Origin of the sequence: Hydrobacter penzbergensis (assembly GCF_900106985.1) — a bacterium.
GTDB lineage: Bacteria > Bacteroidota > Bacteroidia > Chitinophagales > Chitinophagaceae > Sediminibacterium > Sediminibacterium magnilacihabitans.
Window position 1 is genome coordinate 1 of record NZ_FNNO01000019.1, and the last position, 57,671, is coordinate 57,671.

The window sequence follows — 57,671 nt, forward strand, 5'->3', positions numbered from 1 at the left end:
TTCTTGCTGCTGTTGTTTCCAAATTTTCAAAGACCTTCCGTATACTTAAACCCCGCAGGGCTTTACGTCGTTTTTAACCGGGGTGCAAAAGTAGCAATTCCTCCCATTCCCTCCAAATCTATCTCACTCTTTTTTTACTTTTTTCCTCCCCCAAACCTCTAAGAACCAGCCCGCTTTTTTTACAAACGGGTTGCAAAGATATACAGTTTAATTGCACTTCCAAATTTTATTCAAATTTGTTTTCTTTTTTTCTGCAATTCTAACTGATCCTCAATGAACTATACCGTTTTTTATCGAACGGGCGGCGAAGATAGGGAGTGGATCATTACCCACCAATCTTTTCTTGAAAGTTTTCAAAATATTTTTTGAAAAACAGCAATTGGTAATCAACGCTATTGCCCCAAAAATCCCTGTTGTGCGCGCCCGGTCTTTCCGTGTAATCATGGTCTATCTTCATCTCCAGCAGCTTCCTGTGCAGATCCCGGTTCACCTGTAAGAAGAAATCTCCTACCCCGCAAGCCATCACCAGCTTCAACTCTCCGTTCTTCAATCCACTTGCTATATTGATTACTGTATTGCGCTCCCAGTTATCCTTGTGCAGCAAAGTATCGCCCAACACCCGCACCATATCCCAATTGCGGGGAAAGGGCCTGATGTCTACCCCACCGGCCATACTGCCCGCAGCGCCAAACAAATCTTTGTGCCGCATACCCAGGTAAAAAGCGCCGTGTCCGCCCATGCTCAGTCCCGCAATGGCGCGGCAATGGCGGTCAGCCACTGTGCGGTAGTTGCCGTCGATATAGGTCATCAATTCACTGGTAACAAAAGTTTCATAACGAACGGTGCTATCAACCGGACTATCGAAATACCAGCTGTTATAGCCGCCATCCGGACAAATCAATATCATATTCAGCTCATCGGCCTTTGCGGGCAACTGCGGGGCGTCTTTGAGCCAGGAAGCGTAATTGCCGCTGTATCCATGCAATAAATACACCACCGGGAAATGCCTTTGCATATCCTGGTCATACGCTGCGGGCCTGACGATTACGACTTTAATATCCTTGTGCATACTGTTACTGTACACTTTTACCGTATCGGTCACGGCTGCCCCGGCAGCCAGGGCAAACAATATGCCCATCAAAAAAATGGCTGTTCTTTTCATTGTATATCCGTTGAATTGACGAAATAAAAAACCACCCTTGCTTTACACGCGGGTGGTTTTCTATCCATCGGGTTAAGCATTATTTCTTCTGTGCAGCATGCTGCATCGGGTTCTGTCCCTGTGATTGTCCGCGCATGGCCGCCCTCATCTTAAAGAGCGAGAACTTGCTGGGCGCTTCATTAGCTGGCCAGCTGTTGTTGCTCTCATCAATATCTGCTGTTTCCTTCATGGGATCCAGCTGGATATGAACGGCTTTCTTTTTGGTGAGGAATACTTTGCTCACATTGTTTTCATTCTTGCGCCAGATCTGTGCAGGTATCTTCTCCGTTTCTTTCGTTCCGTCTTCAAAAGTGAACTCCACAATAATGGGCATCACCAGTCCGCCTTTGTTGGAGAAAGATACTTCATACAAATGAATACCCTGGTATTTCGCTTTTTCTGCATCGGCCAACGGTTCGGCCGCTGCGGGCTGTTGTGCCGCTACTTTAAAAGTAGAGTCGTAGGGTTCAATACCACGATCATAACGCCAGTAAAAATCGCGCAGCGTTGTATCTGCATCTGTTAGGAAAATAATATTCTTATTCTCCCTGTTGCGTATCTTGGATATGTCCTCGAATGCATTCACAGCAGGCTTATCAATACCATTGCCGCGCTGCATTCCCATCATCCTGTTGTCATTGCCTGCTATATACGCTCCATTGGGGTCGTACACTGCGTGCTTTACGCTGTCTATGGCAATATCGCAAGGTTCGATGCCATAGAACCATCCTCTCCAGAACCAATCGAGGTCTTCACCGCTCGCATCTTCCATGGTGCGGAACAGATCGGCCGGGGTGGGATGTTTGAAAGCCCAGCGCCTTGCATATTCTTTGAAGGAATAGTCGAACAATTCGCGGCCCATGATGGTTTCGCGGAGGATATTCAGGCCGGTAGCGGGCTTGGTATAGGCATTGGGACCGAACCGCACAATGTTCTCACTGTTGGTCATGATGGGTTCCAACTGGTCTTTGGGCAGCTTCATATAATCCACAATGGTCCAGGCCGCGCCTTTGCGTGAAGGAAATTTATTGTCGTACAATTCTTCTGTCAGGTATTCTACAAAGCTGTTCAATCCTTCGTCCATCCAGGTCCACTGGCGTTCATCGCTGTTCACGATCATGGGGAAGAAATTATGCCCCACTTCGTGGATGATCACACCCAGCATACCATTCTTGGCAGACTCAGTGTACGTACCGTCTTTATCGGTACGCCCGTAGTTGAAGCAGATCATGGGATATTCCATACCGTTGGCCGCTTCTATACTCTGTGCCACAGGGTAAGGATAGGGAATGGAGAATTTAGAATAAGACTTGATGGTGTGTGCTACCGTTTTGGAAGAGAATTTGCGGTACAATCCATATGCTTCCTTGCCATACGCACTCATACACATCACTTTCTTTCCTTCTACATAAGCAGGCACCGCATCCCAAATAAATTTGCGGCTGGAGCCCCAGGCAAAATCACGCACGTTCTCTGCTTTGAATATCCAGGTTTTCTTTTGGGTACTTTTTTGTTGCTCTGCTTTTTTCGCTTCATCCAGTGTTACCACTTCCACCGGTTCTTTGGCATTCTGTGCCTGGTTCCACCTGTTGAGTTGCGCGGGCGACAATACCTGTGCATAATTCTGGCATTGTCCGGTTGCCATCACCACGTGATCTGCAGGTACGGTCATTTGTACGCTGAAATTACCAAATGTGAGCGCAAATTCTCCGCGACCGGTGAACTGGTGGTTCTGCCAGCCCTGGAAATCACTGTACACACAAAGGCGGGGATACCATTGGCTCATGGTGAAGAGATAGTTGCCGTCTTCGGGGAAATATTCATAACCGCCCCTTCCACCAACGGTCATGCGGTTGGTTATTTTATAATGCCAGTTGATGTTGAGTACAAACTGCTGTCCTGGTTTGAGCGGCGCAGGCAGGTCAACACGCATCATGGTTTTATTGATGGTATATTTCAATGCCTTACCGTTTGCATCGGTGAGTTTGGTAATCTTATCTCCGTTTCCGTTGTCTGTTTTGTTCTCCAGCAGTTTGTCTACCATTGACAGCGACACCTGCTTGCCCAGCGTGCTGGACTCCTGGTAGCTGGCATTATCAATACTGCTATGCTCATTTTCATCGAGTTGAAACCAGAGATAAGTGAGCACATCAGGTGAATTATTGTAGTAGGTAATGGTCTCTATTCCTTTCAGTGTGAGATTGGCTTCATCCAGTTCGCATTTGATGTTGTAGTCGGCTCGTTGCTGCCAGTACTTGGGACCGGGCGCTCCGCTTGCCGTGCGGTATTCATTGGCCGTAGGGAGAATGGTTCCCAACTGCTCGAATTTGTTACCGTGATTGGAGCCGGGGTTGTTCATGATGTTTTGCGCGTGCAGCGTGAGGCAGGCACAAGCCAAAATCATCATCGATGTAATCTTTCTCATTACTATAGTTTATTAGTTGTTCAAAAAGGTACTCTTTGTAATGCCATTTGCAGGGCCAGTGCAAAAATGCCCCCCGATACATATAAGAGGTATTCGCGCCTGCTGAAACGAAAAATGGTTACGAAAATAAACGAAATCAATAACACTGCGAGCACAATGACCAACTGCCCCACTTCCAGTCCTACATTAAAGGCCAGCAGTTGCAGCACCACGCTGTGATCCTTTCCCAGCAAGCTTTTAAGGTAATTGCTGAAGCCCAGTCCGTGGATCAGGCCAAAGAACAGCGCAAAAAAGTATATGATGGGAAATCTTGATCTGAAACTGAATTTCTTCACAAACAAATTACTGATAGCTGTAATAACAATGGTGCAGGGGATGAGGAATTCTATCCAGTGAGCCGAATAACGCACCACATCCAGCACGCTCAGGGCCAGGGTAATAGAATGACCGATGGTAAAGGCTGTTACCAGTATCAGTATCTTTGTCCAGTCGGCAAATTGATACCGCAGGCAAAGCGCCATGATAAACAGGATGTGATCGAGCCCTTTGAGGTCTGCGATGTGCTGATAACCGATCTTAAAATATAATCCGAACTCGTTCATGTGCAGCGATTAAATTAGTGATGGACTGGGTTTGGATGAAAAAATAATGTTGAATGGCAAATATACTGGTTCAATGGATGGCAACGGGTCTGCTGGCGGTGCTTCATCCCCTTTTCGTGTCGATGATCGATATCAACCACAATGCCAAAGCGGCTACGGCAGAGATCAGCGTGCGCATCTTCACCGATGACCTCGAGAAAACGCTGGAACATTTTTCCAAAAGCAAGATCGATCTTACCCACCCGGCAGATAAAGCTTTTGTAGAAAAGCAGCTGGCGGCGTATGTCAATCAAAAATTGAAATTAAAAATTAATAACCAGTCTGTGGTATTGCACTACCTGGGGTATGAAATACAGCGGGAAAGTGTGTGGAGTTATTTTGAAGTACAAAAAGTAGCACCTTTTAAAAAAGTAGAAGTCAATTGCAGCCTGCTCTACGATTTTGAATCGGGGCAGATGAATATCTTTCATGTGAGAAGCAACAAAACAGAAAAAAGCTATAAGCTGGATAATCCTGCAACGACAACCAGTTTTGATTTCTGATTTGATCAGAAATTATCCAAGTCCATTTCCGCTTCTATCATCGTTACCAGTACTTTATCAATACGGTGGTGATCCATGTCTATGATCTCGAAACGGAATATCTTCCACTCAAATGTATCGCCGGTGACGGGTATTTTTTCGAGTTTATGAATGATGAACCCTGCCAGGGTATCAAATCCCTGGTCTCCTTCCATCATCCATTCTTCTTTGTCGAACCTGGCTAAGAAATCATAGAAAGGTATTTGTGCGTCTACCAGGAAAGAGCCATCGGCGCGTTGTGTGATCTCATAGTTTTCATCCTCCTCCTGCGGTATATCCCCTACAATGGCTTCCAGTATATCATTCAATGTAACCAGGCCTTCTACCGATCCGTATTCATTCACAATAAAACAGTGATGGGTTTTGGTTTGTTTGAATCTTTCCAGCACCTGGTATGCCGTATTGCTTTCGGGCACATACATGGCTTCCTTCATCAGGGCCTTCACTTCTATGTCTGCTGCTGCCGAGAACAATTCCTTGATCGTGATCACCCCTTCTATGCGATCAATATTACCTTCACAAACCGGGTATACCGAATGCAACTTATCTGCAAATTCTTTCCTTACCTCTCCTACTGTTTTTTTTACATCTATCCATACGATATCGCTGCGATGCGTCATGAGTGAAGTGAGGTTGCGGTCGCTGAGATGGAACACCCGTTCTATGATCTCCTGCTCTGCTTCTTCAATGGTTCCCTGTTCGGTTCCTTCATTGATGATAGCTTTGATCTCTTCTTCCGTTACCTGCGAATCATCTTCTTTAATTTTCAACAGGCGTATAATGAGCAATGAAGACTTATTCAACAACCAAATGAAGGGGAATGTAAGCCAATACACCAGGCGCATGGGGCCGGCCATCATTTTGGCAATCGTTTCCGGGCTGCTTAGCCCGATCCTTTTGGGAACCAGTTCACCTAACACCAGTGTGAAATAAGTGATGATTACCACAATCAAAATGGTAGCTACTGTATTACTATAAGGATTAATGAAATCAAACTGTTGCAACCAGCTTTCCAGTGGTTTCTTGAAATTATCGCCTGAATAGATACCTGTCAGGACACTGATCACTGTAATGCCTATTTGAACCGTTGAAAGAAACCTATCGGGATGGCCCGACATTTCCAGCGCGCGTTTAGCATCTGTATCGCCTTTGGCCGCCTGCGATTCGAGCCTGGCTTTTCGCGCCGACACCAGTGCTATTTCGGCCATGGAGAAAAGCCCGTTCACAATGATCAATCCCAGTATAATGAATATTTCTGTCATGATTCCTGTTTATATATTACCCTCCCAGCTTTACAATGGCATACTTCGTTACTTCTTTGCTTCTTGTTGCCGGGTTGAGAAATGGAAGGCTTAACATGGATACTCCGTAATATTCGCCTTCATACACTGTTTTCATTCCGGGGAAATGCTGTTGCAACAATGGAAGGTTTTCCTGTTTCGTGATCACGATATCATCTTTTGTTAGCGCCCCTTGTTCTTTAAATGGTATGATGTACTGTGCATAAAAACTCAATGCACGACTCAGATCTATATGATACTGTACCAATTTTGATTTATCCAGTTGCTGTTGATCTATAACCGCTGCCGCTGTATTTCCCAACTGGTATTTGAGCAGGTTGGGGTAGAAAAAACTGTTCAGGAAAAAATTTACACCTATTACGGTGAACAATGCCGCCCTGATAAATGGCACTGTGCCGGTAGTTTTTGAAAACAATAGTTGGATGCACCGGAGCAAGCCAAGTATTGCCAGTGGCGCTACATACCAGGACAGGCCAGGGAAAGGAAATTTCATTAATGCAAATACTGCTATCCACAACAATAAAAAGATCACTGCATGAACTATTAATATTGGTTTCCTCCATCGCAACAATTCATCTGTATAAAAAACACGATAGAGAAACTTTGCTGTTATTATGGCTGCCAGCGGGAATACAATGAATATGTAATGTGGCAATTGTGCCTGGCTCCTGGCCAGTACACAATACGTAACAATAAAGCCGCCTGTACTGATCCACTCTTCATTTGATGGCAGCCTGAACTTCTTAATAATGATATCCTTCACTGCAAAGAACAGTCCTGCCAGGAAGCAAAGTATCCATGGCAGGAAACTCCAGAGCATGTTTTCGAGCAGGAAGGTAAAATGTCCCATCTCGTGGTAATAATTTTCGCCCGTATACCGGCCAAAACTTTGTGTCCAGTAGTAAAAGCGCAAACCCGACTGAATGGGTACGCCATTGATCAGCTTGCCAGGATGCAGGTCGTACTGCTGGTACAGGCCAATACTCATAGGTATGAGCAGCAAGGCTGTCAGTAAAAGCCCTACCAGGTATTCCCACCGGAAACACTGCTTCCAATCGCGGCGTAATACGATATGCGGAGCAAACGCAAAAACCGGCACCATCAATGCAATAGGCCCTTTCGTCATCATACCGCCTGCAATGGCTGCAAAGGCCAGCAACAAATTTTTCCATGCTGACTTTTGATACCATTCGGCCAGTTGCCAGAGGCTGAGCGCTACCCAACCCATCAACATGGTATCGCAACGCACATCGTGCATGATGAGGAACATGGCCTGTGAAGTAGCCAGTACCATTGCAGCGAGGCGGGCGATGGTTTGGTTATAGAACAGCAATGCCAGCCGGTAAGTAGCATATACTGCCAGCAGCGCAAATAAAAAAGAAGGTATGCGGTAAGCCCAGTCATGCACGCCGAATATTTTCATGCTCAATGCCGAGAGCCAGAACAACATGGGCGGTTTATCGAGATAATCTTTACCCAGGTCATAGACCTGTAGGTAGCTTTTATTTTCCAGCATTTCCCTGCTGATAGAAGCATATTGTGCGGCATCAATATCCATCAGTGGTATACGGAACATACCCAGCAGGTATACCAGCAAGCAGGAAACCAGCACAAAAAATACGGTTCGATTGGTGATCATATTACAGCAGTGGGTTGGTTTTCATCGAAAGAAGGGAGGCCGAAATATTTATTGAAAAACCTGGCGGTCATATAGCCGAGGCCACACCCGAGCAAGCCTCCGCACAGCACATCAATGGGATAATGTACGCCCACATATACCTGCCCGTAACTAATGGTGGCCGCCCAAATGAAAAACACTTTGCCCCATTTTTTCAAAATTGGGTTAAGGGTCATGCACACATACATAGCAAACCCAAAATGGTTGGTCGCATGCGAAGAAGTAAAGCTATATCCTCCGGAGCAACCACTCAATAATAACCGCATTTGTCCCAGTAAAGCACCTTCCTGGCAGGGTCTGGGCCTCGCCACCCAGTTTTTGAGCAGTGTACTGCTTACCTGGTCGGTCAGCACCACTGTGATCACCGCAAAAAGTATCCAGGGCAATGCTTTTTGTTTGAAGTTCATCAATGCAAACACGATAAGGAAAAGATACAGGGGTATCCAGGTATTGGCATCACGCCACCAGGGGAAAACGCTGTCCAGAAAACCATTGGTCCAGCGGGTATTGATTTGGAGGAACAACTCCGTATCCCATTGATTGAGTTGCTGCCATATTTTTTGAAAAGTACTGAGCAACAATAGGTCGTGCAACATAGTGATGTAAAGTTAGGACTATTTCTTCTTCGCCACGATGATCATCCTTGGCGAAGTGCGTACATCATAATGCCCCAACTGGTAATCGCCAAACACTTCCTGCACCTGCATGTTCTGGTAAGAAAGCATATCGGTAAAATCGCCCAGCGAAAACTTAGCTACCCTTTCGGTGTACAGGTGTTTGGGTGTTTTATTGGAATCGTCGGTGATCTGTATCTGCTTGAAAAAATGTTCTTCGTCCTGCCATTTGGTAATATGGAATGCCACATCTTCAATAGTGGTAATGAAAGATTGCTGCAGCCTGTCTTCCACATAATGCACGTTCAGGTAGTCGATTACGAACAATCCCTGGTGTTGCAGACTCTGTGCAATGGTGCGGATGGCATTATCGTGTTCGCGCCGGGTTCTGAAATAACCAAAGCTGGTAAAGAAATTGAATGCATAATCGAAATAGTTGATCCAGAACGGCAGGCGCATATCATGCTGGTAAAAATGCAGGTTATCGTCTTCATCTGCTTTGGCTTCTGCGATAGAAGCTTCCGAAAGATCAATGCCCGTAACATCAAACCCCATATCGGCCAATGCTTTGCTGTGCCTGCCTTTTCCACAAGCCACGTCCAGCATCCTGCAACCGCAGGGAGGCTGCAGGTAACTGATCAGGGTCTGGATGAATGCCATGGCTTCTTCCTCATCCCTGTGCTGATACAACAAATGATAATAATGTGAATTGAACCAATCTTTATACCACGACTTATCCGGCATGTCTGTCCTTTATGCCACAAAATTACATCCGCAGGGCAAACAAAAATTTTCAATTATGTTTGCAGTCCATCTAAACCCACCTACATGGCATTGATCAAAAGTATTTCCGGTATCCGCGGAACGATTGGAGGCAAACCCGGCGATACCCTGAGTCCCCTGGATGTTGTTCGTTTCACTGCCGCCTATGGCACCTGGCTGATGCAGCATTCCAAAAACAGGAAAGTGGTGTTGGGGCGCGATGGAAGGATCAGTGGTGAAATGGTGCAACGTCTCGTCATCAGCACTTTGAACGCATTGGGCATTGATGTGGTGGATCTTGGACTGAGCACCACGCCTACCGTTGAGATGGCGGTGGTATTTGAAAAAGCTGCTGGCGGCATTATTCTAACAGCCAGTCATAATCCCAAAGAATGGAATGCGTTGAAATTGCTGAACGAGAAAGGTGAATTCATCAGTGGTGAAGACGGGGCCAAAGTGCTGGACATTGCATCGAAAGATAACTATACGTTTGCACCAGTTGATAAACTGGGCAGTTACACGGTAAACAATACTGCTTTGCAACAGCATATCGATGCTGTTGTGAACTACCCGTTAGTAGATGCAGCAACCATCAAAAAAGCAAAGTTCAAAATAGTGCTGGATGCCATCAACAGCAGCGGCGCTTTTGCCGTTCCGGAACTGCTCAAAGCATTGGGTGTGAAGGATATCACTGTTTTAAATGCGGAAGTGAACGGTAAGTTCGCCCACAACCCGGAGCCGCTGCCCGAACACCTTACAGAGCTTTGCAATGAAGTGAACAAGCAGCAAGCCGACCTGGGCATTGCGGTAGACCCTGATGTTGACAGGCTTTGCTTTGTTTGTGAAGATGGCAGTCTTTTTGGCGAAGAATATACCCTGGTGGCCGTGGCCGATTATGTGTTGTCGCAGCGGAAAGGTAATACCGTGAGCAATATGTCTTCTACCCGCGCCCTGAAAGATGTGACGATCAAACATGGCGGCACGTATACGCCCAGCGCAGTAGGTGAAGTGAATGTGGTGAACAAGATGAAAGCCGTTCATGCCGTGATTGGCGGTGAAGGCAATGGCGGCATTATTGTTCCCGACCTGCATTACGGAAGGGATGCATTAATTGGCATTGCACTGTTTCTCACCCACCTGGCCAAGGAGAAAAAATCGGCCAAGCAGTTGCGCAATACTTATCCCAATTATTTCATGAGCAAGAACAAGATCGAATTGCACGATGGGTTCGACCTGAAAAAGATATTCGATCACATCAAGAAGAAATACAAATCGCATCCCATCAATACGGAAGACGGTCTCAAGATCGAGTTTGAGAGCGACTGGGTGCACCTGCGTTCCAGCAATACAGAGCCCATTATCCGCATCTATGCAGAGAGCAACTTCGAGACTACGGCAGCCAATGTGGCGACCAAGCTGATGAAAGATATCAAAGAAGTCATGTAACCCTCTTAGAACGTCATCCCGAGGTCGTCACCCTGAGCGAGCAAAGCGAGTCGAAGGGCGCAGCCGAGGGATCTGCCCGAATGTTCAGCAGCCCCTTCGACTCGCTTTGCTCGCTCAGGGTGACGATCAAATTGTTTACTTTTGCAGTGCTATGGAAAGAATTTATTTCGACAATGCAGCCACTACTGCATTAGACCCGCAGGTGCTGGAGGCTATGATGCCTTATCTTACTACACATTTCGGCAATCCCTCTTCTATTTACAGCTATGGGCGCGAAAGCCGGCTGGCAGTAGAGAATGCACGGAAATCGGTGGCCAAGACGCTAAATGCACATCCTGCAGAAATATTCTTTACCAGCGGCGGTACCGAGAGCAGCAATACGGCCATTACAGCCGCCGTGCGCGACCTGGGCTGCAAGCATATCATCTCTTCTGTTATTGAACACCATGCCACCACGCATACGGTGGAATATTTGTATCATAATGGCGAAGCAGCGTTGAGCTATGTAAAACTGTTGCCGAACGGACATATAGACATGGAAGACCTGGAGCATATCCTGGCCGAAAGCGAAGAAAAATGCCTGGTTACGCTGATGCATGCGAACAACGAGATCGGCAATATGCTCGACATACACGCCGTAGGAGAATTGTGTAAATTATACGGAGCCATTTTTCACAGCGATACCGTGCAGACCGTTGGGCATTTCCCCTTCGACCTGCGCAATACACCCGTGCATTTCATTACCGGCGCCGGTCATAAGTTCCACGGCCCCAAAGGCGTAGGGCTGCTGTATATTAATGAGAATGTAAAGATCAAACCCTTTGTACATGGTGGCAGCCAGGAAAGGAATATGCGTGCCGGTACTGAAAATTTATACGGCATCGTTGGTTTCGCCAAAGCGCTGGAGCTGGCTACGACTCATTATGAGCAAGACAGCAGTTATATTAAAGGATTGAAAGTGTACCTGATGGAACAGTTGAAAAAACACATCAAGGGTATTTCTTTCAATGGTGATCCTTTGGGTCGCAGTCTTTATACGGTATTGAGTGTAAGTTTTCCCAAGACAGAAAAAAGCGAGATGATCCTGTTCAACCTCGACATCAACAATATATGCGCCAGCGGTGGCAGCGCCTGCACCAGCGGGGCCGATCAAGGCTCACATGTGATCCGCGCCATCAACCACAATCCCAACCAGGTTACTGTTCGCTTCTCCTTCAGCAAAAACAATACAAAGGCCGAGATCGATGCGGTGGTAGAGAAACTGAAGGACATGATCTGACAAGATTTTTCTTTACAGGCAACACACACTTTTAGGCCCGTATCATAGATACAGAAACAAGTACTATGAGAACAAGGCTAAACCTTTTATGGGCATGCTGCTTGCTCATCTTTTATACTACTGCCAGTGCTCAAATCAAACAGTCGGCTCTTCCCGTCGCAGGGCCCGCGTTGAATATCTATGGCGATGTTGGCGGTCCCGGAGGAATTATTTCCGTCAATTACGACCGGCGTTTCACTGGCGAAAAAGGTTTTGGTTTCAGAGCCGGGCTGGGCACTATCCTGCTATCTAAACCTGTATCAGATATACTCACAGAAACCAAGCCACACCTTACTTTTCCGTTAGAGCTGAATTACCTCATGGGTAAAGAAGGCAATTATTTTGAACTGGGCGCCGGCATGACTTTCCTGGGTAACATGTCTTCCAATCCGGCTGTTACAGAGAAAGATGAATCAACGCCTGCAACTGCACCTGATCGTCCGGATGACATGATCTGGCATGCCACGCTGGGATACAGGTACCAGCCGCTCAAAAGAGGTTTCACTTCGCGTGTATTTTTAAGTCCCGTGAAAACACCCAACTCTTCTGTATTCCTATACGGCGGCGTATCATTTGGTATCAGGATCTGATCGCGAGCAATTTACTATGACTGGTAATCATCTCCATCCGGTTCATCGGTTTCTTCGCCGAGTTCCAGCTGGTTCAGGTTCATCATGCTGCCCATCAGGTCTTTGAATTCGATCCTTGCGCCGATCATTTTTTTGCTGAGCATGGAATAAGCGGCGAGACCGTGCAACAGCAATTCCATCAACAAAGTCGTTTCCTGCTCGTTGGCTTGCGGGTAATATTTTTTAACCACCGCGTGTAGTCCGCTTACCTGGTAAAGCTTAGCCACACGCTCTTCGTCTTTCATATCGAGCAGCAGGTCGAGGTGATTGCCTGCATCGAACCAGCGGGTGATGGCTCTGTACGGGTTCTCCGGTTCTTTTTCTTCTGTAGAACGTTTGCCGGTATTTCTTTTTTTCTTGAGCTGATCGGGATTGGGAAAATATTGTGAGAAAACAGTACGGATCGATTTGTCGAGCAGGTTCAGGGCCACCTGGTAAGGGCCTTCCTGTTCGCCTTCGTACACCAGTTCTATTTTACCGGTGATGGCGGGGATGATCCCTGTTAAATCGCTGATCCATACCTGTGTATGTTTTTCGCGGAACAGGATGGACCTTCTTTCTGCGCTGCTGATTGCATTTTCATAGGCAGCGATGCTGAGGCGGGCGCTCACACCGCTTTTCTTATCTACATATTCATTTACCCTCGCTTCAAATGCCACTTGTTCGATGAGTCTTTTTATCAGCTCACTCACTTGTACAATCTCTTTTTGTACCTGTGGCACATCTGCTTCCTGTTCGGTGATCATCAGCGCCGTTTCTATGTCTTTCGGATAATGCGTGAGTATCTGGCTTTCTATCCGGTCTTTCAGTGGTGTTACAATGCTTCCCCTGTTGGTATAATCTTCGGGGTTGGCAGTGAACACAAATAAAATATCCAGGGGCATGCGCAGTTTGAAACCGCGTATTTGTATATCTCCTTCCTGCAAAATATTGAACAGCGAAACTTGTATGCGCGCCTGCAAGTCGGGCAATTCGTTGATCACAAAAATGCCGCGGTTGCTGCGGGGGATGATGCCGTAATGGATCACTTTTTCATCTGCAAAGCTCAACTTCAGGTTGGCGGCTTTGATGGGATCGATATCGCCGATCAGGTCGGCCACACTTACATCGGGTGTGGCCAGCTTTTCTCCGTATCGGTCACTCCTGTGCAGCCACTGCACAGGCGTTTCATCGCCATGCTCGACCACCATATCCCTTCCGAATTTGCTCAAAGGATTCAGCGGGTCATCGTTCACTTCACTTCCTGCGATCACCGGGATGTATTCGTCTAAAAGATCCACCATTTGCCGGGCCATACGGGTTTTGGCCTGTCCCCGGAGACCCAGGAAAAGGATATTGTGCTTGCTCAACAGCGCCCTTTCTGTGTCGGGTATCACAGTGTCTTCATATCCCATAATACCTGTGAAAGGGTTTTCTTTGTTCCTGATCTTTTCTATCAGGTTGCTGCGGACTTCTTCTTTGATTGATCTTGGCTGATACCCGGATTTTTTTAATTCACCGAGTGTTTTAATATGCTGGATGTTCATGGTCTGTTTTTCCTATCGTCATCCTGAGCGAGCGAAGCGAGTCGAAGGATCTGCTGAGTGTTCAGTGAGATCCCTCGGCTGCGCTCGGGATGACGTTTGATATTGATGACGGTTGATGTTAATATACTGTTTTTCTTTTTCCACTTTCAAAATCCCGGAATATAAAGGCCCCCAGGTTATCGAGGGATGCAAAGAATGCTTTGCCGTTGTTCATCTCTGTAAACTCCTGCACAAAATTCTGCAAGTAAGGATCCGATGCGATCATGAAAGTAGTGATGGGTATTTTTAATTTCTTGCACTGGGCCGCCAGGTTGATGCAGCGGTTCACCACTTTCCTGTCGAGACCAAAACTATTTTTATAATAACGTTTTCCAATTTTCAAACAGGTAGGCTTACCATCGGTGATCATGAATATCTGTTTGTTCGGGTTCTTGCGCCTGCGCAGGATATCCATGGCCAGTTCCAAGCCAGCTACGGTATTAGTATGATAAGGCCCCGCCTGCAGGTAAGGCAGGTCTTTGATCTCTATGCTCCAAGCATCATTACCGAAGACTACAATATCCAAAGTGTCTTTTGGGTATTTGGTAGTGATCAGTTCGCTCAGGGCCATGGCTACTTTTTTGGCCGGTGTGATACGATCTTCCCCATAGAGAATCATCGAGTGAGAGATATCGATCATCAGCACGGTAGATGTCTGCGTTTTGAAATCACTTTCCCTGATCACGAGGTCATCTTCCTGCATGTTGAAGCTGCTGACGCCATGGTTGATCTGTGCGTTGCGGATGCTCTCGGTGAAATCGATCTGTTCCGGCATATCGCCAAACTGGAAGGGGCGGGTATCTGAGTTTGTTTCATCGCCCTGTCCGGGTTTGAAAGTCTGGTGATTGCCCTGTTTGGTTTTCTTCAGCTTACCGAATATCTCTTCAAGGCTCCTTTTGCGGATGGATTGTTCGGATTTTTTGGTGATGCTGATGGTACCATCCTGCGGGTTCTCCTGCAGGTAGCCGTTCTCTTTCAGTTCATCAATGAAATCGCCCAAACCATAATCGGGGTTGGTGAGTTGGTATTGCCGGTCGAGTTCATTGAGCCATTGCAGGGCTTCTGTAGCATCTCCATTGGTATAGGTGAGCAGTTGCATGAAAATATTCAGCAATTGTTCAAACTTATCCAAACTCCTCTCGGCCGGATCAAACTTTATAAAACGATGGCCTTTCATATCTACCGCAATTTACGAAAAATGGAGTTAAGCTGAGTATCTGCAGAAGTGTTGTGCAAACCACTGAGTAGTATATACTTTTTATCAGCATCTATGCCAGTCTTGTATAGTTAGTAAGTCTATTTCGCCTGACAGCAGTTTTATGGAGTACTGTTCACTACTGTGTGTCTCACATGATCATCCAATTATTCCTGCTGTTAGTATATGTGGGGATTATGGTGGGTGTTGCACTTCCCCGTTACTCTCGCCGGTTCTGGGCATTGGTATGGAAACAAGTATCAATACTGCTCGAAAAGTGGCCCGATCGACTGTTTGACCGAATCCGGAGCACTCCCGACGCCATCCGCTACACTACTCGACGGTTTCCAGAGTGCTCCGGAAACCACCATTTGAATATACCAGAACAATTAAAGCATTGAAAATGTATTATTTATGAATTTTAGTGATAATTAGAACCAAATAAGGAAGATTCGACGTGAAATTTATTTAATGACGAAATAGTTACACAATTTCGACATTAAACAAGAAAGCGTAGCCACTGATTCGACATCAGAATTTATTCATGTCGAATATTTAAACAAAATTCATCATCAATGAGTGTAAGTATCCCTAAATCGCAAGTAGCTTAAAATCAGAGATAAACGTCTAAATTTAACCCGAAAATGAAAAGGCTGTTTGAGTAACGGAACAGAAAAAATAAATGATCTTACAATGAATGTGAAGCTGCAGGAACTATCTGAGCAATTAGAAGGGATGCTATATACCGATACCACCATGCGTACCCTGTATGCAACAGACGCATCGGCCTACCGGGAAATGCCATTGGCGGTTGCTGTTCCCAAATCAAAAGAAGACCTGAAGAAACTGATCGCTTTTGCCAACAGGGAAAAAACTTCACTTATTCCAAGAACGGCTGGCACTTCTTTAGCCGGACAGGTAGTGGGCAACGGTATCATTGTTGACGTGTCGAAATATTTTACCGAAATAATAGCATTAGACACCGCCCAACACTGGGTACGCGTACAACCCGGCGTAGTTCGGGATGAGCTAAACCTATTCCTGAAACCACATGGTTTATTATTTGGTCCGGAGACCTCAACTGCCAACCGCGCTATGATTGGCGGCATGGTGGGTAATAATTCCTGCGGTTCCAATTCTGTTGTGTACAGGAGTACAAGGGAACATCTATTAGAAGTAAAGGCTTTATTGAGCGATGGTTCAGAAGCTGTATTCAATGCCTTATCTATCGATGCCTTCCATGAAAAGTGTGAATTGGATAATCTCGAAGGCAGTATCTATAAAAAAATTCGCAGCCTCTTAAGCAACTACGACAACCAGGCAGAGATCAGGAAAGAATTTCCCCGAAAAACAGTGGAAAGAAGGAATACCGGTTATGCCGTTGACCTTTTAGTGGAGACCGCCCCCTTCACGGCAGGCGGGGAAGATTTCAACTTCTGCAAACTGATAGCCGGTTCGGAAGGAACACTGGCATTTATTACGGAAGTAAAATTAAATCTGGTACCACTGCCCCCGAAGGAAACAGGATTGCTGTGCGTTCATTTTAATTCGATAGATGAATCATTGCATGCCAACCTCATCGGACTCAAATACCGGCCAAGCGCCAGTGAATTGATCGATCATTATATATTGGAATGCACCAAAGACAATATTGAACAAAGCAAAAACCGTTTTTTTGTACAGGGCGATCCCGGCGCTATCCTCGTTATTGAATTTACAAGATCTACGCGCGAAGAAATACTGGAAATAACAAAAGCTGTAGAAGCAGAAATGCGGGCAGCGGGACTGGGCTATCATTTCCCTGTATTGTTTGGAGAGGACACAAAGAAAATATGGACACTCCGGAAAGCAGGGCTGGGCCTTCTGGGTAATTTGCCCGGCGATGATAAAGCCGTTCCCGTTATTGAAGACACGGCTGTTGATGTGGATGACCTGCCTGCTTATATCCGCGATTTCAATGAGATATTGAAAAAGCACGGTTTATATTCGGTACATTATGCACATGCCGGCTCGGGTGAAATTCATCTCCGGCCTATTATTAACCTGAAAACAACAGAAGGCAACCAACTGTTCAGGACTATTGCAGAAGAAGTGGCCACGCTGGTAAAAAAATACCAGGGCTCGCTGAGTGGTGAACATGGTGATGGAAGGCTGCGCGGAGAGTTCATCAAACAGATGGTGGGCGAAAAGAATTACCAGCTTTTAAGGGAAATAAAATATACCTGGGATCCGGCCAATATCTTCAACCCGAATAAAATTGTTGACACACCGCCTATGAATACGATGTTGCGGTACACACCAGGGCAATCCACTCCTGCATTCAACACCATCTTCCGTTTCCATCAGCAGGATATTTTGCAACACGCGGAACAATGCAATGGGTCGGGCGATTGCCGCAAATCACATCTATCGGGTGGAACGATGTGTCCTTCTTTCATGGCAACCAGGGATGAAAAAGACACAACCAGGGCAAGAGCCAATATCCTGCGTGAATTCCTTACCAGGTCGGAAAAAACAAACCGTTTTAACCACCAGGAGATCTACGATGTAATGGACTTGTGTTTGAGTTGTAAAGCCTGCAAATCTGAATGCCCTTCCAATGTAGACATGGCCAAATTAAAAGCTGAATTCCTGCAGCAGTATTATGATGCCAATGGGGTACCCTTCCGGTCGAAGTTGATCGCTAATTTTTCCGCTTCTGCAAAATTAGGATCGCTGATGCCGTCTTTGTATAATTTCATTGTCGGTAACCGGGTCACAGGTAGCCTGATCAAAAAGATCTCGGGGTTTGCCGTTAAACGCAGCATGCCTGCATTATCGGCAAAGACCTTATTAAGCTGGTATAAACAACACCAGGCAACATTGACAGTGAAAGGCAAGAGAAGGGTGTACTTGTTTTGTGACGAATTCACCAATTACAATGATGCGCATATTGGCATCACCACGATATTGTTACTGGAAAAATTAGGCTATGAAGTGATCATCCCGCAACACGAAGAAAGCAGCCGTACCTGGCTTTCCAAAGGGCTGATCAGGCATGCACAAAAGATCATCAACAGGAATATTGCGGCTTTGGGTCCCCTCATTACCGAATCCACTCCTTTAATAGGAATTGAACCGTCGGCCATCCTTACTTTCAGGGATGAATACCCCGACCTGGCATCTGATGAACAATTGAATGCAGCAAAGAATTTAGCTAAAAACGTTTTCACGATAGATGAATTCATCGCCGGTGAAATAGCCAGTGGCCGCATCAAAAAAGAACAATTCACCAGCGAAAAGAAGCAGATCAAATTGCATGGACATTGCCAGCAAAAAGCCATCTCTTCTACAGCCCCCTCAGTAAAAATATTATCCCTGCCCGAAAACTACCAGGTGGATGTCATACCCTCCGGTTGTTGTGGCATGGCCGGTTCTTTCGGCTATGAGAAAGAACATTATAACCTGTCAATGCAGATAGGGGAACTGGTGCTGTTGCCAACAGTACGCAAACAGCCGGCAGACACCATCATTGCCGCGCCCGGCACCAGTTGCCGCCACCAGATCAAGGATGGCACCGGGCGAAAGGCACTGCATCCGGTTGAAGTGTTGTATGATGCACTGGTGAAAAACGAAACAAAGCAACCGAACAAGTAATGAAAGCAGTACAGTCTTTTTTGTGGGTATGCCTATTACTGGTTATTTCTGTTGGGGGTTATGCACAATCAGATACTTCTTTTTGGTTTGCGGCGCCTGCCGTTACACCCGGGCATTCCGATACGCCCATCGTTGTAAGGTTATCCAGCTATGCACAAGCTGCAGATATCATCATCAGCCAACCCGCCAACCCTTCTTTTCAACCCTACCATATTCACCTCAACCCTTATGCCGCTACAACGGTTGACCTGACCGGTCAGTTAGAGATCATTGAAAACAAACCCGCAAATACCGTATTGAACTACGGCATCCGAATCAGCGCTACGGCTAAGATATCTGCCTATTATGAAGTAGAGGGGAAAAGAGGAACGACGTACTATAATCCCGAGATCTTTTCTTTGAAAGGAGCGATCAGTAAGGGGCTGCAATTCATGATACCCGGGCAAACGCGTTTTCCCAATGGCGCCTATACACCGCAACCCAGGAACGGGTTTGTGATTGTGGCAACAGAAGATAATACTTCAGTTGATATTTCATTAACGAATCCGGACATGGCAGGGCACTCGCCGGGCCAGTTGTTTACCATTGTTTTAAACAAGGGTCAAACCTATGCGGTAGTGGCGGCGGGCATTGCAGGTAATCTTCATCTTGCGGGAAGTAGTGTAAAAGCAACCAAACCTGTATGTGTTACTATTTATGATGACTCCATTGGCCCGCTAACAGGATGTCGCGACCTGGTGGGAGACCAGCTCATACCGGAAAACAGTAATGGAAAGGAGTTCATCATTGTACGGGGTATGTTGACAGTTGATGGTACTGTGGGCGATTATTATTATATCCTGGCTACTACAGATGGCACAACGATTACGATCAATGGCACTATTGCTGCAACCATCAATCGCGGACAAATTTACGAAGGGTTGTTAACGGACCCCTCGGCTTATATTGTTACCAGCAACCCGGTTTATTTATACCAGTTAACAGGAACCGGTTGCGAAATGGCTACTGCCAACCTGCCAAGTATCAAATGCACGGGCTCACAATTGGTTACTTTTGTACGGTCTGCCAATACCCCCTTTTACCTGAACATTCTTTGCAGGAATACAGAAACAGGTAGTTTTTTGTTGAATGGCCAGGCAGGCATTATTACTACAAACCTTTTTAATGCAGTGCCCAGCACCAATGGACAATGGATGGCTGCAAGAATATCCGTGGCCAACCTGGGCAATATTGATAACCTGATTACCCCTGGTGTACCCACCGTGGTTTCCAACACATCCGGCTTATTCCATCTGGGCTTCCTGAATGGTGCTTCGGGCAGCGTGTTCGGTTATTTTTCCAATTATGGTAGTATTAATTTATCGCCGGTTGTGAATGGTGCACAATGCGTGGGCAACGATATCCAATTGTCATCCACCCTCATATCCAATACCACTTACCAGTGGAAAGGCCCCAATAATTTTACCAGTAACAAGTATAACCCGGTAATCAGTAATCCCACTGCTGTGAATTCCGGAACGTATTATGTAACAGCCAGTCAACAAGCCTGCGGCAATTTTACAGACAGCATAACGGTAACCGTGCACCCTGTTCCTACGGTTACATTAAAAGGAAGCGATACGATTTGTTATGGCGCCAGTAAAATGCTAACCCTGCAACTAACAGGCAGCCCGCCCTGGAGCCTTTTATATTCAGATGGTACCGGCACAAATACGCTTACCCATATTACGGCGTCTCCTTATACTTTCCCGGTTACTCCTGGTGTTACTACCAGGTATGTTATCAAAAACGTTACTGATACCAATGCCTGTATGATGAACAAAGGAGGCAACCCGGCCGATACGGTTGTTACAGTGGCCGTGAGGCCGCAACCCAAAGCCGGTTTTACCGCTACGCCCGATACGGTTTGCCAGGATGGCACCATCGCATTCAAAGGTCTGGAGAACGGTTCGGGAGGCGCTGCAGTAAAATGGGTGTGGGATCTTGCAAATGGAACAGTTGCTGCCGAGCGTAACCCGTGGAAACAGTTCAAGGATTCCGGCAGGTTTGCGATCAGGTATTATTTTTTCAATGCACAGGGTTGTTCCAGTGATACTGTTTCGAAGGACGTGATGGTATTCCCCAACCCCCACCTGGTACTCGATCCATCGATAAGTGTTCTGGAAGGCGAGACGGTCATGCTCAAACCCAGGTTCTATTATGGGCAATCGCTGCGCTTTCAATGGACGCCGGCTACTTACCTAAGCAGTGATACCGTTGTAAGTCCGCAATTGATACCCACGGGCAACATTACCTATACGCTGAAATTGACGGGATCCGGAGGCTGTTCTGTAAGTGATACGATTTTTATCAGGTTACTGAAGCGCCTTGAAGTACCCAATGCTTTTTCTCCCAATGGAGATGGCATCAATGATACCTGGCAGATCAGGTACCTTGATACCTATCCGGGGGTAATGGTACAGGTATTCAACCGTTACGGGCAGATAGTCTTCAGCTCTACAGGCTATGCGATTCCCTGGGATGGCACGATGAACGGGAAACCCCTGCCGGTAGGCACGTATTACTATATCATCAACCCGAAAAGCGGCAGGCAGGTGATCAGCGGATCGGTAACTATCCTTAGATAGTGAATTAATATCCCACTTCCGGTATCGTGTTTTATATACGGTTAGTATGTAAACTCCCGATATTCTGATACACTTCTTATATGTACATTACTGAGAAATTACCGCTGTTAGGAAAGAAAAGACCGGAAACAAAAACATCACAATAGTTTTTTATTATTGAGTGATAGGAAAAACAATTCCTTATAGGTTTCGCCTACTGGTATAATCGCCTGTTTAATAAATATGCGGTTTTTACTGATGAGTTGCCATTTGAATTTTGTCGCTTACATTGCATTAAACTACACCTCGAATCGTACAATCTTAATTGCTTGCTATGTCATACTTTCTTTTTATTGACGAAAGTGGTCAGGATCATCATGATTCCCCTTACGAGGTACTTGCCGGGTTCACTATTCGAGATAAGGATTTGTGGAAATTTATTCAAGCCGTGCAGGCGACGGAACTTGACTGTTTCGGAAGGAGGTACCGGCTCGATGGCAGAGAGATTAAAGCCAGGAAATTTCTCAACAATAAGACTTTTCGATTAGCGGCACAACTGGAGTCAATAAATTTGTTCGAAAGGACAGAGCTTGCCAAAGCGGCTCTAGATGAAGGCAATCGAGCGGGAAGGATCAAATTAACGGCCCTTGCACAGGCCAAACTCGACTATGTAAGAGAGATATTGCGCTTGTGCCAAGATTACCGCTGCAAGGTATTTGCTTCTATTGTTAAGGATCCGCAAACACTCCCTGAGGATAAAAGCATGCTCAGGAAAGATTACATCTATTTGTTTGAGCGTTTTTTTTATTTTCTGGAAGATAAGCCTGCAGAGCCAAATGGTATTGTTGTTTTTGATGAACTGGAAAAATCGAAAAGCCATATTTTGGTAACTCAGATGGACCGGTATTTTAAAAATTCTCAGAAAGGAAGAACCCGATCCAGCTTGATTATTCCTGAACCTTTTTTTGTGCACAGTGATTTGACGACAGGAATACAAATTGTTGATTTTGTTGCCTATGTCTTGTCCTGGAACTTCCGACTGGAGAAGAAATTGATAAGCCTAAGAGAGAAGAATTGAACGGTTATACGGAGTTGGTGAAAAATTTACGATACAAGACGTCACGACCAATTGAGGGAAATGAAAATTATGAGATATGGAGCATCTCTGTTGTTTAAATGACAGAAAAAGAAAAAGGCAATGCCGGTTTCCCAACAAAGCCTCCAATACAAATTTAGCGCATGTTTTTGAAAAGTAACTTAAAAATTACTGGCAAATACAGGCACAGAATATAAATAATTGATTTTCAGCATGATAGTTTATTCTAGTGCGGGCAGGTGTAATTTTGGAGGAAACTTACATTTCACATCCAACAGGTATATAAAAAAGCAGCCGGACTAAAGTCCGGCTGCTCGTATCGTAATATAAACTGATCTTATTTTTTACTGCTGTCCGCAGGCGTTAAACCCTTCAGTGTTGAAGCTGGATTGTACATCGCCTGCATCTGCTGCAAAGCCTGCAGGTAATTATCGGCAAACCTTCTTTCATCGGCCAGGTTATCTGCCATGGTGCCGCTGAGTGAATTGTAATAACGGAGCTGTTGTTGCAGGTCTTTTTTCACCGATGCAGATACCTTTTGTGCCAAAGCCGAATCGCCGGCGAGGTAGCAGGACTCCAGGAACAACAGCGAATTGCGGTTGTGCATATTGCCCCTGCTGGTCATGCCATAATCGAAATTGGCAGGGTCCATCATCTTATCGGCCAGGTTCAGCACTTTACGCGCCTCTTCCTTACGTCCTTTGTTGGCGAGGTCATTGCCCAGCTCTGCATAAGCCGTACGGATGGTATTCAGGTGCCGGCGGTTCTCTTCATCATAATACACGCCTTTGATCTGTGCATTGCCGAAAGCGAATTTATGCAGGGCCTTATCCAACATCCAATCTGTATTCACGCGACTACCTATCACAGGCACCAGCCTGAAGCTGAGTCCGTCGCGGCGCAGGTACTGATCGAAGCCAAGCTCTACCGATGGCTGGGTGAAATAAATAGGCCTGTTCCATTTATTGGCAGCGATCACATTCAACACGGCCAGGTCGTTCTTCATCAACGCATTTTTGGGTATTTCAAAACGCATTTCTGATACTACACTGTCCGTTGCATTAACCGTTGCATTCTTCAACACATAATCCCTGTTTACCGCTACCGACATTTTCTTTACAGGATAGGTGTTAACGCTTTCTCCACCTCCCCTGTCTTCCATCTTCGCAGGATCATCGTTGCCTACATAATTCTTCATCATATCATACAGGTCGTAAAAACGATCTTCGGGAATGCCGGGTTTGGGGCGATAGAGGATATAATTCCGCTTATCTCCTTCTATCTGTTCAGGTGTCCATACCACATCAATAGGATCGCTCTGGTTCACTTTATAACGCAGCTGGTTGATGTACCAGTCGATACCCAACAGGCTGTAGTTGATCACGCGTATATCGGGTCGGATACCTTCTACTTCCTGTGCATACCACAGCGGGTAAGTATCATTATCACCAAACGTGAAGAGAATGGCATTGGGTGCACAACTCTCGAGATAATCTTTGGCCAGGTCGCGCGCCAGTTGTTTCTGGCTGCGGTCGTGGTCGTCCCACTCCTGCTGCGCCATCACTACCGGTACTGCCAGCAAACAGATCAGGGTGGCCAGGATCGAAGCGGTAGCTTGTGATGCCGCTTTGCTCAGCCAATCGCGCACTTTCAATACGCCCAATCCTACCCATACTGCAAAAGCATAGAAGCTGCCCACATAAGCATAGTCTCGCTCACGTGGCTGGAAGCCCGCCTGGTTCAAATAAATTACAATGGCAAAGCCGGTGAAGAAGAACATGAGGAAATTGGTCACCGCATCATCGCCGCGTTTCTTAAAATGATAGAACAAACCGATCAATCCGAGTATCAATGGTAATGCGAACAGTTTGTTGTTCGATTTATTATTCTTGAGGCTATCGGGCATCGCGCTCTGATCGCCATAGAATATCCTGTCTACAAAAGGAATACCGGTGATCCAGTTGCCATCCCTTACATTGCCGGTGAATAATCCCTGGTTATCATTTTGTTTGCCCGCAAAATTCCACATGAAATAGCGGAAATACATCCAGTACGATTGGTAGCCAACAAAGAACTTCACGTTATCTACCTGGTTCGGCGGCCGCTCATAAGAACCATCTTTCATTCTGCCGATGCCCAGGAAAGCGGCGTAATAATCGGCATGGTTCTGTTCATTGCTCGCATCCCATACGCGGGGGAACACCATTTTATCTTCCGGTGCGTAAACGTATTTTTTATCCGGACCTACTTCAATATACTTGTTCCTCGCTTTCTCGTAACGCATGCCGGTATTCTTCACATCTTTCAGATCGGCAGTGAATTTCTGTCCGTATACCAATGGAAAATCGCCGTATTGGTCACGTCCCAGGTAACCTACCAGGCTGATGGGATTGTCTACATTGTACATATCGATGGCCGGATCGGCATTACTGCGGATCATGGTGGTTACATAGGTGCTGTATCCCATGAGCATGAAAGACAAACACCACAGTCCCAGGCGCAGGTAAGTCCAGCCTTTTTTAGCAGCGAACCGGAATCCGTACCAGATCACCGCTGCGAGGAGAATGAAAAAGAAAGTGAAACCGTAGAAGAAAGGCAATCCCATGCCGTTCACGAACCAGCGGTCGAAGGTGCCGGCCATTTTCACGGAATACTGGATCACCCCTACCTGTACCAGGCCGGTGATCACACATCCCAACACAAAAAAGATATAGATGCCTCCATAGTATTCTTTCTTGTCTTTTTTATACCGCTCTGCCAGCAGCAGGAGTCCGATGGCCGCTCCTACGCCCAGCACAACCAGTCCCGCCATCGTTCCATCCATACCAATACCTCGCTCTTCACTCGCTTCGCCGTTCGCGGCGATCAAAGCCAGGATGAAAGCCAGCACACCGCCAATCAGGGATAACCTGATGAACCAGGTGCGAATTAATTTATAGTTGAAAGAAGGTCTTCTGCGGAAATAATACACCATTACAATAGCGGGGATCGTAAGCAGGTTCAACAGGTGAACGCCGATAGACAATCCCATCATGTAACAGATGAAAACGATCCAACGGTCGGCGCCGGGCTCGTCGGCATGGTTTTCCCATTTGAGGATGGCCCAGAACACAATAGCAGTAAAGAAAGACGACAAAGCATATACCTCGCCTTCCACCGCACTGTACCAGAATGAATCGGTAAAAGTGTATGCAAAAGCGCCTACTACACCGGCGCCCATGATGGCCCAGGCCTGTGAACCGGTAACTGCATCGCTTGTCTTCACATTCATGATGCGGCGCGCAAAATGCGTAATAGTCCAGAAAAGGAACAGAATAGTAAAGCCGCTGGCCAATGCGTTCATGATGTTCACCGCTTTGGCAGCGCCCATGGGGTTGTTGCCGAAAAGAACAATGAATATCCGGCCCAATATCACAAACAAAGGCGCTCCGGGCGGGTGCGGGATCTGCACTTTGAAACAACTGCTCACAAATTCACCGCAATCCCAGAAGCTACCTCCTGCTTCTGCGGTCAAAATATACACGGCGCAGGCGATCACACAGACTACCCATCCCACCATGTTGTTAATTCTCTTAAACTGCATACTGGTTTTCTATTTTAAAAGACGGACAAACATAGCCCAATAATTGTAAATAAAATTGAAAATGTCAATGATGATCACCGGGGCAATCGCAGGGCCATTCCCTGTCCAGGTCGATGCAGGTAACCACGGTCATTTCATCTCCGCAGGGAGCGAATATCACGCGCAAACGCTGGTTGTCGCTGGTATTACCTTCCACCGCATATTTATGGCGGCAGGGTTCGCCTTCCAGTTCGCTTTTCCGGTAATTGATGGTTCCGTTTTTGAGGATCTGTAAAATCTCTGCTTCATCTATATGCCGGCAACCCATTCTGCAGCGAGCATGCTTGGTATAATGCATGCGCGAAGGGTTCCGGTTCAACCCATCATCCTGACTGGTGGTACCTGTAGACTGGTCGGGTGAAGGGGCTGTTGCCGCAGGTGCACTGGTCGGCACTACAGGCCTATGTTTATTGCAATGGCGATTCGATAACAGGAATCCGACCAGAATAATGACCAATAAAAAAGGGACCGTTCTCCGGGAGTTCATATATACAGGATTAGTGGGGCGAATTAAACACATTTTGGTCATAAAACCGGCCTCCAAGCCCCATAATTCCTATATGGCTTATCTTTGCGCCCTCTATGGATAAGAAGCGTTCGGTAGCCTTTCATACTTTGGGTTGTAAATTGAACTTTTCCGAGACCTCTACCCTTTCCCGGCTGATGGAAAGTGAAGGTTTCGAGAAAAAGGAATTTGACGACCTGGCCGACGTATATGTGATCAATACCTGTTCCGTTACCGACAACGCCGATAAAGAGTGCCGCCAACTGGTACGGCGCATCCAGCGCAAGTCGCCCGAGAGTTTTGTGGTGATCACCGGTTGCTATGCCCAGCTCAAGCCCAAAGAGATCGCTTCTATTCCGGGGGTGGACCTGGTGTTGGGCGCCGCAGAGAAATTCAACATTGCCCAACACATCAATGAACTGGCCAAAGGCAATGACGCCAAAGTATGCAGTTGCGACATTGAAGCAGTGAGTGGTTTCAATGCTTCTTTTTCCCAGAACGACAGAACCCGCACATTCCTGAAAGTACAGGATGGGTGTGATTATACCTGTTCCTTTTGTACTATTCCAATGGCAAGGGGCAAGAGCCGCAGCGACAGTATTGCCAACGTGGTAAAACATGCTACCCAACTGGCAGCAGATGGCGTCAAAGAGATTGTACTCACGGGTGTGAACCTTGGCGATTTTGGCAAAGGCCCAGATGGCGGCAGGCATGAAGAAGATTTCTTTAGTCTTGTGCAGGAACTCGATAAAGTGGAAGGCATTGAACGTTACCGTATCTCCTCCATCGAACCCAACCTGCTCACCAACGACATCATTGCATTTGTAGCCAACAGCAACAAGTTTATGCCGCATTTTCATATTCCGTTACAAAGCGGCAGCAATGAAATATTGGGATTGATGCGCAGGCGCTATCGCAGGGAACTCTATGCCGAACGCGTTGGCCTCATCAAAACGTTGATGCCGCATTGCGCTATTGGAGTGGATGTAATTGTGGGATTCCCGGGAGAAACGGATAAACATTTCCAGGAAACTTTTGATTTCCTGCACGAACTGGATGTATCATACCTGCACGTGTTCACCTACTCTGAACGCGATCATACCAAAGCGCTGGAAATTCAGCCGGTGATTCCCATACCCGTTCGCAATGAACGAAATAAAACTTTACGCAACTTATCTTATATGAAGCTGCAATATTTCACACAGCAGCAAAGCGGACAAACCCGCAAAGTATTATTCGAAGGATTTGATAAGCATGGTATGATGGAAGGCTATACCGATAACTATATCCGCGTGAGCACGCCTTATCGCGGAGAATGGGCGAATCAGATCATTGACTGGGAACTCCGGTAAAAATTTATACCACAGAAAGGTATTCCGCCGGAAACTCCACCACCATCACCTGTCCCAGGCTTTGCAGTTTCACAAACACTTTTTTCTTTCCGCCCCTGATCACGGTTCCTTCATTGCCCATGAACACACCATAGTTCACTTTGATCTTCATTTCATCCATGAACCCCTGCTCAGATAATACAGAGATGCTGGCGTCTTTTTCTGCGAGGTATTTTTTGATGGTAGCTACTTCTTCATCGCGGATCACGGCAGGTTTGCCGAGGTAATAAACAAAATTCAATACGCCATCCGTCATCAGGACCTTGGTACGTTCGGCATCGTCGATCTGCACAAAAACATAGGATTTGAAAAGTGGTTCTTCAATGACCTTTTTACGGTCGCTCCATTGTCTTTCTACTTTTTGCAGGGGGCACCAACTGGCAATTCCCTTTTTCAACAGGGCACCATCTATCTTTTTTTCCCAGCGTGGCTTCGTATAAAGGGCAAACCACTTTTTTCGCTGCTCTGTCATGGTAGTAAACCTGAATTTGTCCTTACATAGATACTAATCAGGAGCTAAGGTAAAGAAAAACAATATTTCTCCAGTTTCTTGCGATCGTTGATCCTGATCCAGCGCTTATTCAATGAGAGCGCGTCATCTTCCACCAATTCATTCATGATCCTGAATAAGGTCTCATAAGTGGTGCCGGTATAGGAAGAGAGGTCCTGCCTGGAAAGTTCTATATCGATAAAGCCTTCGGGGGTTGTGCCAAATCGCTCGTCCAAAAGAAGCAAAGCATTGGCAATCCTTCCCTTTGTATTCATATGCGCCAGGTTACGCATTTTTCTTTCAGACTCTTTCAGCTCTGCGGCAAAGAACATCATCAGGTCATATAAATAGTCCTGGTTAACCTTTAGGGTGGCAGTGAAGAAATGAATGTCGATAAAACAGACATCCGTTGGCAGAAGTGCTGTTGCTGAGACTGGATAAACAGTGTCGCTGCCCAATCCGCGGTGACCGGCAATGGCCCCGCTTTTAGCAAAGCGCAGGATCAGTTCCTTTTCGTCTCCCCATTTTTTATGCACTTTCACCAGTCCGGTATGAATGAAATACATCCCCTGTACCTCGGCCCCTTCCTCAAAAAGCACTTCCCCTTTCTTATAATGGTACATTTTCCTGTTGGCATCGATAGCAGGAAGCCATTCCTTCTGGCATAGCCGGCACATGGAGCAAACGGTAAGATCGCAGTTTACTTTTTTCAGTTTCATACTGTACAAAAATAAAGTCAAAATACAATCTCAAATATATTATTTAAATAAAAATCTAAATAATATGACAATAAATCTTTGAAATTATCCATTGTGTTATTAATTTTATTGCAGATAGAGTGTATTTTTATTTAAAAAGCTATCTTTTTTGATTCTTTATATTACATATAAAAAATCAAAATTTAAATCTAATTATCCATTTAGCCATTATTCCGCATCGTTAACAGGGTTAACCGGAACACTTTCTCCTCGATTGCTTGTCAAATACCTATTGACCTTACTTTATTGTCGCTACCCGATTGCCTGCCACATGAAACGTAATAAATGAATTTAATACGTGAATGATGGTACTGGTTTCTAGCATATTACATTAAAGACAAATAAAAAACCCCGGCCGATGTGGAAGTCTGAACCGGGGCGATGGAATTTAAATTGAAAACAATCTAAACCTAAAGCAAAGTTATGGCTAAAAAAACGAAACCTACTGCTTATGCATGGCTGTCCGCACTGTGTTTTCTTTTCACCCTAAGTGCGCACGCACAATTTACCTTAACCGGACAACTGCGAACGCGAACAGAAGTCCGGGACGGGTTTGGCAACCTGGTATTGAAAGGCGCAAAAACGGCCGCATTTACCTCTCAGCGTACCAGGTTGATCTTTGGATACAAATGGGACAGGGTTACTTTTGGTGTTACGTTACAGGATGTGCGGGTATGGGGACAAGACGCTTCCTCCATTTCCAATGCCGATGGCAATCGCCTGATGCTCCATGAGGGCTGGGCCGATATTACGCTGGCCAATAAAGCCGATACCACCATCAAATTTAAATTGTTCGACCAGCTTTCCCTTAAGATTGGAAGGCAGGAATTGAGCTATGACGATGTTCGTTTGATCGGTAACCTGGATTGGTTACAACAAGGCCGGCGACATGATATGGCGCTGCTAAAGATGATGCACAATGGATGGCAGGTTGACCTCGGGTATGCCTATAACCAGAACAGCGATGCTTTTGGTATTACCAATACCTCTTATGTGCCGGGCAATATTCCGGCATACGTGAAAAATTCAGGCGGTGTTTTAGTGCCTACCCCTGCCGGGATCGTTCCGCTTGCTGCCGGTGGCAACGCAGCCAACAATAGTTCTAAAACAGGTACGCCGGTGTACAGTAACCCAACCAATACCAATGCCGCCAGCCAGGATTATAAGTCGTTCACCAGCCTGTATATCAGCCGCAAATTCAACCAGACAAAATTCTCTGCGCTCTTTTTCAATGACCGTTTCGGGAAATATAAACTCGATTCTGTAGCCGTTGACAACACCGGATACGTTTATGGAAGGAGATTTATTAGTACAGGAAGCAACGATTCATTTGACTATTCTGGTACAACCAGTCGCTATACATATGGCCTGATGATCAATCATACGATGGGCAATACATCGGGGTTTGGTAAAATCGCCTTGCAGGTGGCTTACTATAAGCAATCCGGCAAAAACCGGGAAGGCATGTCATTGAATGCGTATCACTATACGGCTTTAGCAACCTACCAAAAAGGCAAATTCAGCTTTACACCCGGCTATGACGTCCTTTCGGGAAATGATGCCGTTTCACCTTCCGGTGAAGACAACCGTTTTGATCCATTATACGGAACGCCGCATAAACACTGGGGCTATATGGATTATTTCTACGTGGGCACCGGTGCCCCTGCGGGTGGTTTGAATAACGGCTACTTCAAAGTGAAATATGCCAGCAACCTGTTCTCCATCGGCGCCGACTTTCACACGTTCAGCCTGAACAAAGACATGAAAAAGGCTGATGGTTCCCTGGTCGATAAATACCTTGGCAATGAAGTGGATATCCTGCTGAATTATACACTCAATAAATTCACAGGAATAGAGCTGGGATATGCTGTAATGAATGCCAATAACAGCATGGCATTGGCAAAGGGACAAGCCGGCACCGATGCCGTTGCAGATACTTACAAGAAAACAGGCACATGGTTTTATGCAATGATCAATATTCGCCCTGATTTCTTTTATAGTAAACCCGTTGCCATAAAACAGTAACACACACGATACAACATTCTTCCTTTTAAATTGATCAAAATATGAGAGGCTTAATCAATAAAATATTATTTATAGCAGGACTGGTAGCCGTATTTATGGCGGTTACTTCATTCAGGATGATGGCTAACCCACCCCGGAAAATAAAGCTGGGGTTTATACCACTAACAGACTGCGCTCCGCTCGTAGCAGCAAAAGAGCTAGGGCTTTTTGCGAAATACGGTGTTGATGTGGAATTATCCAAAGAAGCATCATGGGCCAATGTGCGCGATAAAATATTGAACGGCGAACTCGACGGCGCACACTGTCTCTTCTCCATGCCATTCTCTGTTTATACCGGTATAGGTGGAAAAGCCGGCTCTGATATGAAGATTGCCATGATACTGAACAATAACGGGCAGGCCATTACACTCTCTAAAGATTTTTGTGGACTGGTTGGCTTTAAAGAAGTAAACAAAGTAGCGGCCGCAGTTAAAAATGTGCAAAGCCGTAAGGAAGTTACGTTTGCCATGACCTTTCCCGGCGGCACACACGATATCTGGCTCCGTAACTGGATGGCCGCAGCAGGTGTTAACCAGAAGGCAGTCGGCATCATCACCATTCCCCCACCCCAGATGGTAGCGAATATGCGGGTTGATAACATGGAAGGATATTGTGTTGGTGAACCCTGGAATGGAGTGGCTGCAGCGCAAAATATAGGCTTTACACACATTGCAACACAGGATATTTGGAAAAACCACCCCGAGAAAGCCCTGGTTGTGAATGCACATTTTGCCGCAACCGAAAAGGAGAACCTGAAAAAAGTGATGAAGGCGGTGCTCGAAGCCTGCAAGTGGCTGGATAATATGGGCAACCGTAAAAAAGCAGCAGGATGGTTAACCAAACCCAATTATGTAAATGCGCCATTGCAGGTAATAGAAGCCAGGCTGGCCGGCTCTTATGACCTGGGTTGTGAATTGGGTGTACAGAAATACAAGGATGATGGCATGATGTTTTATAACAACGGGATCGTTAATATGCCCCGTAAGTCTTACGCCACCTGGTTCATGGCGCAGTACGTTCGGTTTGGTTATTTGAAATCAGAGCCCGACTACAAAGGCATAGCCGAGAAATTAATCCTTGACGACCTGTATGCAGAAGTAGCCCATGAGATGGGAGTGCCCATGCAGCCCGACATGCAGCCTTTCAAAACAACTTATGATGTACCATTTGATCCGAAGAATGTAGCTGCTTATTTAAAAACATGTAAGAGATAAAACCAACTGCTATGAAAAAGATATTCTCTTTGCAAACGCTCTATTTCCTTATTGGCATTGCTTTACTCGGTGGTCTATGGGAACTTATTTCAACGCTTACCAAGCATGAAATTCCCAGCCCAAGGGCAACCTGGCTTGTTTTCAGGGAAGTTATGCAGCATCCCATGCAGAATGATCCCGACTATAAAGGAATTGGCACCAAATTGCTGAGTTCACTTGAACGGGTGGCTATCGGGTTTGGCCTGGGCAGTATCGTAGCAGTGCCATTGGGTTTATTAGTGGGGTCCAGTAAAGCCATGATGGGCATTATCAATCCCATTGTACAGTTATTAAGACCTGTTTCACCGCTGGCCTGGTTCCCGTTAGGCCTGGCCATTTTCCAGGATTCACATAAGGCAAGCGTGTTTATGATATTCATCTGCTCCTTATGGCCAACATTGATCAATGCTGCGTTCGGAGCATCTCATATTCCGCAGGACCATAAGAATGTGAGTAAGGCTTTCGGTTTTTCCAAATGGAAATACCTCACTAAAATATTACTGCCATTCAGCCTCCCCCATATCATCACCGGGTTGCGTTTATCGGTGGGTATCGCATGGATGGTGATCGTAGCCGGTGAGATGCTCAGTGGTGGTATCGGGCTGGGTTATTTTGTATGGGATGAAGGGTTTAACGGGGGCAGTATTGCTAAAATACTGGTTGCCATCATCATCATTGGTTTAGTAGGGCTTCTGCTGGATAAGCTCTTCCTTTTCCTGCAAAAAAGATTCACTTATGCTTCATAATCATTCATTGTCTAAAGCTTTATTTTATGTCAGCCATTTCTCTGTCACCAGAAAACCATACTGAAACGTTTCACCATCATCATGCAGCTCCTGCAAACGGGTATGCAACAAACAGCATTGAAATCAACGATGTGAGCGTACGCTTTAAAACACCCAAAGGGGTTTTCACTGCTGTAAAAGATATTTCACTCGCTGTTGGTAGAGGTGAGATCGTTTCGCTGATCGGTCATTCCGGTTGCGGTAAATCAACGCTGATGAACACCATCAGTGGTATGGTGAAACCCAGCAGCGGCTCCGTCATTGCCAACGGGAACCTTGTTACCAAGCCTGGCCCCGACAGGGGGATTGTTTTTCAGAACTATTCATTGTTGCCCTGGCTGAGCGTATATCAAAATATTTACCAGGCCATCGATGCTGCCATACACGGTAAGACTGCAACAGAAAAAAAGGCCCTGGTTGAAAACAACCTGAAAATGGTAAAACTCTGGGAACATAAAGATAAATTGCCCGGTCAGCTATCCGGTGGTATGAAACAAAGGGTGGCCATTGCGAGGGCTTTTGCCATCAACCCCAGTATCCTTTTACTGGATGAACCTTTCGGGGCATTGGACGCACTTACCAAAAGCAACCTGCATGTTGAATTGTTGAAACTGTGGAACCTCGATAACAGAGAGAAAACCATTGTGATGGTTACACATGACATAGAAGAAGCCATATTCTTAAGTGATCGCGTAGTAGTGATGAATGATGGTCCGGCAGCTTCTATCAAAGCCATTGTAGACGTGCCTTTACCAAGACCCAGGAATAAGAAGGAAATTGTTCACGATCCTGTTTACATGGGTATCCATGACAAGTTATTGGGGTTTTTGGTTGATAAATTGTCCATCAATGACCTCTGATCATCCTGGCTAAGGCATTGTGCAAACAATACGTAGTGTTGTTTGCCTTATTTATTTGGCTGCCGTATGCACTTGCGGAGCGCTGGCTACTTCCACCATCGTCCGCACAGATTCACTGATGTATAGATCAGATTTGAGCGACTTCAACCAGTCCTGGTAGCGCAGCCCTTTAGCCGTATCGGCATTGTTGTAAAACTTTGCTTTATCATCCTGCAAAGCACTTACCACCATGTCAGCGCTTGGCTTCAACAGGGTATTGTTCTGCATAACCGTTGTACGTATCTGTTTTTGCAACTGGCGGTATTTTTCCAGGTTGAGGCTGGCCGGTTCATCGGTTACTTTGGAAAGCCAGATCAGGTTGCTGTTCAACAGTGTCAGCGACGCGTTTTGTTTGATACGGTCGTTCTCACGATTAATCACCGATGCATAAGGCAGATCTCCTTTCCATAACTGGTAAACGGCTTTGGGAATCTCATCCCAGGGCAACGCAGCAGGATTGTCTTTTTCTCTGATCTTCAGGTATTCGTAAGTATCGGGCAGGATCACATCGGGTGTTACTCCTTTCAGTTGAGTGGATCCTCCATTGACACGGTAAAATTTCTGGAAAGTGAGTTTCATAGCACCTAATTCCGTACGGCCGCTGTAAGGATCGATGCGATTACCGAAAGGAATAGGTTTTTGCACGGTTCCTTTACCATAAGTAGAGGAACTTCCAATGATGATGCCCCGCTTATAATCCTGTATAGCTGCTGCAAATATTTCGCTGGCCGAAGCGCTCAGCTCATTCACCATCACTGCCAGCGGGCCATCATAGATAGCGCCTTGTTCTCTGTCGCTCAATACAGATGAACGTCCGTCTCTTTCACGCACCTGTACTACCGGGCCCTGGTTTACAAACAGCCCCACCATCTGCACCACTTCATAGAGATAACCGCCGCCGTTGCTGCGCACATCTATGATGATGCCCTTTACATTCTCTGCTTTCAGTTTCTTTACTTCGCGTGCTACATCTTCAGAGCAACGCGGGCCATTTTCTTTTTCAAAATCGGCATAGAAATCGGGCAGATAGATATAACCTATTTTATCTTTTCCTTCTCCAATCACGGCACTGCGTACATAGGTTTCATCTAACACGATCTCATCCCTTATCATAGTTACCACTTTAACGGTACCGTCTGTTTTTTTCAGTGTCAGTCTTACTTCCGTCCCCTTGTTTCCGCGGATTAACTTCACAGCATCTGTAGTTTCATAACCGGTTACATCTACCGGCTCTGCACTACCCTGCGCCACTTTGATAATCACATCATTCACCGCTATTTCTCCCGACTTCCACGCAGCGCCACCGGTTTGGATACTCACGATCTTGATACCGTAATCGTCCTGTCCCAGTTGCGCGCCGATGCCATAAAAACGTCCGCTCATCTGCTCATCAAAAGAGCGCTTTTCAGTAGGCGGCATATAATCCGTATGCGGATCCATCAGTCCGGTAATAGCATTGATAAACGCTGAAAAACGCTGGTTCTCCGTAAACGTTGCCCGGAGCCTGTCGTAACGTTTATCCATGTACTTGAGAATCTTAGTCCGCGCTTCTTTTTCAAGCTCGGCATCTGATTTTACTACGAAATCTTTTTGTCCTTTGTTCTTTTCACGCAGGTCCAGCAAATCAACGTAGCGCTCCAGCGTATGAAACTTTAGCTGTTTGCGCAGTCTGTCTTTCCGCTCGGCTTCTGAAGCGGCATACTGCAACTTGTCTGCATCCAGCACCACTGTTTCATTGGTGTTGAAATCAAACGGTTTGGAAAGTATGTCTTTATAAAGGGATACCACCTGTTCGATGCGCTTATCATAAACAGCGCTTACCGCGGGTTCAAATTCTATGGGCGCTCCATGTATTTCATCATCGATGCGCAATTCATATTTTTTCAATGAATCGATATCGGCTTTCAGGAACATGGTTTTATCGGGATCCAAATCTTCCAGGTATTTCTGGAACACCTGTTTAGAGAATGCATCATTAATATCCTTCGGACTATAGTGTTGCTTTTCCAATAAATATCCAACCGTTGATAATAATTGCTGGCGTTGCGCGGCCGATACATCGGTTCCGCCCAGCCATTTATTTCTGAATGCAAAAAACAAACCTCCGAATAAGGCCACAGCCAGTATCAACAACCCTTTTCTACTCTTCATAAATCGTATAATTTTTGGCATTTGCTGCAAGATAGGTATCAAAAATAACTGAAAAAGACCGTACCGTATATCCGTACAGCCCAATTAACAAAGGTTTGCAAGGTGTCTGGACAAAAAAAAGCCCGCCACCTGGTATTGACTAAAGCGGTTTTACCTTACTTTTGCAAACCCAATAAACGGAGAGCGTAGCTCAGTTGGTTAGAGCGTCAGTTTGTGGCACTGAAGGCCGTGGGTTCGAGACCCATCGTTCTCCCGCTAAAACCTATAAGGATCATCCTTATAGGTTTTTAAATTTTAGTAAGATGAGTTACACTTTGATCCTGATCCCTTTTATTTCGGCTTTTATCGGATGGTTTACCGTATGGATGGGCGTTCGGCTGCTTTTCCGCTCCGGCAAACCGGCAGGCAAGCCCTTGTTTTCGTTCGATGAGATCAGGCAAAAAATCACCCACCCCGATACTGTGCAACAGATCATGCCCATGGTAGAGGCCCATATCGACCATTTTCTGCGCGAGAAACTGTCCGCCGAAATGCCCATGATCAGTATGTTCATCGGTGAAAAGACCATCCAGCAGTTGAAGGGAATCTTTATTGCCGAGATCCAGACCCTTTTCCCCGATATGCTATCGCAGTACCTGGATAAGCTCGAGCGTGAACTGGACTTCAAGAAAATACTGGCGGTACAGCTGCAAAAGCCGCTGCGCAAAGCCAGGATAATAGCAGGGCTATTTGGCTTCGCAGTAGGGTTGTTACAGGCAGGTTTACTGCTCTTGTGGCGCTGATCACCGGCATTCAGCCGTTTTATTCCAGCCTTCACCCGGGACTCACCCATTCAGGATTGCCTAATGACCGTTTATATAATGAAGCTGCCGGCAGGGGTAGCGGCTGCACAATTTTGCAGTGTATTTCACTATAAAAGATCATCATGAGAAAGGTTTTTGTTCTATTATTTGTATTGATTTCAGGGCTTTCGGCCGAGGCCCAGTTCCCGGGAGGCGGCGGTGCACGCCTGGGCGGAGGCATGGGAGGCGGCGCCAATATCGGCCACCTGTACGGAAAAGTAGTGGATAATACCACCAATAAAGGGATCGAATCTGTAACCATCCAGCTCCTGGGCAATAAGTTCGATACTTCCACCCACAAAATGAAAGAAGTGGCCCTCGGCACTATGATTACCAAACCCAACGGCAATTTCAGCTTCGAAAACCTGCCGGTGATGGGGAAATTCAAACTGAAAATTGGGGCCATCGGGTATAAATCATTAGAAAAACCAGTAAGCTTTGACATCAAAATGCCCTCCCCGGGCGGCGGTATGCAGTCCGGCGGAGGCATGCAACAGATGCTGGGTATGGTAGACAAAGACCTGGGCAATATCAAGCTTGTACAGGACGCCACCGACCTGGGAAATGTTACGGTAACGGCCACTGTAAAACAGCAGTTCGAGCTGGGTATCGACCGTAAAATATTCAACGTAGATAAGAACCTGGTGAGTTCCGGGCAAACCGCTACAGAGGTAATGAAAAGCATTCCTTCACTGAATGTGGACATTGACGGTAACGTAACCATGCGTAATGCCACTCCCACACTGTTCATCGATGGAAGACCCACTACCCTTACCCTGGACCAGATTCCGGCAGACATCATTGATAAAGTGGAGCTCATTACCAACCCTTCCGCTAAATTCGATGCATCGGGCGGTAATGCAGGTATCCTCAATATTGTGTTGAAGAAAAACAAGAAAACCGGTTATAATGGCGGCCTGCGGGCTGGCATCGATTCAAGGGGAAAGCTCAACGGCGGCGCCGACCTCAACCTGCGTCAGAACAAATTCAATATCTCGCTGAATGCCAACTATAACCAACGCAAATCGATCGGCACCGGAACTACCGACCGCAATAATTTCCTTACGGTGCCCAGTTCCGTACACAACGAGAATGACGGTACCAACCTGGGATCGTTCCGGTTTTTACGGGGCGGGATCGATTATTTTGCCGACAACCGCAATACCATTTCTGTTGGCGCCAATTATGTACATGGTTCTTTCGACAACGACAATTTCCAGAAAGTTGACTCTACCATCAAAGGCGCTTTCTCTTCTTACAGCAATATTGCCAGCAACAGCCAGTTCTCGTTTACCAATGTGGGTACGCAGTTGGGTTATAAACACAATTTTGCCAAGAACGGAGAAAACTTCACTACCGATTTCAACTACAACTCCAGTACTAATAACAACAACTCCCTCACGAGTACGCAGACTTTTAACCCCGATAATTCTGTAAAAGGCCGCCCTTTATTGCAGCAGACCTTGGGTGATGGTTACAATCGTTTCTATACGATACAATCCGATTACGAAAATCCCATTTCAGAAGATACCAAACTGGAAGTGGGCGCCCGCGCGGCCATCCGCGATTTTGGCAACTCCAGCAACCAGTACGTCTTCAATCCCAATACCAACCAGTACATGCTCATCCCTGCGATCAGTAACCACTACAAGTTCAATGACCAGGTGTATGCAGCGTATACTACGTATAGTTTCAAAATAAAAAAATGGAGCTATCAATTGGGGTTGCGCGCAGAAAGTTCCAACTATACCGGAACCCTGCTGAATGCAAGCGGCGCCGATTCATCGCAGTTTAAAGTGAAGTACCCGCTGAGCCTGTTCCCCAGCGCCTTCATCACCTACAAATACGACGACAAGCAGGATTTCCAGCTCAACTATTCACGCAGGGTAAACCGTCCTAACTTCTTCCAGTTGATGCCTTTCCCGGATTATTCTGATCCGCAGAACATCAGCATTGGCAACGCGGGACTGAAACCGGAGTTCACCCATTCTTTTGAGTTGTCTTATAATGATGCTTATAAACGTGGCGCGAATTTCCTCGCTACCGTATTCTTCAAATACTCTACCGACCTCATCACCCGGTATGTGTACAGGGATAAGAACGCGTTGAGTCCGGCTGGTGACAGCGCCTATTTCAGCACATTCATCAATGCCAACAATAGTTATTCTTATGGATTGGAACTGACCAACAAGATGCCGGTGACCAAATGGTGGGATCTTACACTGGCGTTCAACCTGTACGATTCCAAGATCAATGCATCTGTTCCGGGTCAAACGCTCGACAATTCGCTCGTGAGCTGGTTTGCCAAAATGAACAGCAATTTCAAATTGTCTAAAACCATTTCGATCCAGTGGAGCGGTGAATACCAGGCCAAGACCGTATTGCCTCCCAGCTCGGGTGGCGGCGGCGGACGAGGCGGCGGTGGACCGATGTTCGGTGGACCGCAGGGTACCGCACAAGGTTATTACCTGCCCCGTTATGGTTTTGACCTGGCCATCCGGAAGGACTGGAACTGGAAGAACGGACAAAGCGGTTCACTTACACTTAGTATGAACGATATATTCCGCACACAGGTATTCAAGTCTTATTCTGTGAGTACACTGTTTGACCAGACTGCTGAAAGGAGAAGAGACCCGCAGGTATTGCGCCTGAACTTCAGTTACCGTTTCGGTAAATTCGATGCTACCTTGTTCAAACGTAAAAACACCAAGGCAGACCAGGGCGGTGGAATGGATATGATGCAGCAATAATCATCAGCCGTTCCTTCCTGTTAACATAGGAACAAAAGAAAATTGGTCGAAGGCTTCTTCTATGAGGGAGCCTTCTGCCGTTTTAGTGATGCGCAGCATGCGTTGCGAATTGCCTTCATCTACCGGCAATACCATGATGCCGCCGGGTTTCAGTTGTTCTACCAGTTTTGGGGGTACGAAGGGTGCAGCAGCTGTGATGATGATCTTATCGAAAGGACCAAAAGTGGGCAGTCCCTCGAAACCATCGCCATAGAAAAATTTCAGGTTGAGGTATTTGTTGCGGAAATAATATTTCTTGTGCAGTTCGTATAATTTTTTCTGCCGTTCAATCGTAAACACCCAGGCACCCAGTTCTGCCAGGATGGTGGCCTGGTACACACTGCCGGTTCCTATTTCCAATACTTTATCGGATTTCTTTACATTCAGGAGTTGCGTTTGGTAAGCAACCGTATAAGGTTGTGAAATGGTTTGTCCTTCTCCTATCGGAAATGCACGGTCTTCATAAGCTATCTTATCGAAGGCGGAATCGAGAAAAAAATGCCGCGGGATGGCGTTGATGGCATCCAGTACTCTCTCATCACTGATGCCTTTTTCTTTCAACAGGTTAACCAACTGGCGCCGCAGTCCCTTGTGCTGATATGTATCTTCGTAACTTCTCATAAACGGCACGAATATACTGTTAACCAGCCAAGCGCCTGGTGCATATAGGTCGTTGTGAAAAGAAAAATCTCACTGTAAAATTACGCACAGTTATTTCAATTTCAGCCCGGCAATGATGCTTTTGATCTTTGCTTCCAATGCTGCAAACTGGCGGTCGAAATCTTCTTTTTTCTCCAGTTGGGTGCACACGCTGAAATAGAACTTGATCTTGGGTTCTGTACCCGATGGCCTGGCCGATATTTTGCTGCCGTCTTCCAGTATGAACTGTAACACGTTGCTTTTAGGAAGCTTAATGGCCCAGCTTTCACCGGTTAATAAGTCCTTACCCGTTTGCAATTCGTAATCAAGTAATTGCTGCACTTTCACACCGTTGATCTCTTTCGGTGGGTTGTTACGATATCCCTCCATCATATCAGCAATTTCCTTCTGTCCGTTCATGCCTTTCTTGGTAATGCTGATGAGGCTCTCATAGTAGAATCCGTATTGGATGTACAGTTCTATCAACTTATCGAACAAGGTTCTGCCCTGGTTCTTTTCATAGGCCGCCATTTCACACAACAACGCCACGGCGCTTACGGCATCTTTATCTCTTAGCTGGTCTCCGATCATCAGGCCAAAGCTTTCTTCTCCGCCAATCACATAATTTTCTTTGCCTTCTTTTTCCTTGATGAGTTCGGCGATCCATTTGAAACCGGTAAGCACATTGTAACAGGCTACTCCGTTTTGTTTTGCCAGCTCGTTGATCATGGCAGTAGTAACGATGGTGGTGATGACCATATCGTTGGGTTGTGCAATGCCTTTCGATTTGCGGGCTTCGATAAGATAGGCAAAAGCCAGTATAGCCGTTTGATTACCGTTCATGAGCACCCATTCTCCTTTGTGGTTCTTTACGCCAACGCCTACCCTGTCTGCATCCGGATCGGTACCCAATAAGATATCGGCATCCATGGCTTTGGCTTTTTTCAATCCAATGCTCATGGTTTCGCTCTCTTCCGGGTTGGGATAAGCCACCGTGGGAAAATCGCCATTGGGTGTGGCTTGTTCTTCCACCACGGTTACATTGGTAAATCCAAAGCGACTTAATACTTCCGGCACCAGCGTGATACCGGTTCCGTGAATAGGCGTATATACAATTTTAAGATCGTGTTGTTCGGCAATCACATCGGGGTAAACGCTCAGGCTTTTTACCATGTCCATATAAGCGTTGTCCATTTCTTTACCCATCAATGAAATATTGGCTTCGCCGCCATTCCATTTCACTTCATTCACACTGGTGATGGCTTCCACTTCTTTGATCACATTTTTATCGTGCGGAGGTACCAGTTGTCCGCCGTCGTTCCAATAGGCTTTGTATCCGTTGTATTCTTTGGGATTGTGTGAAGCGGTACATACCACACCGCCCTGGCAATGCAGTTTGCGTATGGCGAAGCTGAGTTCGGGTGTGGGCCGCAGTGCTTCGAAGAGAAACACTTTGATGCCGTTCGCAGCAAATACATTGGCGGTGGTTTCTGCAAAAAAGCGGCTGTTGTTGCGGCTGTCGTGGCCAATGGCCACGCGTATTTCAGCCGATCCGTAAGTCTTTTTGAGGTAATTGGCAAAGCCTTGTGTAGCCATACCCACCGTGTATTTGTTCATCCGGTTGGTGCCTACTCCCATGATACCACGGAGACCGCCGGTACCAAATTCAAGGCTCCTGTAAAATGAATCGGCCAGGTCATCGGGGTTGGTGGTTTGCAATGATTGGATAGCCTCTTTTGTAGCCTGGTCATAATTACCTTCGAGCCAGCTGGCCACTCTTTGCTGTATAGCTGTATCCATGGGTTTAGACTTTTAAATGTTGACTTTGACGTTTGTTTTCGTGCTTATACGCAAGTTACTGGATTCATTTTTAATATTTACATAATCTCATTTGTTCGCGGTTGTTCCTGCACTTCTATATTTTAGTCGCATGAATAACCGCCACCTGGCGCCCGTTACTTATGTTATTGCGCTGATCGCTTTTTGTGTTGCGGCCTATGCAAAACTGTCCGGGTCATTGATGCACCCGCTGATCCCCTCCATCTCCTGTTTTGTATCACAGGCAGTCTTCAGCTCTATCGCCATTTACGAAGTGGGTCCGTCTGTCCAACTTAATACCACAGAAAAAAGGAACTGGCGTTTGTATCTTTTCTTTCTGCCATTGGTGTTTGGCTTTTTTTACCTTGGGTGGGTCCGGAAAAAAGCCTTTGCATCTCCTGCTGAAGCCATCTGAGGCTTATCGTGAAAAAGGCAAACGATCTGTTGGATTTCTAAAAACAAATTAGTAATTTAGAGATATATGAAGTGGAAAATAGTTCCACTGCTGTATGCAGCAGTGGTATTTTGTGCAATACTGGCTTCGTCTTGCGTAATGACGCGTTACCGTCATTATACTGTGGGGTTGCTTGCAGTCAATGTGGTTATTCAATTCGTATTTGCCTTCGTGGCCATTGCTGAAATGAAAGGCGCTCCCAACTTCACCATCGATCAAAAAAGATGGTGGCGGGGTTATCTTTTATCTTCTCCGCTCATTTTTGGATTTGCTTACCTGAAATTCCTGCGTAGCCGTTTTCCTTCTGCTTAACACTTATTATCAAACAATATAAGCGCCTTCTACTTCTCCGCCTGCAACTTCTACTTGTATATGATCTTGTAAAGTAGTAGCAATAGATAATCCTACATAATCTGGTTTTACGGGGAATAGTTTGTGCATCCTTTCTACAAGCACCATGGTTTGTATACTCTTTGGGTGGAAGGCCAACAAGGGTTTCAGGGCATACAACAGTGTTTTGCCGCTGTTGGTTACATCGTCTACCAGCACCACATGCAGCCCGTTGAAGTCTATCGCTTCACTCAACGTTACTTCCTGGGGAAGGGTTTTATCCAGGCTGGCGGCAATGATCCTGATCTCTCCGGAAATATATTGTTTCAAAAAGCTGCCGATTTTTTCTGCTACCGCCATACCACTGTTGCGGATACCGATCAACACTACCGGTGTTTCATCGCCGTTGAGGTTTTCGGCCAATTCCAATGCCATGCGGTGTAATTTCTGTATGGCGGCTTCTTTATTCAGGATATTTTTCTTTCCAGGCATAAAATTATTTCTCTTCAAATATACGTCATCCTGAGCGAGCGAAGCGAGTCGAAGGACCTGCTGAAGATGCGGGCAGATCCCTCGACTGCGCTCGGGATGACGTGCATTGACTCGCTTCGCTCGCTCGGGATGACGGTTAGAAATATTCACGCTATCTTAGCGCCTCAACCTTGCGTATGATCCAACAGGTACTTTTTGCCGCGCTCTCCCTTACAGCCATCTGGCTATTTGCCCGGAAGGCCGGTGAGATCAGACGGAATATTTTTCTGGGTAAGGAGGAAGATTTCAGCGGCAACCGCCCCCAGCGCTGGCGTAATCTGTTGTTGCTGGCTTTCGGTCAGAAAAAAATGTTCCGTAACCCGCTGGTAGCTGTCATGCACTTTGTAATTTATGCCGGCTTCATCATCATTAACCTCGAAGTACTCGAGATCGTGCTCGATGGTTTACTGGGAACGCACCGTTTGTTCCTGGCGCCCCTGGGTTCGCTGTATAACTGGTTGATCAACGCTTTTGAATTTCTGGCGGTTGGTGTGATCACCGTTTGTGTGATCTTTCTTTGCAGAAGGAATATCATCAAACTGCGCCGTTTCATCAGCAAGGACTTAAACGGCTGGCCCCGAAGCGATGCCAACTATATCCTCATCACCGAGATCTGTTTGATGTTCCTGTTCCTCTTTCTCAACGCATCGGACCAGGCATTGCAATTGCGCGGTAACCCGCATTACCATCCTGCCGGACCTTTTTATTTTTCTAACTTTCTCGTTCCGCTTTTTCAAAACACCAGTGAAAGCACATTGATAGGTATTGAACGCAGCTGCTGGTGGTTACATATCGCCGGCATTTTTGCCTTCCTCAATTACCTTCCTTATTCCAAGCACCTGCATATTATACTGGCTTTCCCCAATGCTTATTATGCAAGATTGGACCCAGAGGGTAAGATGAAGAACATGCCCGCTGTACAAAAAGAAGTACTCTATGCCATGCAGCCTGAGTTGGCTCCTGCCGATGCAGCGCCTCCTGCGCATTTCGGCGCCAAAGATGTTTTCGATCTCAGTTGGCGTAACCTGATGGATGCTTACAGTTGCACCGAATGCGGACGGTGCACTGCCGCATGCCCTGCCAACACAACGGGTAAATTATTAAGTCCGCGCAAGATCATGATGGCTACGCGCGACCGCCTCGAAGAAGTGGGCAGGAATATCAACCAGCATAAAAGTTTTGTAGCCGATAACAAATCGCTCCTGCACGATTATATCAGTGTGGAAGAACTGCGTGCCTGCACTACCTGTAACGCTTGTGTGGAAGAATGTCCTGTGAGCATTTCTCCGCTGGAGATCATTGCCGAGTTGCGCCGTTCACTGGTGATGGAAGAAAGCAATGCACCGCAGGAATGGAACAGCATGTTCAGCAATACCGAAAATAATTTCGCTCCCTGGAAATTCGCGCCCGATGAACGCGACCACTGGACGCAGGAGATGGCATCATAAACGATAACACGCATAACTGAAGTATATGAAGGTGAATACCATGGCCGACATGATGATGAATGGAGAAACCCCTGAGATCCTTTTCTGGGTTGGTTGCGCAGGCAGCTTTGACCAGCGCGCGCAAAAGATCACCAAAGCCTTTGCCACCATCCTTAATAAAACAGGTATCAAATATGCCATCCTGGGTAAAGAAGAAGCCTGTACAGGCGATCCTGCACGCAGGGCCGGCAATGAATTCCTTTTCCAGATGATGGCCTACCAAAACATACAGGTACTCAACGGGTATGGCATCAAAAAAATTGTAACTACCTGTCCGCATTGCTTCAATACACTGAAAAATGAATATCCCGAGCTGGGTGGACATTACGAAGTCATACATCACACCACCCTGCTGCAGCAACTGATCGATGAAGGGCGCATCCGCCTGAAAGAAGGCGGGTCTTTCAAAGGGAAAAAAATAGCTTATCACGACAGCTGCTATCTCGGCCGCGCCAATGATATCTACGAAGCGCCCCGCAAAGTGCTGGAAGCGCTGGATGCCGAATTGGTTGAAATGAAACGCTGCCGTTCCAAGGGTCTTTGCTGCGGCGCCGGTGGCGCGCAGATGTTCAAGGAAGACGAGCCCGGTAACAAACGCATCAATATTGAAAGAACCGAAGACGCCCTGGCTACCGGCGCATCCGTGATCGCGTCGGCCTGCCCCTTTTGCAATACCATGATGACCGACGGTGTCAAGAACAAAGAAAAAGAACAGGAAGTGGCAGTGCTCGATATTGCCGAACTGATCGCTGCCGACCTCGCCTAAGCCCATTTGCCAGGGAATTGGTATTTTTGCAGTATGGATTTCGAATACAGTCAATATGTGCCGGAAGATTTTCATGCTTCCTCGAAGGTCTGGATTTACCAGAGCAACCGTCTGTTTACCATCGGTGAAGCATTACAGATAGAAGACCTGTTGAAGCAGTTCCTTGCCGAATGGAAAACACATGGCGAGCCGGTGAAAGGTTATGCCAACCTGCTATTCGGACAGTTCATCGTTTTCATGGCCGATATCACCACCGGTGGCGGCGTGAGCGGTTGCAGTACAGACAGCTCTGTGAGGGTAGTGAAAGAAGTGGAGAAGCTATTCGGTGTGGATATGTTCAACCGGCAGAACCTGGCTTTCGTTGTAAAAGAAAAAGTACAGGTATTACCCATGGCGCAATTGAATTACGCCATTGAAAACCGTTTCATAGAAGCCCACACGACTTATTTCAACAACCTGGTGTCTACCAAAGAAGAATGGCTGCATCAATGGCTCAAGCCGGTGAAAGAAAGCTGGCTTTCAACAAAAATACCCGCGTTGCAAACGGCTTGATCTAGGATTTGTGCTGTACTTTTTCCAGCGCTTCTTTTTGTTGTTCTTCGCTCAGTTTCCTTTTGATAATTGTTTTATTCAATTGATAACTCACCGTAATACGGAAGTTGCGTGTATTGCTCCTGCTCTGGCTTTGTATGATGAAGTTGGGTGCATAGGTATACCCGTTGTATTGCAACAAACCAAGCGGATCAATCGCCGCCACGCCAACGATCAGCTTCCTGTTGAAGAACTTGCGTTGCACACCAAAGCTCATACTCATATTGGTTCGCGATCTACCCTGTGGTGAAGCAAAACTACTGTAACGGGTACTGCCTTCGATCATTGTTAGCTTGTCGGGCGTATAACTGAAATTCAACCCCGAATAAAAAGATCCGCCATCATTGTAACGATACAGTTGTTTCATCCTCGCATCGTACTGGTTGTAATTGTATCCCGAACTGATGTTCACACGCAGCGACTGGCTCAGCGTGATACCCGTCCAGATACTGGCAATGTATTCATTCTGATCGGAGATATTCTGGTAGCTGATCTGTGTTTTACCACTATCAACAAGGGTACGGATGCTGTTGAATACATTCTTGATCCTGTTATATCCTAATGAGGCATTGATATTGAATTTGCGCTGGTTGTAACCGATGTTCAGATCGAAATTATCAATGAGCGAAGGTTGCAGATACGGATTACCAAAGCGTATATTGTAGGGATCGCTGTAGTCGATGCTGGGGTTCAGTTCCACCATACCCGGACGGCGGATGGTTTCCCTGAATACCAATGCCATGTTGAGTTCCCTGGTGATATCTTTCCGTAGCGTAGCGTTGGGTAACAATCTCCAATAACCATTATTGGCATCGGGTGCATTGCCTTTGATGAAATGGAAAGTGGTACCGGAATGTTCAGCCTGCACTCCTGTGATCAGGCGCCAGCGCATGGGCAACGATACAACCAATCCCGCGCGAAGGGTAAAGATGTCCTGGTCGAAATAAAAATTATTACTCAGCAAATCGTTGCGGATGTACTGGTTATCGCTCTTGCGCAGAAAATCCGTATTGAGCACATTGTGAAAACTGTTCGATGAATAGGCCGCCCCACTGGTTAAAAAAGTAGTGCCGGTATCATTGAGGGGCTTGTTGTAATTGAGCCTGGCATACCAGGAAGTAGTATAGGTATCAAAAAACTGCGATTGGGTAGAATCGATACCGGTGGGCAGGAAATCGGGCTGCAGGAACTGCTGGTAGAAATCGCGGTTGTTCTCATTCTTACCCAGGTTATATCCTGTATACAATTGCAGCTTCTCTACCGGGTTCTTGCCCTTCCACTGGTAAGAACCATATATACCGTGGCTATAACCGCTTCCGTCGTAATGATTAGACCTTGAGCTGGCTTTGTACACGTGCAGCAGGCTGTCGAGGTTGGTATAAAAAGTAGTGTTACTGTTATCTGAATAGTTCATGTAGCCCTGGTACACAAAACTCAGGCTGTTCTGTTTATCGGGGTCGTAATCTGTCTGGAGCCGCATGTTGGGCATGGTGCTCCTGTTCACGTAAGATGATTGAGAATAAAAATAATTGACCGAGTCTTTATAAATATTCTGGCGATGGCTGTACGAATTGCCCCTTGCTTCCAACCAGCCAACACCGGCATTGGCATTGACATTGAGCTGCGCGCTCCGGTAACTGAAATTCGAAGAAACACTGCTCTCTCCCCTGCTCCCCGCGCTGGCGCTGAGCCTGCCATAAATACCTACCCTGCCCTTTTTGGTAACGATGTTGATCACGCCACCCGGATAAGTAGCATATTCCGGCGGCGGGTTGACCATGATCTCCACTTTCTCGATCACATTGGCAGGAAGACTTTCCAGCAATTCGGCAAGTTGTTGCGCGTTGAGGTTCGTAGGTTTCTCATCCATCAATATCAAGGGCTCCTTGCCCCGCAACAGGATGGTACCATCGGAATTCACATTGATCAATGGCATGTTCTTCAGCAATTCAGAAGCATTAGATCCATTGCCAAGCGGACTTTCCGACACATTGTACGATATCTTGCCATCCCTGTTTTCAATGAGCGGCTTCTCTGCATACACGATCACTTCATTGAGTAATGAAGAAAGTTCGTGCATCATCATTTCGCCGAGGTTGATATCGGTGCGGTCTGCACGTAATACAATGCTATCTATTTGCAGTTTAGAAAAGCCGATAGATTGAACAGTGAGCCGATAATATCCCAATCCTAGTTTTGAAAAAGAAAAATTACCGTCTTTATCGGCGGCCATGGCATATTGTTTTGCCGAATCGCCCATTCTCCTGAGCTGAACACTGGCCCGTGAAATAGACTTACCCGTTTTAGCTTCCAATACGATACCGCTGACAGTACCCTGCGCTGAAACATCCCTTATCGTTGTCCCAATAAAAAGAAAAAATATTAAAAATCTATACATGTATTCAATTCCAACAAACAAAATAAACTATACGTGGCTATTTATTCAAATAAAATGTCTGATCGGTTAATTTTGTTTATGAAAAATGTAAAAATGTATACTATTTACGGAATTCCGAATTGCGATACGGTAAAGAAAACCTTGAACTGGCTGGAGTCACACCAGGTCAAATATGATTTTCACGACTATAAAAAGCTGGGTATCGATAAAGAAAAATTACAGACCTGGTGCAAACAGGTTGGATGGGAAACGATCCTGAATAAAAAAAGCGCTACCTGGCGCGAGTTGGGCGCCGATGTGCAGGTCACCATCCAAACTGAGGCAAAAGCGATTCAGGTAATGATGGCAAATACCAGCATCATCAAGCGTCCGGTGATAGAAAAAAACGGGAAACTGCTTGTAGTAGGGTTCAACGAAAAACAGTACGGGGAATTATTTTAATACCTTTCTCAATGTTTCCTGCAAGGCCTCTTCGCGAAGGTCGCGGGCGATGATCTTACCATCCGGATCGATCAGCATATTGGCCGGAATGCCTTGTATATTGTACATCCTGGCCACTTCGTTGTTCCAGTATTGGAGGTCACTCACATGCGTCCAGGTGAGGCCATCGGCTCTGATGGCCTGTATCCAGGATTCCTTGTTCTGGTCGAGCGATACACCCAGTACGGTAAAGTTTTTGTCTTTGAACTCATGGAAGGCTTTCACCACATTGGGGTTCTCATTGCGGCAGGGCCTGCACCAGCTTGCCCAAAAATCTACCAACACATACTTGCCTTTGAAAGAAGTGAGTGAAACAGGTTTATTGGCCGTGTCTTTTTGGGTGAAGACGAGCGCTTTGGAACCTACCGCCCCTACCCTGGATAATTCAATATTTTTTTCAATCTGTTGTGCATAAGCAGTGGTTCTGGCACCCGCTTTCAACTGACCATAATTCGCTTCGATCTCGCTTATGCCGCTCATCAACGGGGCAGTGACCAACAACACAAAACCACTTACTGGGGAAGCCGGTTTGTCCTGTATAAAACGTGCCGTTGCCGCCACCACTTCATTTTTATACCGGTTGAAGAGTCCCATCAAAGAGTCGCGCCTCGACGGGTCTTTTTCTGCATCGATCTTCATGGCCGCACCATTCAAATGGTCTTTCAACGGATTGAATCGCTGTTTGAATTCTGCGTAGTCATCCTGCACCCATGATCCTTTCACGGTGGCATTATTGATATCACTCGCTTTACCCGAAACAGTTACTTTATCATTCGGGTTCATGAACAGGTCGATGTTATCGCTTTTCCCGGGGAAAGTGATCTGGCAAATACCCGGGGCCGTTAATTTCCCCTTCAGGGTAAACAGACCTTGTTTGGCTGCAACCGATGCAATTTTTTTACCATCGGTGCCATTCATCAGCGCCACTTCACTGCCTTCTTTCAATCCTTCGAGTTTTCCACTGATTTGAAAGCCTTCCGGTTTATTGGCTTGTGCGAGTCCCACCAGGGGGCACAAAATTGCTATCCAGATCTTCTTCATAATTATTTCGAATGTCTTTTTTGTAACACTTCAATTACCCGCTGCAAATTATGCCCTTTGGCGTTAAGCAAAAGCAAATAGTGAAACAGCAGGTCGGCCGCTTCTTCCAAAAACAATTCATCATTCTCGTCTTTCGCTTCAATCACCAATTCCACAGCCTCTTCTCCCACCTTCTGCGCCACTTTATTAATACCCTTTGCAAAGAGCCTTGCCACATAAGATTCGTCCGGCGAAGCCTGCTTGCGAAGGCGAATAATGTCTTCAAGATACAATAAAAAATCATTGCTGTGGTTGCGTTCACTCCAGCAGGTGTCTGCGCCGGTATGGCATACAGGCCCCAGAGGATGCGCTTTGATCAGTAATGTATCGTTGTCGCAGTCCACCGCAATGCTTTTGAGTTCGAGAAAATTGCCGCTCTCTTCGCCCTTGGTCCACAAACGTTGTTTACTGCGACTGTAAAAAGTTACTTTGCCCTGCCGCTCTGTTTCTTTCAGCGCTTCTTCATTCATGAAGCCCAGCATCAACACTTTGTTGGTGGAATAATCCTGTACAATGGCGGGAACGAGTCCGTCGGCGTATTTCGAAAAATCTATTTTCATGTTGCTTTGTTTCAGATGCGCACTACAATGCCTTGTTGGTGCAAATATGTTTTCAAATCGGGTATCGCAATTTCTTTAAAATGAAAAATACTGGCTGCCAGGGCCGCATCGGCTTTTCCTTTGTTGAACACCTCCACGAAATGCGGCATGGTGCCGCCTCCTCCTGAGGCAATCACCGGCACCGGCAATTCTGTGGCCAAAGTTCCGGTAATATCCAATGCAAAACCCTGTTTAGTGCCATCGTGGTTCATGGATGTGAGTAATATTTCTCCAGCACCCAAATCCACTGCCTGGCGGGCCCAGTCGAGACAACGGGTATCTGTTTTCACCCTTCCTCCGTTGAGGTACACATACCATTCTCCATCAGCCTCCTGTTTGGTATCGATGGCCAGCACTACGCACTGGCTGCCGAATTCGCGGGCCAGGTCGTGCACCAATGCAGGTTTCTTAAAAGCCGCGGTGTTGACCGATATTTTATCGGCGCCATTCTGCAACAGCACCTGCACATCTTCCACACTGCCGATGCCGCCTCCTACTGTAAAGGGTATATTGATATGATGCGAGATACGGTTGACCAGTTCACTCAGGGTCTTTCTTTTTTCGTTGGTGGCTGTGATGTCGAGGAACACCAGTTCATCGGCACCTTGTTGCGCATACAAAGCGCCCAATTCAACGGGGTCACCGGCATCGCGGATATTTTCAAAATTGATGCCTTTAACGGTTCTGCCGTCTTTGATATCGAGGCAGGGTATGATTCTTTTGGTCAGCATATTTTTTTCAGATCATTCAGTGATATCCTGTTTTCATAGATCGCTTTCCCTACAATGGCGCCCGAGCAACCGATCTCCTGCAAAGCATACAGATCATCCAGTGAGCTCACACCGCCGCTGGCAATGAAATGCAGCGAAGGGAATTGTTCAATGATGTGCTTGTACAACACGGTTGAAGGACCTTCCAGTTTGCCGTCCTTACTTACATCGGTGCAGAACAGTTGTGTAATGCCATGCGATTGGTATTTCGATATAAAATCGTAGATACCGATCTCTGTTGTTTCCAGCCAACCGCCCACAGCAATCTTTTCATCTTTCACATCTGCGCCTAACAAGAATTTGTCAGCTCCATATTGTTGCAACCATTGCACAAACAATGACTCATTTTTAACGGCGAGGCTTCCAATGGTAGCCAATGCTGCACCCGATTCAAAAATGATCTGCAGGTCTTCTTCTTTTTTGATGCCGCCGCCAAAGTCGATCACCATAGAGGTATTACCGGCAATCGTTTCCAGCACTTTCCAGTTCTTCACCGCGCCGGCTTTGGCTCCGTCCAGATCAACCAGGTGCAGCCGTTGCAGGCCGGCATCTTCAAACTGTTTCGCTACCTCCAGCGGGTTCTCATTGTAAATAGTCTTTTGTCCGTAATCGCCCTGTGTAAGCCGAACGCACTTTCCATCGATGATATCTATTGCGGGAATGATCTGCATGAAAGCTTAGTGAATTAACGTGATGAAATTTTTGAGTATCTGCTCCCCTACTGCGGCACTTTTCTCCGGGTGGAATTGTGTACCATAAAAATTATCCTTGTGTAAAGCAGAACTGTAAGGTTGCACATAATCGGTGGTAGCAATCGTATGCTTGCCTAATGCTGCATAATATCCATGTACAAAATAACAGTAACTGTTCTGCGGCACCTGTGTAAACAAAGGCGTTTGCAGGTCGTAAATATTGTTCCAGCCTATCTGCGGCACTTTTACAGTGGCATCTCCCAATCCTTTGAACCACTTGACTTCTTCATCAAAAATGCCCAGGCAATCTGTGTTGTTCTCTTCAGAATACTTACACATCAATTGCATTCCCAGGCAAATGCCCAACACCGGCTGTTTCAGGTTACGGATCACTGCATCCAGTTTCCGTTCTTTCAGGTACCCCATGGCCGAACTGGCTTCTCCCACGCCGGGAAAGATCACTTTATCGGCCGATTGTATGGCTTCTATATCATCTGTAACCAATGCTTCTGCGCCTATCCTTTCCAAAGCATATCGAACCGACTGTATATTGCCTGCGTTGTATTTGATAACGACTAAATTCATGTGTTCCTGCTTTACGATAATACCGTAGATAAAAATTCTTTTGTTGAAACAGCCAGGTCCTTTGTTTTCTCCAATGCTTTGATAAATGCCGTTCCGATGATTGCGCCGTTGGTGTACTTAGACGCTGCCAGGAAAGTTTCCTTGTCTTTTACGCCAAACCCCACCAACACGGGGTTATTCAGTTTCATATTTTGCAAACGCTTCAGGTACACTTCCACGGCGGTAAAGTCTTTATCCTTGCCCGTGGTGGCGGAAGAACTTACTGCATAAATAAATCCGCTGCTCAGCGTATCCAGTTTGCGCACCCTGGCTTCACTTGTTTCGGGTGTTACCAGGAAAATAAAATCGAGGCCATATTTTTTTATGATCGCGCCATATTCTGTTTCGAATTCGTATTCGGGTAAATCGGGCAGTATCAATCCGTCAACACCCACCTCTTTCGCATCTGCACAAAATCTTTCAAATCCGTATTGCAATACCGGGTTCATATATCCCATCAGTATCACCGGCACCTGTATTTCTTTCCTAAGGTCTTTCAGTTGCTCGAACAGGATGGCCATGGTCATCCCATTCGCCAATGCTACTGTACTGCTGGCCTGTATTATAGGGCCATCGGCCAGCGGATCGCTGTAAGGCATACCCAACTCTACCAGATCGGCTCCGTTATCCTGCAAGGCTTTTACCACTTGCAGGGTACTATCCAGTTGCGGGTATCCTGCCGTGCAATACACATTCAATACCTGCTTTTGTTTTTTATCAAATAATTCTTTGATCCTGCTCATAATTAAAAGATTGCTTAACGCTTAATGCTCAACGCTGAACGCTAAACGCTAAAAAATAGTCTTATTTGCGTTCTGCGTTCTGCGTTTTGCGTTCCGCGTTCTGCGTTCCGCGTTAAGCGTTTGATTTATAATTTCATATTGTTCATATAAGTAGCCAAATCCTTATCTCCTCTTCCACTCAGGCAAAGCACTATCTTATCTGTAGGTTTCAGTTTCAGTTGCTTCAATGCAGCAAATGCATGCGCTGTTTCCAGTGCAGGGATGATACCTTCTGTTTTAGTTACATGGAATGCAGCTTCCAACGCCTCTTCATCGGTAGCACTCAGGAACAATCCTCGTTTGCTATCGAATAAATTGGCGTGCAAGGGGCCGATGCCGGGATAGTCGAGTCCCGCTGAAATGCTGTGTGGCTCTACTACCTGACCGTCTTCCGTTTGCATTACCAGGCTTTTGCTGCCATGCAATACACCCGGCTTACCCAACTGCGTAGTGGCGGCCGACATACCGCTGTTCACCCCATGCCCCGCCGCTTCCACCGCTACCAGTTGCACGGAGGGTTCGTCGAGGAAATGATAGAAAGCCCCGGCTGCATTGCTGCCGCCGCCTACACAGGCAATCACATGTGTGGGCAATTCCGATCCGGTAGCTTCTTTCAGCTGCCACCTGGTTTCTTCGCTGATCACACTCTGAAAACGCGCTACCATATCGGGATAAGGATGTGGCCCCACTACACTGCCAATAATATAATGCGTGTCTGTTGGATTATTGATCCAGTCGCGTATGGCTTCGTTGGTGGCGTCTTTCAATGTTTTACTGCCACTGGTAGCTGGGATCACTTCTGCGCCCAGCATTTTCATTCGTGCTACATTGGGCGCCTGCCGTTCGATGTCTTTCTCGCCCATGTACACAATGCATTGCATTCCTTTCAAGGCACATACAGTAGCGGTGGCCACTCCATGCTGACCGGCCCCTGTTTCAGCAATGATCCTGGTTTTACCCAACCTGCGTGCCAGTAATATCTGGCCAACAGTATTATTGATCTTGTGTGCACCGGTATGACAAAGATCTTCGCGCTTGAGATAAAGTGAAGCATTGAGCTCTTTGCTCAAACGCGTAGCCAGGAACAAAGGCGTGGGCCTTCCCACATAATCTTTCAGCAATTGTCTGAACTCCTGCTGAAAAGTTTTTTCTTCCATGATCTCCAGGTACCTTGTCCGCAGTTCTTCTACATTGCGATACAGCATTTCCGGTATATACGCCCCACCGAATTTTCCATAATAGCCCTGTTCATTGGGTTGTTGGTATGTGATTGTTGTACTCATGTTCTTTTAAATCTGTTTAACTGCCGTTACAAATGGTCTGAGCTTATTCATGTCTTTGACACCGGGCGAAATTTCGAACCTGCTGTTCACATCAATGGAAAACAGGTCTTTGGCAACAGGCTCGGCAGCAAATGATTTCAACAGGTCTGTGTCTTCCGGCTGTATGCCCCCACTCAGGAAAAAAGGTTTGCCAATGTTCAGTCCTTTGAGCACACTCCAGTCGAATTTTTTACCGGTTCCTCCATACCCTGCGCCTTCGGTATCGAAAAGGAACATATCTGCTACATCCTGGTAGTCTTTGATCTTCCACAAGATATTATCGTCTTCACGCAGGCGGAATGCTTTGATCACGCCTACATAGTCGGCGACCTTTTCGCAATAACGGGGTGTTTCATCGCCATGCAGTTGCACGAGATAGAGGCCGCAGTCGTCTACCGTTTGCAATACTTCTTCTATGGGTGCATTCACAAACACGCCCACTTTGTTGATCTGCCCCCTGATCTTTTTGATCTCGGCCCTGGGCATGGAACGAAAAACATAGCGGGGCGATTTTGGATAGAAAATAAATCCGCCAAATTCCACGCCCATTTCATCGAGCTGCAATACCTGTTCGGCACTTGTCATGCCACAAACTTTAATGCGCATGTTGTTTTGCTTTTAGTTGATTAACGAAATCAGTAAAAGCAATCGAAGGGTTGGCCTGTTTCATAAAATTTTCTCCTATCAGGAATCCTTTGAATCCAGCCTGTTGTAAAGTTACGATAGTATCTACATCGCTGATGCCGCTTTCGGCAACAGCCGGTTTGGTATGTGGTATCTGCTCTATCAACTGCAGGGAAGTACGGATATCTACCTCAAAGGTTTTGAGGTTGCGGTTGTTCACACCCACCATATCTACCAGACCGGTAATATGTTCCAGTTCCGCTTCATTGTGTATTTCCAGTAATACTTCCAGCCCCAAACCCTTTGCGCAAGCCGCCAGGTCCCTCACTTCTGCCGGTGTAAGGCAGGCTGCTATCAGCAAGATCACATCGGCGCCCATGGCTTTGGCTTCATACACCTGGTATTCGTCGATCATAAAATCTTTCCGCAGGATGGGCACCTGGTTTACGCGGGCAGCTTCCAGGTCTGCCGTAACGCCGCCAAAAAACTGTGTATCGGTCAAAACCGATAATCCCGATGCCGCCGTTGCATAAGCGCTGGTGACCGCCAACACATCTGCCTTATCATTGATAATGCCCTTGGAAGGCGATTTTCTTTTGAACTCGGCAATGATACCGGTGCGGGTTTCATCGGACAAAAAATGGCAGAGCGATAAAGTAGGCCGGGCAAAAAAAGGTTGCTTCTCCAACTGCGCGAGTGAAGTAACTGCTTTCCTTTCCGCCACTTCTTTTTGTTTCTGTGCGATGATGGTATCCAGTATATTCATGCTCATTGCAGTTTGATCAGGGTTTGTAAAGATTGATGGGCTTTGCCGCTTTCCAGGCTTTCAATAGCAGCTTCATAAGCCTGTTCATAGTTCTTGTATGCACCTGTACAATGCAATGCCATGGCTGCATTGGCCAGCACTACGGCATTCTGCGCCCAGCTACCTTCTCCTTTGATGATTTTGGTAAACAGCTTGGCCGCTTCTTCTACCGTATTACCACCGAATATGTCTTCGGCTGCTACCATGCGTTTACCCAGTTGCTCGGGTGTCATGATGCGCTCGCCGGTATTGGTGATCACTTTGGTATCGTTGGTCAGTGATATCTCATCATACCCATCGAGACTGTGGATGATGGTGAATGCCTTGCCTGTTTCCTGCAAGAGGTAATTGTAAATGCGCGCCATTTCCAGGTTGTACACGCCTACCAGTTGAAAATCGGGCGCGGCAGGATTTACCATGGGGCCCAGCATGTTGAAGAATGTGCGGATGCCCAGGTTTTTACGAATAGGGCCTGCCGCCTTCAATGCCGGGTGAAACATGGGCGCGTGCAGGAAACAAATATTCGCCGCCTCGATTTCTTTTTTCAATTGCGCCGTATCGTTCTTGAATTGGTAACCCAGTTGCTCCATCACATTCGATGCACCGCTGACGCTGGAAGCGCCGTAGTTACCGTGCTTGGCCACTTTCTGACCGGCGCCGGCCACAATGAAACAA

General features: G+C 46.4%; 48 protein-coding genes and 1 tRNA gene (1 of these 49 running past the window's edge). 21 read left to right on the forward strand and 28 right to left on the reverse strand.

Features of this window, described 5'->3' with window-relative positions; translation table 11 throughout:
- Positions 1-325: 325 nt before the first annotated feature.
- The 3 genes from BLU98_RS15575 to BLU98_RS15585 form a co-directional block, all read right to left on the reverse strand.
- On the reverse strand, positions 326-1,162 hold the full coding sequence (locus BLU98_RS15575; protein WP_092726535.1) for an alpha/beta hydrolase: 837 nt from the start codon (positions 1,160-1,162) through the stop codon (positions 326-328).
- A gap of 79 nt (positions 1,163-1,241) precedes the next feature.
- Entirely contained in the window at positions 1,242-3,626 is a 2,385-nt protein-coding gene (locus BLU98_RS15580) for a M1 family metallopeptidase (protein ID WP_092726537.1), read from the reverse strand.
- 20 nt (positions 3,627-3,646) lie between these two features.
- On the reverse strand, positions 3,647-4,228 hold the full coding sequence (locus tag BLU98_RS15585) for a HupE/UreJ family protein (protein ID WP_092726539.1): 582 nt from the start codon (positions 4,226-4,228) through the stop codon (positions 3,647-3,649).
- Between the two features lie 53 nt (positions 4,229-4,281).
- Here BLU98_RS15585 and BLU98_RS15590 point away from each other — a divergent pair, with 53 nt between their 5' ends.
- On the forward strand, positions 4,282-4,770 hold the full coding sequence (locus tag BLU98_RS15590; RefSeq protein ID WP_092726542.1) for a DUF6702 family protein: 489 nt from the start codon (positions 4,282-4,284) through the stop codon (positions 4,768-4,770).
- Positions 4,771-4,775: 5 nt separating this feature from the next.
- Here BLU98_RS15590 and BLU98_RS15595 read toward each other — a convergent pair whose 3' ends face one another.
- From BLU98_RS15595 to BLU98_RS15610, 4 genes are read right to left on the reverse strand one after another with little or no spacing between them, the layout of a single operon-like run.
- A complete protein-coding gene (locus tag BLU98_RS15595; protein ID WP_092726545.1) occupies positions 4,776-6,071 on the reverse strand; it encodes a hemolysin family protein in 1,296 nt (431 codons plus the stop codon).
- 16 nt (positions 6,072-6,087) lie between these two features.
- On the reverse strand, positions 6,088-7,749 hold the full coding sequence (locus BLU98_RS15600) for an ArnT family glycosyltransferase (protein WP_092726548.1): 1,662 nt from the start codon (positions 7,747-7,749) through the stop codon (positions 6,088-6,090).
- On the reverse strand, positions 7,746-8,384 hold the full coding sequence (locus BLU98_RS15605; RefSeq protein WP_092726550.1) for a phosphatase PAP2 family protein: 639 nt from the start codon (positions 8,382-8,384) through the stop codon (positions 7,746-7,748). Before BLU98_RS15605 ends, BLU98_RS15600 begins: the two co-directional genes overlap by 4 nt.
- 18 nt (positions 8,385-8,402) lie before the next feature.
- Positions 8,403-9,146: a class I SAM-dependent methyltransferase gene (locus tag BLU98_RS15610; protein WP_092726552.1), complete on the reverse strand. Its 744-nt coding sequence runs from the start codon at positions 9,144-9,146 to the stop codon at positions 8,403-8,405.
- An 84-nt stretch (positions 9,147-9,230) separates the two neighbouring features.
- On the opposite strand from BLU98_RS15610, the gene glmM reads away from it, so the two are divergent.
- The 3 genes from glmM to BLU98_RS15625 all read left to right on the forward strand — a co-directional run bounded on the left by glmM (position 9,231) and on the right by BLU98_RS15625 (position 12,518).
- Positions 9,231-10,610 carry a phosphoglucosamine mutase gene (gene glmM / locus BLU98_RS15615; protein WP_092726554.1) on the forward strand — a complete coding sequence of 460 codons (1,380 nt, stop codon included), beginning with the start codon at positions 9,231-9,233 and terminating at the stop codon, positions 10,608-10,610.
- A gap of 151 nt (positions 10,611-10,761) precedes the next feature.
- Positions 10,762-11,889, forward strand: coding sequence for a cysteine desulfurase family protein (locus BLU98_RS15620; RefSeq protein ID WP_092726555.1), 1,128 nt, complete (start codon positions 10,762-10,764; stop codon positions 11,887-11,889).
- Between the two features lie 65 nt (positions 11,890-11,954).
- Complete coding sequence (locus BLU98_RS15625; protein ID WP_139173977.1) at positions 11,955-12,518, forward strand: hypothetical protein; 564 nt, start codon at positions 11,955-11,957, stop codon at positions 12,516-12,518.
- Between the two features lie 14 nt (positions 12,519-12,532).
- On the opposite strand, the gene BLU98_RS15630 is transcribed toward BLU98_RS15625, so the two are convergent.
- Positions 12,533-14,083 carry a sigma 54-interacting transcriptional regulator gene (locus BLU98_RS15630; RefSeq protein WP_092726559.1) on the reverse strand — a complete coding sequence of 517 codons (1,551 nt, stop codon included), beginning with the start codon at positions 14,081-14,083 and terminating at the stop codon, positions 12,533-12,535.
- Positions 14,084-14,201: 118 nt separating this feature from the next.
- Entirely contained in the window at positions 14,202-15,299 is a 1,098-nt protein-coding gene (locus BLU98_RS15635; RefSeq protein ID WP_092726563.1) for a vWA domain-containing protein, read from the reverse strand.
- A gap of 711 nt (positions 15,300-16,010) precedes the next feature.
- Here BLU98_RS15635 and BLU98_RS15640 point away from each other — a divergent pair.
- From BLU98_RS15640 to BLU98_RS15650, 3 genes are all read left to right on the forward strand, one after another.
- A complete protein-coding gene (locus tag BLU98_RS15640) occupies positions 16,011-18,953 on the forward strand; it encodes an FAD-binding and (Fe-S)-binding domain-containing protein (protein ID WP_092726566.1) in 2,943 nt (980 codons plus the stop codon).
- Positions 18,953-21,580, forward strand: coding sequence for a gliding motility-associated C-terminal domain-containing protein (locus tag BLU98_RS15645; protein WP_092726570.1), 2,628 nt, complete (start codon positions 18,953-18,955; stop codon positions 21,578-21,580). Before BLU98_RS15640 ends, BLU98_RS15645 begins: the two co-directional genes overlap by 1 nt.
- 313 nt (positions 21,581-21,893) lie before the next feature.
- Positions 21,894-22,637: a DUF3800 domain-containing protein gene (locus BLU98_RS15650; RefSeq protein WP_257575048.1), complete on the forward strand. Its 744-nt coding sequence runs from the start codon at positions 21,894-21,896 to the stop codon at positions 22,635-22,637.
- 355 nt (positions 22,638-22,992) lie between these two features.
- Here the strand turns inward: BLU98_RS15650 and BLU98_RS17920 are convergent, their stop codons facing one another.
- Complete coding sequence (locus BLU98_RS17920) at positions 22,993-26,238, reverse strand: glycosyltransferase family 117 protein (protein WP_257575049.1); 3,246 nt, start codon at positions 26,236-26,238, stop codon at positions 22,993-22,995.
- A gap of 64 nt (positions 26,239-26,302) precedes the next feature.
- Positions 26,303-26,671, reverse strand: a complete 369-nt coding sequence (locus BLU98_RS15660; RefSeq protein WP_257575050.1) for a DUF4258 domain-containing protein — start codon at positions 26,669-26,671, stop codon at positions 26,303-26,305.
- Between the two features lie 188 nt (positions 26,672-26,859).
- Here BLU98_RS15660 and mtaB point away from each other — a divergent pair, with 188 nt between their 5' ends.
- Complete coding sequence (gene mtaB, locus BLU98_RS15665; protein ID WP_092726577.1) at positions 26,860-28,134, forward strand: tRNA (N(6)-L-threonylcarbamoyladenosine(37)-C(2))-methylthiotransferase MtaB; 1,275 nt, start codon at positions 26,860-26,862, stop codon at positions 28,132-28,134.
- Between the two features lie 4 nt (positions 28,135-28,138).
- Here mtaB and BLU98_RS15670 read toward each other — a convergent pair whose 3' ends face one another.
- The gene (locus tag BLU98_RS15670; RefSeq protein WP_092726579.1) at positions 28,139-28,645 is read right to left on the reverse strand and encodes a UpxY family transcription antiterminator; all 507 of its coding nucleotides are present in this window, start codon (positions 28,643-28,645) and stop codon (positions 28,139-28,141) included.
- Between the two features lie 44 nt (positions 28,646-28,689).
- Positions 28,690-29,382: a Crp/Fnr family transcriptional regulator gene (locus BLU98_RS15675; RefSeq protein ID WP_092726675.1), complete on the reverse strand. Its 693-nt coding sequence runs from the start codon at positions 29,380-29,382 to the stop codon at positions 28,690-28,692.
- A 462-nt stretch (positions 29,383-29,844) separates the two neighbouring features.
- Here BLU98_RS15675 and BLU98_RS15680 point away from each other — a divergent pair, with 462 nt between their 5' ends.
- Genes BLU98_RS15680 through BLU98_RS15695 form a run of 4 tightly spaced genes read left to right on the forward strand, consistent with a single transcriptional unit; the run spans position 29,845 to position 34,383 of the window.
- Positions 29,845-31,446 carry an alginate export family protein gene (locus tag BLU98_RS15680; protein WP_092726583.1) on the forward strand — a complete coding sequence of 534 codons (1,602 nt, stop codon included), beginning with the start codon at positions 29,845-29,847 and terminating at the stop codon, positions 31,444-31,446.
- A gap of 41 nt (positions 31,447-31,487) precedes the next feature.
- Positions 31,488-32,699: a CmpA/NrtA family ABC transporter substrate-binding protein gene (locus BLU98_RS15685; RefSeq protein ID WP_092726585.1), complete on the forward strand. Its 1,212-nt coding sequence runs from the start codon at positions 31,488-31,490 to the stop codon at positions 32,697-32,699.
- A gap of 11 nt (positions 32,700-32,710) precedes the next feature.
- A complete protein-coding gene (ntrB, locus tag BLU98_RS15690; protein ID WP_092726587.1) occupies positions 32,711-33,484 on the forward strand; it encodes a nitrate ABC transporter permease in 774 nt (257 codons plus the stop codon).
- A 26-nt stretch (positions 33,485-33,510) separates the two neighbouring features.
- Entirely contained in the window at positions 33,511-34,383 is an 873-nt protein-coding gene (locus BLU98_RS15695; RefSeq protein WP_092726589.1) for an ABC transporter ATP-binding protein, read from the forward strand.
- A 51-nt stretch (positions 34,384-34,434) separates the two neighbouring features.
- Here BLU98_RS15695 and BLU98_RS15700 read toward each other — a convergent pair whose 3' ends face one another.
- Positions 34,435-36,573, reverse strand: a complete 2,139-nt coding sequence (locus BLU98_RS15700; RefSeq protein ID WP_092726591.1) for a carboxy terminal-processing peptidase — start codon at positions 36,571-36,573, stop codon at positions 34,435-34,437.
- A 179-nt stretch (positions 36,574-36,752) separates the two neighbouring features.
- Between BLU98_RS15700 and BLU98_RS15705 the strand changes: the two genes are divergently transcribed.
- From BLU98_RS15705 to BLU98_RS15715, 3 genes are all read left to right on the forward strand, one after another.
- A tRNA-His gene (locus BLU98_RS15705) sits at positions 36,753-36,826 on the forward strand.
- A 49-nt stretch (positions 36,827-36,875) separates the two neighbouring features.
- A complete protein-coding gene (locus tag BLU98_RS15710) occupies positions 36,876-37,355 on the forward strand; it encodes a DUF445 domain-containing protein (RefSeq protein WP_092726593.1) in 480 nt (159 codons plus the stop codon).
- Positions 37,356-37,498: 143 nt separating this feature from the next.
- The gene (locus tag BLU98_RS15715) at positions 37,499-40,165 is read left to right on the forward strand and encodes a TonB-dependent receptor (protein WP_257575051.1); all 2,667 of its coding nucleotides are present in this window, start codon (positions 37,499-37,501) and stop codon (positions 40,163-40,165) included.
- A gap of 3 nt (positions 40,166-40,168) precedes the next feature.
- Here the strand turns inward: BLU98_RS15715 and BLU98_RS15720 are convergent, their stop codons facing one another.
- Both BLU98_RS15720 and BLU98_RS15725 read right to left on the reverse strand, forming a co-directional pair.
- Complete coding sequence (locus tag BLU98_RS15720) at positions 40,169-40,825, reverse strand: protein-L-isoaspartate(D-aspartate) O-methyltransferase (protein WP_092726595.1); 657 nt, start codon at positions 40,823-40,825, stop codon at positions 40,169-40,171.
- Between the two features lie 90 nt (positions 40,826-40,915).
- Positions 40,916-42,643: a phospho-sugar mutase gene (locus BLU98_RS15725; protein ID WP_092726597.1), complete on the reverse strand. Its 1,728-nt coding sequence runs from the start codon at positions 42,641-42,643 to the stop codon at positions 40,916-40,918.
- Between the two features lie 130 nt (positions 42,644-42,773).
- Between BLU98_RS15725 and BLU98_RS15730 the strand changes: the two genes are divergently transcribed.
- Positions 42,774-43,076 (forward strand): hypothetical protein, encoded by a 303-nt coding sequence (locus BLU98_RS15730; protein ID WP_092726601.1) that lies wholly within the window; start codon positions 42,774-42,776, stop codon positions 43,074-43,076.
- A 66-nt stretch (positions 43,077-43,142) separates the two neighbouring features.
- Positions 43,143-43,427, forward strand: a complete 285-nt coding sequence (locus BLU98_RS15735; protein WP_092726603.1) for a hypothetical protein — start codon at positions 43,143-43,145, stop codon at positions 43,425-43,427.
- 9 nt (positions 43,428-43,436) lie between these two features.
- Here BLU98_RS15735 and BLU98_RS15740 read toward each other — a convergent pair whose 3' ends face one another.
- Positions 43,437-43,937, reverse strand: coding sequence for a phosphoribosyltransferase family protein (locus BLU98_RS15740; protein ID WP_092726606.1), 501 nt, complete (start codon positions 43,935-43,937; stop codon positions 43,437-43,439).
- 176 nt (positions 43,938-44,113) lie between these two features.
- Here BLU98_RS15740 and BLU98_RS15745 point away from each other — a divergent pair, with 176 nt between their 5' ends.
- Genes BLU98_RS15745 through BLU98_RS15755 form a run of 3 tightly spaced genes read left to right on the forward strand, consistent with a single transcriptional unit; the run spans position 44,114 to position 46,781 of the window.
- The gene (locus BLU98_RS15745) at positions 44,114-45,424 is read left to right on the forward strand and encodes a 4Fe-4S dicluster domain-containing protein (protein ID WP_092726608.1); all 1,311 of its coding nucleotides are present in this window, start codon (positions 44,114-44,116) and stop codon (positions 45,422-45,424) included.
- 25 nt (positions 45,425-45,449) lie between these two features.
- A complete protein-coding gene (locus BLU98_RS15750) occupies positions 45,450-46,229 on the forward strand; it encodes a (Fe-S)-binding protein (RefSeq protein ID WP_092726610.1) in 780 nt (259 codons plus the stop codon).
- Positions 46,230-46,262: 33 nt separating this feature from the next.
- On the forward strand, positions 46,263-46,781 hold the full coding sequence (locus BLU98_RS15755) for a hypothetical protein (RefSeq protein ID WP_092726612.1): 519 nt from the start codon (positions 46,263-46,265) through the stop codon (positions 46,779-46,781).
- A 1-nt stretch (position 46,782) separates the two neighbouring features.
- Here the strand turns inward: BLU98_RS15755 and BLU98_RS15760 are convergent, their stop codons facing one another.
- Positions 46,783-49,218 carry a TonB dependent receptor gene (locus BLU98_RS15760; protein ID WP_092726613.1) on the reverse strand — a complete coding sequence of 812 codons (2,436 nt, stop codon included), beginning with the start codon at positions 49,216-49,218 and terminating at the stop codon, positions 46,783-46,785.
- A 78-nt stretch (positions 49,219-49,296) separates the two neighbouring features.
- Here BLU98_RS15760 and BLU98_RS15765 point away from each other — a divergent pair, with 78 nt between their 5' ends.
- On the forward strand, positions 49,297-49,659 hold the full coding sequence (locus BLU98_RS15765) for an ArsC family reductase (RefSeq protein ID WP_257575052.1): 363 nt from the start codon (positions 49,297-49,299) through the stop codon (positions 49,657-49,659).
- On the opposite strand, the gene BLU98_RS15770 is transcribed toward BLU98_RS15765, so the two are convergent.
- From BLU98_RS15770 to trpD, 10 genes are all read right to left on the reverse strand, one after another.
- The gene (locus BLU98_RS15770) at positions 49,651-50,739 is read right to left on the reverse strand and encodes a TlpA disulfide reductase family protein (protein ID WP_105470886.1); all 1,089 of its coding nucleotides are present in this window, start codon (positions 50,737-50,739) and stop codon (positions 49,651-49,653) included. The two genes, BLU98_RS15765 and BLU98_RS15770, sit on opposite strands and share 9 nt — an antisense overlap.
- Before the next feature lie 2 nt (positions 50,740-50,741).
- On the reverse strand, positions 50,742-51,338 hold the full coding sequence (hisIE, locus tag BLU98_RS15775; RefSeq protein WP_092726616.1) for a bifunctional phosphoribosyl-AMP cyclohydrolase/phosphoribosyl-ATP diphosphatase HisIE: 597 nt from the start codon (positions 51,336-51,338) through the stop codon (positions 50,742-50,744).
- 11 nt (positions 51,339-51,349) lie between these two features.
- On the reverse strand, positions 51,350-52,108 hold the full coding sequence (gene hisF / locus BLU98_RS15780) for an imidazole glycerol phosphate synthase subunit HisF (RefSeq protein ID WP_092726620.1): 759 nt from the start codon (positions 52,106-52,108) through the stop codon (positions 51,350-51,352).
- On the reverse strand, positions 52,102-52,818 hold the full coding sequence (hisA, locus tag BLU98_RS15785) for a 1-(5-phosphoribosyl)-5-[(5-phosphoribosylamino)methylideneamino]imidazole-4-carboxamide isomerase (RefSeq protein ID WP_092726622.1): 717 nt from the start codon (positions 52,816-52,818) through the stop codon (positions 52,102-52,104). The genes hisF and hisA overlap by 7 nt, the downstream gene beginning before the upstream one ends.
- A gap of 6 nt (positions 52,819-52,824) precedes the next feature.
- Positions 52,825-53,424: an imidazole glycerol phosphate synthase subunit HisH gene (gene hisH, locus BLU98_RS15790; RefSeq protein ID WP_092726624.1), complete on the reverse strand. Its 600-nt coding sequence runs from the start codon at positions 53,422-53,424 to the stop codon at positions 52,825-52,827.
- Between the two features lie 11 nt (positions 53,425-53,435).
- Positions 53,436-54,206, reverse strand: a complete 771-nt coding sequence (trpA, locus tag BLU98_RS15795) for a tryptophan synthase subunit alpha (RefSeq protein ID WP_092726626.1) — start codon at positions 54,204-54,206, stop codon at positions 53,436-53,438.
- A 125-nt stretch (positions 54,207-54,331) separates the two neighbouring features.
- On the reverse strand, positions 54,332-55,528 hold the full coding sequence (gene trpB, locus BLU98_RS15800; protein ID WP_092726629.1) for a tryptophan synthase subunit beta: 1,197 nt from the start codon (positions 55,526-55,528) through the stop codon (positions 54,332-54,334).
- A gap of 6 nt (positions 55,529-55,534) precedes the next feature.
- Positions 55,535-56,152 carry a phosphoribosylanthranilate isomerase gene (locus BLU98_RS15805; protein ID WP_257575053.1) on the reverse strand — a complete coding sequence of 206 codons (618 nt, stop codon included), beginning with the start codon at positions 56,150-56,152 and terminating at the stop codon, positions 55,535-55,537.
- A gap of 10 nt (positions 56,153-56,162) precedes the next feature.
- On the reverse strand, positions 56,163-56,963 hold the full coding sequence (gene trpC / locus BLU98_RS15810; protein WP_257575054.1) for an indole-3-glycerol phosphate synthase TrpC: 801 nt from the start codon (positions 56,961-56,963) through the stop codon (positions 56,163-56,165).
- A protein-coding gene (gene trpD / locus BLU98_RS15815) for an anthranilate phosphoribosyltransferase (protein WP_092726634.1) crosses the window boundary here: on the reverse strand, positions 56,960-57,671 show its 3' portion. Its footprint extends 281 nt past the window's final position; 712 of the gene's 993 nt are visible here — the last part of the coding sequence; its start codon lies off the right edge, out of view; its stop codon occupies positions 56,960-56,962. The genes trpC and trpD overlap by 4 nt, the downstream gene beginning before the upstream one ends.

Excerpts from the sequence above, each read along its gene's own strand:
- BLU98_RS15670 (WP_092726579.1), bottom strand. The coding sequence starts at position 28,645 with ATGACAGAGCAGCGAAAAAAGTGGTTTGCCCTTTATACGAAGCCACGC.
- BLU98_RS15700 (WP_092726591.1), bottom strand. The coding sequence starts at position 36,573 with ATGAAGAGTAGAAAAGGGTTGTTGATACTGGCTGTGGCCTTATTCGGA.
- BLU98_RS15625 (WP_139173977.1), top strand. The coding sequence starts at position 11,955 with ATGAGAACAAGGCTAAACCTTTTATGGGCATGCTGCTTGCTCATCTTT.
- BLU98_RS15635 (WP_092726563.1), bottom strand. The coding sequence starts at position 15,299 with ATGAAAGGCCATCGTTTTATAAAGTTTGATCCGGCCGAGAGGAGTTTG.
- hisF (WP_092726620.1), bottom strand. The coding sequence starts at position 52,108 with ATGCTGACCAAAAGAATCATACCCTGCCTCGATATCAAAGACGGCAGA.
- BLU98_RS15645 (WP_092726570.1), top strand. The coding sequence starts at position 18,953 with ATGAAAGCAGTACAGTCTTTTTTGTGGGTATGCCTATTACTGGTTATT.
- BLU98_RS15760 (WP_092726613.1), bottom strand. The coding sequence starts at position 49,218 with ATGTATAGATTTTTAATATTTTTTCTTTTTATTGGGACAACGATAAGG.
- hisA (WP_092726622.1), bottom strand. The coding sequence starts at position 52,818 with ATGCAGATCATTCCCGCAATAGATATCATCGATGGAAAGTGCGTTCGG.
- BLU98_RS15695 (WP_092726589.1), top strand. The coding sequence starts at position 33,511 with ATGTCAGCCATTTCTCTGTCACCAGAAAACCATACTGAAACGTTTCAC.
- BLU98_RS15675 (WP_092726675.1), bottom strand. The coding sequence starts at position 29,382 with ATGAAACTGAAAAAAGTAAACTGCGATCTTACCGTTTGCTCCATGTGC.
- BLU98_RS15650 (WP_257575048.1), top strand. The coding sequence starts at position 21,894 with ATGTCATACTTTCTTTTTATTGACGAAAGTGGTCAGGATCATCATGAT.
- BLU98_RS15765 (WP_257575052.1), top strand. The coding sequence starts at position 49,297 with ATGAAAAATGTAAAAATGTATACTATTTACGGAATTCCGAATTGCGAT.
- BLU98_RS15605 (WP_092726550.1), bottom strand. The coding sequence starts at position 8,384 with ATGTTGCACGACCTATTGTTGCTCAGTACTTTTCAAAAAATATGGCAG.
- BLU98_RS15710 (WP_092726593.1), top strand. The coding sequence starts at position 36,876 with ATGAGTTACACTTTGATCCTGATCCCTTTTATTTCGGCTTTTATCGGA.
- BLU98_RS15585 (WP_092726539.1), bottom strand. The coding sequence starts at position 4,228 with ATGAACGAGTTCGGATTATATTTTAAGATCGGTTATCAGCACATCGCA.
- BLU98_RS15610 (WP_092726552.1), bottom strand. The coding sequence starts at position 9,146 with ATGCCGGATAAGTCGTGGTATAAAGATTGGTTCAATTCACATTATTAT.
- BLU98_RS15745 (WP_092726608.1), top strand. The coding sequence starts at position 44,114 with ATGATCCAACAGGTACTTTTTGCCGCGCTCTCCCTTACAGCCATCTGG.
- mtaB (WP_092726577.1), top strand. The coding sequence starts at position 26,860 with ATGGATAAGAAGCGTTCGGTAGCCTTTCATACTTTGGGTTGTAAATTG.
- BLU98_RS15750 (WP_092726610.1), top strand. The coding sequence starts at position 45,450 with ATGAAGGTGAATACCATGGCCGACATGATGATGAATGGAGAAACCCCT.
- BLU98_RS15620 (WP_092726555.1), top strand. The coding sequence starts at position 10,762 with ATGGAAAGAATTTATTTCGACAATGCAGCCACTACTGCATTAGACCCG.
- BLU98_RS15600 (WP_092726548.1), bottom strand. The coding sequence starts at position 7,749 with ATGATCACCAATCGAACCGTATTTTTTGTGCTGGTTTCCTGCTTGCTG.
- BLU98_RS15730 (WP_092726601.1), top strand. The coding sequence starts at position 42,774 with ATGAATAACCGCCACCTGGCGCCCGTTACTTATGTTATTGCGCTGATC.
- BLU98_RS15575 (WP_092726535.1), bottom strand. The coding sequence starts at position 1,162 with ATGAAAAGAACAGCCATTTTTTTGATGGGCATATTGTTTGCCCTGGCT.
- BLU98_RS15640 (WP_092726566.1), top strand. The coding sequence starts at position 16,011 with ATGAATGTGAAGCTGCAGGAACTATCTGAGCAATTAGAAGGGATGCTA.
- trpB (WP_092726629.1), bottom strand. The coding sequence starts at position 55,528 with ATGAGTACAACAATCACATACCAACAACCCAATGAACAGGGCTATTAT.
- BLU98_RS17920 (WP_257575049.1), bottom strand. The coding sequence starts at position 26,238 with ATGCAGTTTAAGAGAATTAACAACATGGTGGGATGGGTAGTCTGTGTG.
- BLU98_RS15755 (WP_092726612.1), top strand. The coding sequence starts at position 46,263 with ATGGATTTCGAATACAGTCAATATGTGCCGGAAGATTTTCATGCTTCC.
- BLU98_RS15740 (WP_092726606.1), bottom strand. The coding sequence starts at position 43,937 with ATGCCTGGAAAGAAAAATATCCTGAATAAAGAAGCCGCCATACAGAAA.
- hisH (WP_092726624.1), bottom strand. The coding sequence starts at position 53,424 with ATGAATTTAGTCGTTATCAAATACAACGCAGGCAATATACAGTCGGTT.
- BLU98_RS15580 (WP_092726537.1), bottom strand. The coding sequence starts at position 3,626 with ATGAGAAAGATTACATCGATGATGATTTTGGCTTGTGCCTGCCTCACG.
- BLU98_RS15630 (WP_092726559.1), bottom strand. The coding sequence starts at position 14,083 with ATGAACATCCAGCATATTAAAACACTCGGTGAATTAAAAAAATCCGGG.
- BLU98_RS15735 (WP_092726603.1), top strand. The coding sequence starts at position 43,143 with ATGAAGTGGAAAATAGTTCCACTGCTGTATGCAGCAGTGGTATTTTGT.
- BLU98_RS15590 (WP_092726542.1), top strand. The coding sequence starts at position 4,282 with ATGGCAAATATACTGGTTCAATGGATGGCAACGGGTCTGCTGGCGGTG.
- BLU98_RS15725 (WP_092726597.1), bottom strand. The coding sequence starts at position 42,643 with ATGGATACAGCTATACAGCAAAGAGTGGCCAGCTGGCTCGAAGGTAAT.
- glmM (WP_092726554.1), top strand. The coding sequence starts at position 9,231 with ATGGCATTGATCAAAAGTATTTCCGGTATCCGCGGAACGATTGGAGGC.
- trpC (WP_257575054.1), bottom strand. The coding sequence starts at position 56,963 with ATGAGCATGAATATACTGGATACCATCATCGCACAGAAACAAAAAGAA.
- trpA (WP_092726626.1), bottom strand. The coding sequence starts at position 54,206 with ATGAGCAGGATCAAAGAATTATTTGATAAAAAACAAAAGCAGGTATTG.
- BLU98_RS15770 (WP_105470886.1), bottom strand. The coding sequence starts at position 50,739 with ATGAAGAAGATCTGGATAGCAATTTTGTGCCCCCTGGTGGGACTCGCA.
- BLU98_RS15680 (WP_092726583.1), top strand. The coding sequence starts at position 29,845 with ATGGCTAAAAAAACGAAACCTACTGCTTATGCATGGCTGTCCGCACTG.
- BLU98_RS15715 (WP_257575051.1), top strand. The coding sequence starts at position 37,499 with ATGAGAAAGGTTTTTGTTCTATTATTTGTATTGATTTCAGGGCTTTCG.
- BLU98_RS15720 (WP_092726595.1), bottom strand. The coding sequence starts at position 40,825 with ATGAGAAGTTACGAAGATACATATCAGCACAAGGGACTGCGGCGCCAG.
- hisIE (WP_092726616.1), bottom strand. The coding sequence starts at position 51,338 with ATGAAAATAGATTTTTCGAAATACGCCGACGGACTCGTTCCCGCCATT.
- BLU98_RS15685 (WP_092726585.1), top strand. The coding sequence starts at position 31,488 with ATGAGAGGCTTAATCAATAAAATATTATTTATAGCAGGACTGGTAGCC.
- BLU98_RS15595 (WP_092726545.1), bottom strand. The coding sequence starts at position 6,071 with ATGACAGAAATATTCATTATACTGGGATTGATCATTGTGAACGGGCTT.
- ntrB (WP_092726587.1), top strand. The coding sequence starts at position 32,711 with ATGAAAAAGATATTCTCTTTGCAAACGCTCTATTTCCTTATTGGCATT.
- BLU98_RS15805 (WP_257575053.1), bottom strand. The coding sequence starts at position 56,152 with ATGACAAGTGCCGAACAGGTATTGCAGCTCGATGAAATGGGCGTGGAA.